Raw genomic sequence first — 55915 nt, 5'->3', positions numbered from 1 at the left:
ACAGACGCATGGGGTCAAGGGTCGCAAAGGGAACCTGAAGATCCCTTCAGGAGGTTTCAGGTTCCTCTCAGCGTCGGTCAGCGAGATTGAGGACGTCGAAAACAGAGCAGCTCGGGAGGAACCAGCATGAAGCGCAACATCGTGATCGCCGTCGTCACGGCCGCGGCCCTGGTCGGGGGCGGTACGGCGACGGCCCTCGCGGTCTCGGGGGACGACGACGGGGCGGCGTCGGTGGCGCAGACGGATAACCGGGCGGGGGCCGACGACGGGCGGGACGACGACGATCGTGACGACGACCGGGGTGACGACCGCGACGAGCGTGCCGTCTCCGGTGACGTGACCGCCGCCGACGCCATCGCCGCCGCGCTGAAGCACACGCCGGGCACGGCCGTCTCCGCCGAGCTGGACGACGGGGCCTGGGAGGTCGACGTCCTCGGCAAGGGGGACGACTGGCACAGCGTGCGCGTCGACCCGGGCAGCGGCAAGGTCCTGGGCGCCCAGGAGGACGACGAGGACGACACCGCCGAGGTGCGGGCCGCGCTGAAGGGCGCGTCGGTGACGGCCGAGGAGGCCGCGAAGGCGGCTGCCGCCAAGGGGACGGTGACGTCGGTGGAGCTGGACGACGACGATGACAAGGGGTGGGAGACCGAGAGCCGCGCCTCCGGCGGGGGCGAGCGGGACTGGCGGGTCGACCTGGGCAGCGGCAAGGTCACGGCCGACCGGGGCGACGGCGGGGGCGACTCGGACGACGACTGATCGTTTTCGCCCCCGCCGCCCCTTCCCGTCCCGTCCCTGGGGGCTGTGCCCCCAGGCCCCCCTTTGTCCTCAAACGCCGGACGGGCTAGTTGATGCCGGACGGACTGGTTGACGCCGGACGGGCTAGTTGGGACCGGTAGTGGTCAGGCCCTCCACCAGTTCGTCCGCCGCTCGGTACGGGTCCAGCTCACCCGCGATGATGCGTTCCGCCAGCGCGTCCAGGCGGCGGTCGCCGTGGAGGTCGCCGATGCGTTCGCGCAGGGCCGTCACCGCGATGGTCTCGACCTCGCGGGAGGCGCGGGCCAGGCGGCGCTCCGTCAGGACGCCCCCCTCCTCCATCCAGGCACGGTGCTTCTCCAGGGCCTCGACGACCTCGTCGACGCCCTCGCCCCGCGCGGCGACCGTCTTCACGATCGGGGGGCGCCAGTCGCCGGGGGCCCGGGACTCGCCGAGGCCGAGCATGTGGTTCAGCTCGCGGGCGGTGGCGTCGGCGCCGTCGCGGTCGGCCTTGTTGACGACGTAGACGTCGCCGATCTCCAGGATTCCGGCCTTGGCCGCCTGGATGCCGTCGCCCATGCCGGGGGCCAGGAGCACCACCGACGTGTCGGCCTGGGAGGCGATCTCCACCTCCGACTGTCCTACGCCCACCGTCTCGACCAGGATCACGTCGCAGCCGGCCGCGTCCAGGACGCGGATGGCCTGGGGGGCCGACCACGCGAGGCCGCCCAGGTGGCCTCGCGTGGCCATCGAGCGGATGTAGACGCCCGGGTCGGAGGCGTGCTCCGACATGCGGACGCGGTCGCCGAGCAGGGCACCGCCGGAGAAGGGCGAGGAGGGGTCCACCGCGAGGACGCCGACCCGCTTGCCCTGTTTGCGGTACGCGGTCACCAGGGCCGAGGTCGAGGTGGACTTGCCCACGCCCGGGGAGCCGGTCAGGCCGACCACGTACGCGTTCCCGGTCAGCGGCGCCAGGGCCGCCATGACCTCCCTGAGCTGCGGGGACGCCCCCTCCACCAGGGAGATCAGCCGGGCCACGGCCCGTGGCCTGCCTTCCCTGGCCTGGGCGACCAGCGAGGAGACGTCCTGCATCACAGCTCCGTTCACGAGAGGGAAATCAGCAACCTGCGAGGAACCCCGGCTCAGGCCTTGGGGACCCGCACGATCAGCGCGTCACCCTGGCCGCCACCACCGCACAGCGCCGCCGCGCCGACACCGCCGCCGCGCCGCTTCAGCTCCAGCGCCAGGTGCAGTACGAGCCGGGCGCCGGACATCCCGATCGGGTGACCCAGCGCGATGGCGCCGCCGTTGACGTTCACCTTTTCGATGGAAACGTCCAGGTCCTTCATTGACTGCACGGCGACCGCCGCGAAGGCCTCGTTGATCTCGATGAGGTCGAGGTCGGAAACCTCCAGGCCCTCCTTCTTCAGGGCGTGCCTGATCGCGTTGGACGGCTGCGACTGGAGGGAGTTGTCCGGACCGGCCACGTTGCCGTGGGCGCCGATCTCGGCGATCCAGTCCAGGCCCAGCTCCTGCGCCTTGGCCTTGCTCATCACGACCACGGCCGCCGCGCCGTCCGAGATCTGCGAGGAGGTGCCCGCGGTGATCGTGCCGTCCTTCGAGAAGGCCGGGCGCAGCTTGCCGAGCGACTCGACCGTGGTGTCGCCGCGGATGCCCTCGTCCTTGCTGAACAGGACCGGGTCGCCCTTGCGCTGCGGGATCTCGACCGGGGTGATCTCGGCCTCGTAGACGCCGTTCTTCTGCGCGGCGGCGGCCCGCTGGTGGGACAGGGCGGCGATCTCGTCCTGCTCGGGGCGGGCGATGCCGAGGCGGGTGTTGTGCTTCTCCGTGGACTCGCCCATGGCGATGTTCTCGAAGGAGTCGGTCAGACCGTCGTACGCCATGGCGTCGAGCATCTGCACCGCGCCGTACTTGAAGCCCTCGCGGGACTTCGGGAGCAGGTGCGGGGCGTTGGTCATGGACTCCTGGCCGCCGGCGACGATCACGTCGAACTCGCCGGCGCGGATCAGCTGGTCCGCGAGCGCGATGGCGTCGAGGCCGGAGAGGCACACCTTGTTGACGGTGAGCGCCGGGACGTTCATCGGGATGCCGGCCTTGACGGCGGCCTGGCGGGCCGGGATCTGCCCCGCCCCGGCCTGGAGCACCTGGCCCATGATCACGTACTGGACCTGGTCGCCGCCGATCCCCGCACGGTCGAGGGCGGCCTTGATCGCGAAGCCGCCGAGGTCGGCTCCGGAGAAGGACTTGAGCGAGCCGAGCAGCCGACCCATGGGGGTGCGGGCGCCCGCGACGATGACGGAGGTCGTGCCGTTCGTTGCGGATGGTGCGGAAGTTTCGGAAGACATGAGCTGCGATCCCCTTCCGGCTGCACAGCCGAGGAGTGAACGAGGGTTTACTTCGAATGTACTGACGTGCGGTGGACCACGTCATCGCCCTTTCGGTGTGATCGCGCGCACGTTGCGTAACCATCGCGGGAGCGCTGCACTGAATCCATGCTGACGCGAATCGACCACATCGGGATCGCCTGTTTCGACCTCGACAGGACTGTCGAGTTCTACCGGTCCACGTACGGCTTCGAGGTGTTCCACTCCGAGGTCAACGAGGAGCAGGGCGTGCGCGAGGCCATGCTCAGGATCAACGACACCTCCGACGGCGGGGCCTCCTACCTGCAGCTCCTGGAGCCGACCCGGGAGGACTCCACCGTCGCCAAGTGGCTGGCGAAGAACGGCGAGGGCGTCCACCACATCGCTTTCGGTACGGCGGATGTGGACGCGGAGGCCGCGGACATCAAGGACAAGGGCGTACGCGTTCTGTACGAAGAGCCCCGGCGCGGCTCCATGGGGTCACGAATCACCTTCCTGCACCCCAAGGACTGCCATGGCGTACTGACAGAACTGGTCACTTCGGCGCCCGTTGAGTCGTCCGGGCACTGACCCACGTACATAAGGGCCGGTAGGGTTGGGTCCGGTCGCCGCTCGATGCGTGGTGACCATGGTCCTTTCGTTTGGATCAGGCCGGATCAGGGAGCGGGGCCTGGTGCGTGCAACTGCAAGGCGGAGGAGGAAGTCAACGCGGAGCGTTGGCGACCGACGACGACGCCGCAGAGGTGCGTGCCAGGGTCCGCGAGCCCGGCCTGATCCAAACGAAAGGACCGATGTCCCGTCGTCTTCGGCGGCGGGATCGCCGGGGTCCGGGTTTCGGGGGGCGAGCGCGGGGCGGCAGCCCATGCTCCGCCGTTGATCTGACACCATTCCCCGGGGGCCCCGTTCGGCGGATGGACGGAGCTCGGCCAGACTTGCGACCAGGGGACGGATGGGACCGCGCAGTGCGGGGCTACGAGAGCCAGGAGCGAGAGCCGGCGGCTGACGTCGACCACCTCTCTCGGTTCGAAGCCGAGATGAAGCGGCTGAAGACCGAGCGGGAAAAGGCGATCCAGCACGCCGAGGACCTCGGCTACCAGGTCGAGGTGCTGCGCGCCAAGCTGCACGAGGCGCGGCGCACCATCATGTCCCGGCCCGCGTACGACGGCGGTGACATCGGCTACCAGGCCGAGCAGTTGCTGCGCAACGCGCAGGTGCAGGCCGACCAGCTCCGCGCGGACGCCGAGCGGGAGCTGAGCCAGGCGCGGGCGCAGACCCAGCGGATCCTCCAGGAGCACGCGGAGCAGGCGGCCCGGCTCCAGGCGGAGCTGCACCAGGAGGCGGTGACGCGGCGCCAGCAGCTCGACCAGGAGCTGGCGGAGCGCCGGCAGACCGTCGAGTCGCACGTCAACGAGAACGTGGCGTGGGCGGAGCAGTTGCGCGCCCGCACCGAGCAGCAGGCCCGCCGGCTCCTCGACGAGTCCCGCGCGGAGACCGAGCAGGCGATGGCCGCCGCCCGCGCGGAGGCGGAGCGGCTGACGGCCGAGGCGCGGCAGCGGCTGCGGAGCGAGGCGGAGTCGGCCCGCGCGGAGGCGGAGCAGATCCTGCGCCGGGCCCGCGCGGACGCGGAACGGCTGCTGAACGCGGCCTCGACGCAGGCCCAGGAGGCCACCGACCACGCCGAGCAGCTGCGGACGTCCACGGCCAGCGAGTCGGAGTCCGCGCGCCGTGCGGCGCAGGAGCTCAGCAGGGCCGCCGAGGAGCGGATGTCCCAGGCGGACTCCGCGCTGCGCGAGGCCCGCGCGGAGGCGGAGAAGGTGCTCGCCGAGGCGAAGGAGGCCGCCTCCAAGGCGCTCTCCTCCGCCGAGTCCGCCAACGAGACCCGTACGCGCACCGCCAAGGAGCAGGTGGCGCGGCTGGTCAGCGAGGCCACCAAGGAGGCGGAGGCCACCAAGGCGGACGCCGAGCAGCTGGTCGCGGACGCCCGCGCGGAGGCCGAGAAGATCGTCGCCGAGGCCTCCGAGAAGGCCCGCGCGCTCACCGCCGAGGAGACCGCCACCCAGCTCTCCAAGGCGGCCAGGACCGCCGAGGACGTGCTCAACAAGGCGTCCGAGGAGGCCAAGCGGACCACCAGGGCGGCGGCCGAGGAGGCCGAGCGGATCCGCAGCGAGGCCGAGGCCGAGGCGGACCGGCTGCGCGCCGAGGCGCACGACATCGCCGAGCAGCTCAAGGGCGCGGCGAAGGACGACACCAAGGAGTACCGCGCCAAGACGGTCGAGCTGCAGGAGGAGGCCCGCCGGCTGCGCGGCGAGGCCGAGCAGCTGCGCGCCGACGCGGTCGCCGAGGGCGAGAAGATCCGCGCGGAGGCCCGCAAGGAGGCCGTGGCGCAGATCGAGGAGGCGGCGAAGTCCGCCGAGGAGCTGCTCGCCAAGGCGAAGGCGGACGCCGACGAACTGCGCTCCACCGCACAGGGCGACAGCGAGAAGGTCCGCACCGAGGCCATCGAGCGCGCCACGACACTGCGCCGGCAGGCCGAGGAGACGCTGGAACGCACCCGTCAGGAGGCCGAGCGGCACCGCGCGGAGGTCGTCGAGCAGGCCGACGCGCTCAGGGAGGACGCCGAGCGGGCCGCGCGCGAGCTGCGCGAGGAGACCGAGCGGGCCGTGGAGGCGCGCCGCGCGGAGGCCGCCGGGGAGCTGACGCGGCTGCACACGGAGGCCGAGGAGCGGCTCGCGTCGGCCGAGCAGGCGCTGAGCGACGCGCGTGAGGAGGCCGGCCGGATCCGCCGGGAGGCGTCCGAGGAGAGCGAGCGGCTGCGCGCGGAGGCCGCCGAGCGGATCCGGACGCTGCGGCAGCAGGCGGAGGCGGAGGCCGAGCGGCTGCGTGACGAGGCCGCCGCGGACGCGTCGGCGTCCCGCGCGGAGGGCGAGTCCGTCGCCGTGCGGCTGCGGTCGGAGGCCGCGGCCGAGGCGGAGCGGCTGAAGTCGGAGGCGCAGGACAGCGCCGACCGGATGCGCGCGGAGGCGCAGGCCGCCGCCGAGCGGATCTCCGCGGAGGCCTCGGAGACGCTGGCCGCCGCGCAGGAGGAGGCCGCCCGGCGCCGCCGCGAGGCCGAGGAACTCCTCGGCGCGGCCCGGCAGGAGGCCGACCAGGAGCGCGAGCGGGCCCGCGAGCAGAGCGAGGAGCTGCTGGCGTCGGCGCGCACCCGTGTGGAGGAGGCGCAGGCCGAGGCCGTACGGCTGGTCGAGGAGGCCGACCGGCGTGCCACCGAGATGGTGTCGGCGGCCGAGCTCCACGCCCAGCAGGTGCGGGACTCCGTGGCGGGGCTGCACGAGCAGGCGCAGGAGGAGATCGCCGGGCTGCGGTCCGCCGCCGAGCACGTGGCGGAGCGGACGCGTCGCGAGGCCGAGGAGGAGGCGGACCGGGTCCGCTCCGACGCCTACGCGGAGCGGGAGCGGGCGAGCGAGGACGCGGGCCGGCTGCGGCGCGAGGCGCAGGAGGAGACGGAGGCCGCGAAGGCGCTGGCCGAGCGGACGGTGTCCGAGGCCATCACGGAGGCCGACCGGATCCGTACGGATGTGTCCGAGCACGCCCAGCGGGTGCGTACGGAGGCGTCGGACGCGATCGCCGAGGCGGAGCAGGCCGCCGCGCGCACCCGGGCGGACGCCCGTGAGGACGCCAACCGGATCCGTTCGGACGCGGCGACGCAGGCGGACACCCTCATCACCGAGGCCCGCAGTGAGGCGGAGCGGCTCACCGACGACACCCTCGCGGAGACCGACCGGCTGCGCATGGAGACGGTCGCCGAGGCCGAGCGGGTGCGGTCGGAGTCGGTGTCCAAGGCGGAGAAGCTGATCGCGGACGCCACCGGGGACGCGGAGCGGCTGCGGGCCGGGGCCGCGGAGACGGTCGGGTCGGCGCAGGCGCACGCGGAGCGGATGCGCCAGGAGGCCGAGCGGGTCAGGTCCGACGCGGAGTCGGAGGCCGAGCGGGTGGTGTCCGCCGCGCGCGAGGAGGCGGAGCGGACGCTGGACGAGGCCCGCAAGGACGCCAACAAGCGGCGCTCCGAGGCGGCCGAGCAGGTGGACACGCTCATCACGGAGACCACCGCCGAGGCGGACAAGCTGCTCACCGAGGCGCAGCAGCAGGCGCTGAAGACGACGGCGGAGGCCGAGTCGCAGGCGGACACGATGGTCGGCGCGGCCCGCAGCGAGGCCGACCGGCTGGTCGCCGAGGCGACCGTCGAGGGCAACACCCGGGTGGAGAAGGCCCGTGCGGACGCGGACGAGCTGCTGATCGGCGCGCGCCGGGACGCCACCCAGATCAGGGAGCGCGCGGAGGAGCTGCGCGACCGGCTCACCAGTGAGATCGAGGAGCTGCACGAGCGGGCCCGCCGTGAGGCGGCGGAGACGATGAAGTCGACGGGCGACCGCTGCGACGCGCTCATCAAGGCCGCCGAGGAGCAGCTCGCCAAGGCGGAGGCGAAGGCCAAGGAGATCGTCTCCGAGGCCAACTCCGAGGCCGGCAAGGTGCGGATCGCCGCCGTGAAGAAGGCCGAGGGCCTGCTGAAGGAGGCGGAGCAGAAGAAGGCCAGCCTGGTGAAGGAGGCCGAGGAGCTGAAGGCCGAGGCGGTCCGGGAGGCGCGGCGCACCGTCGAGGAGGGCAAGCGCGAGCTGGAGGTGCTGGTGCGGCGCCGCGAGGACATCAACGCGGAGATCTCCCGCGTGCAGGACGTGCTGGAGGCGCTGGAGTCCTTCGAGGCGCCGGGAGGCGCGAAGGACAACGGGGTCAAGGCGGGGGCCGCCGCGGGTGGTACCCGTACGGGCGGCAAGTCGGCGGAATAGCCGGCAAAGCGGACGAAGTCCCTTGTAGAGTGAGGGCTTTGATCATGCTTTTGGCAAGCATTCCGACGGCGAGCCACTCAAAAGGGGTGTCATTCTCCGTATCAAACGTGCATCCGCTCGATGACACAGCGCTTCGGCCCCTAGGATTCCACCTATCACCTCACCGGTCTCATTCGACAGGAACCCCATGAGCGACACTTCCCCCTACGGCTTCGAGCTTGTGCGGCGTGGATACGACCGCGCTCAGGTGGACGAACGTATCTCCAAGCTCGTCTCCGACCGTGACAGCGCTCTCGCCCGCATCACCGCTCTGGAAAAGCGCATCGAAGAGCTCCACCTCGAGACGCAGAACGCCCAGGCCCAGGTCAACGACGCCGAGCCGTCGTACGCCGGTCTCGGCGCGCGTGTGGAGAAGATCCTCCGCCTCGCCGAGGAGGAGGCGAAGGACCTGCGCGAGGAGGCCCGGCGCGCGGCGGAGCAGCACCGCGAGCTCGCCGAGTCGGCCGCCCAGCAGGTGCGCAACGACGCGGAGTCGTACGCCGCCGAGCGCAAGTCGAAGGCGGAGGACGAGGGCGCGCGGATCGTCGAGAAGGCCCAGGGCGACGCCTCCCAGCTGCGTTCCGAGGCGCAGAAGGACGCGCAGTCCAAGCGGGAGGAGGCGGACGCCCTCTTCGAGGAGACCCGCGCCAAGGCCGCGCAGGCCGCCGCCGACTTCGAGACGAACCTCGCCAAGCGGCGTGAGCAGTCCGAGCGCGACCTGGCCTCGCGCCAGCAGAAGGCCGAGAAGCGCCTCGCGGAGATCGAGCACCGCGCGGAGCAGCTCCGCCTGGAGGCCGAGAAGCTGCGCACCGACGCCGAGCGCCGTGCCCGCCAGACGGTGGAGACGGCCCAGCGTCAGGCGGAGGACATCGTGGCCGACGCCAACGCCAAGGCCGACCGGATCCGTTCGGAATCCGAGCGTGAGCTCGCGGCGCTGACCAACCGCCGCGACTCGATCAACGCCCAGCTGACGAACGTGCGCGAGATGCTGGCGACGCTCACCGGTGCCGCGGTGGCGGCGACCGGCGCGCCCTCCACCGAGGACGAGCCGATCTCCCGCGGGGTTCCGGCCCAGCAGTCCCGGTAACGGCGACCGACGCATACCGGCGAAGCCCTCTGCCACTGAGGTGGCAGAGGGCTTCGTCCCGTTCTAGCGTGGCCGCATGATCGAGCTCGAGGGGCTGACCAAGCGGTACGGCGAGAAGGTGGCGGTCAAGGATCTGACCTTCACCGTCAGACCGGGCGTCATCACGGGCTTCCTCGGCCCGAACGGCGCCGGCAAGTCGACCACCATGCGGATGATCCTGGGCCTGGACCACCCGACCGCCGGGGACGTACGGATCGACGGCACGCGCTACGACCGGCTCAAGGACCCGCTGACCCGCATCGGCGCCCTGCTGGAGGCCAAGGGCGTGCACCCCGGCCGCAGCGCCTACAACCATCTGCTGTGCCTCGCGCAGAGCAACGGCATCCCGCGGCAGCGGGTGCACGAGGTGCTGGACACGGTCGGGCTGACGGCGGTGGCGCGGAAGAAGGCCAAGGGGTTCTCGCTCGGCATGGGCCAGCGGCTCGGCATCGCGGCCGCGCTGCTCGGCGACCCGCGGATCCTGATGTTCGACGAGCCGGTCAACGGGCTCGACCCCGAGGGCATCCACTGGATCCGCACGCTGATGAAATCGCTCGCCGCCCAGGGCCGTACGGTCTTCGTCTCCTCCCACCTGATGAGCGAGATGGCGCTGACCGCCGACCACCTCGTCGTCATCGGCCAGGGCCGGCTGCTCGCCGACACCTCCATGGCCGAGTTCATCGAGCGCAACTCCCGCTCGTACGTCCGGGTCCGCAGCCCGCAGCGCGAGCGGCTGCTCGACGTGCTGCGCCAGGCCGGGGTCACCGCCGTGGAGAGCGGCGACGGGGCGCTGGAGGTGGACGGCTCCAAGGCCGAGTACATCGGGGAGCTGGCGGCCCGGCAGCAGCTGGTGCTGCACGAGCTGAGCCCGCAGCAGGCCTCCCTGGAGGAGGCGTTCATGCGGCTGACCGCGGAGTCGGTGGAGTACCACGCGCACACCGGCACCGGTACGCCCGCGCCCCCGCGGCAGCAGTGGGGCGAGAGCTGGAAGAAGGGCTGAGCGGCATGGCGGCGACGCAGGTCGTACGGTCCGAGTGGACCAAGATCCGGTCGGTGGCGTCCACGGTGTGGACGCTCTCCCTGGCGGTGGTCGTCACCATCGCGTTCGGCATGCTGATCTCGGCGCTGTCGAAGAACGAGTTCGAGACCATGAGCGCACGGGACCGGCTCTCCTTCGACCCGACCTTCATCAGCTTCGCCGGGATGAGCCTCGGCCAGCTCGCGATGATCGTGTTCGGGGTGCTGGTGGTGTCGAACGAGTACAGCACCGGCATGATCCGCGCCTCGCTGGCGGCCGTACCGCGGCGCGGCACGTTCCTGCTGAGCAAGCTGGCGGTCGCCACCGCGCTCGCCCTGGTCGTCTCCATGGCGACCAGTTTCGCCACGTTCTTCCTGGGCCAGGCGATGCTCGGCGAGCACAAGGCGTCCCTCGGGGACGACGGGGTGCTGCGGGCGGTGATCGGCGGCGGTCTCTACATGACGCTGATCGCGCTGTTCTCGATGGGCGTCGCCGCGATGCTGCGCTCCCCCATGCTGTCGCTGGGCATCCTGATGCCGTTCTTCTTCCTGATCTCCAACATCCTCGGCAACGTCGACGCCACGAAGAAGGTCGGACAGTTCCTGCCCGACCAGGCCGGCAGCAGGATCATGCAGGTGGTGACGCCCCTCGACGACGACACCCCGTACGGGCCCTGGGGCGGCCTCGGCATCATGGCGCTCTGGGTGCTCGCGGCGGTCGTCGGCGGCTATGTGCTGCTGAAGCGGCGCGACGCGCAGTGAGTGACCGCGCGGGACCGGTTTTTACCTCGACTTGAGCGGAACCGTCAGCGCCTCGATAAGCTCCTAACCCTTACGGGGGCGTGTGCCCCGCTGTCCTGAACCTTTCGATGGGTGCGGAGCATGATCGAGGCAGTCGGCCTGACCAAGCGGTACGGCGACAAGACCGCTGTGTACAACCTTTCCTTCCAGGTGCGTCCGGGTACCGTCACCGGGTTCCTGGGTCCCAACGGCTCGGGCAAGTCGACGACGATGCGGATGATCCTCGGTCTGGACAACCCCACCGCGGGACGGGTCACGATCGGCGGCTACCCGTACGCCAAGCTGCCCAACGCCCCCCGTCAGGTCGGCGCGCTGCTGGACGCGAAGGCGGTGCACGGCGGCCGGTCCGCCCGCAACCACCTGCTGAGCCTGGCCCAGCTCTCGGGCATCCCGGCCCGGCGGGTGGACGAGGTGCTGGGTGTGGTGGGCCTGCACGAGGTGGCGCGCAGGCGGTCCAAGGGCTTCTCCCTGGGCATGGGGCAGCGGCTCGGCATCGCCGCCGCGCTGCTCGGCGACCCCCAGGTGCTGCTGTTCGACGAGCCGGTCAACGGCCTCGACCCCGAGGGCATCCTCTGGGTGCGCAACCTGATGAAGGCGCTGGCCGCCGAGGGCCGTACGGTCTTCGTCTCCTCGCACCTGATGAGCGAGATGGCGCTGACCGCCGACCACCTCATCGTCATCGGGCGCGGACAGCTCCTCGCGGACATGAGCGTGACGGACTTCATCTCCGCCAACTCCGCCGACTTCGCGCGCGTGCGCACCCCCGACACCGAGCCGCAGCAGCGCGAGAAGCTGTCCGCCGCGATCACCGAGGCCGGCGGCCACGTGCTGCCCGAGCAGGACGGCGCGCTGCGGGTGACGGGACTGGCGCTGCCGCGCATCAGCGACATCGCCCACGACTCCGACGTACGGCTGTGGGAGCTGTCGCCGCACCAGGCGTCGCTGGAGGAGGCGTACATGCGGATGACGCAGGGCGCCGTCGACTACCGCTCGACCACCGACCAGAAGGCCGGGCTCCAGCAGCCGCTGCCGCCCGGCGCGCAGCCGCCGATGCCGGTTCCGGGACAGGGCCAGCCCGGCTGGTACGCCCCGCCGCCGCCCCAACAGGGCGCGCAGCCCTTCGCCGCGCCGCAGGGCGTGCCCGGGCAGGCCCCCGCGGGCCCCTACGGCGCCCCGGGTGCCTCTGGAGCGGCCCCGGGCGTCCCCGCGCCCAACCCGTACGCGCAGTCCGCCCCGCAGGCACCCCAGGCGCCGCCCGCCCAGGCTCCGGCGGCGCCGCCCGCCGCACCCTCGACCGCTCCCGCCGCGCCCGCAGCGCCTCCGACCGCTCCCGCCGCCGACCTGACCAAGCCCGAGGACGCCCGATGAGCACGCCCCCGCCCCCGATGCCGCAGACCGCCGCACCCGACTGGCAGGCGGCGCCCGGCTCCCCGTATCCCGGCTACACCTCGCCGATCCCCGTGGTCCGTACGCACCTCGGGCACGCGCTCGCCTCCGAGTGGACGAAGATCAAGTCCGTGCGCTCCACGATGTGGACGCTGGGCGTGTTCGTGCTGCTCGTGGTCGGCATCGGTCTGCTGACCGGCCTGGTGGTGTCGAGCGCCGACGCCGACATGGGCGGCGAGAGCCCGCTGGCCTTCGGCTTCTTCGGGCTGCTGCTCGGCAACATGTGCATCATCACGCTGGGCGTGCTCACCACGGCGTCGGAGTACGGCACCGGCATGGTCCGCACCACGATGGTCGCCTGTCCCTCGCGCGGACGGGTGCTCGGGGCGAAGGCCATCGTGTTCTTCCTGATCGCCTTCGTGGTGACCCTGGTGTGCGCGACGCTGGTCGGCTTCCTGCACGAGGCGCTGCTGGGGGGCCACAACGCCAAGGACCCCTCCGGTGAGGAGTGGCTGAAGGGCACGGTCGGCGTCTCGCTCTACGTGGCGCTGCTCGGCACGCTGTCGCTGGCGATCGGGTCGATCATCCGGCACTCCGCGGGCGCCATCACCATCATGATCGGTGCCGTGCTCGCCCCGCTGGTGATCGCGCTGTTCATGTTCTCGTCCTCGCTGGCGGACGTGCAGCAGGCGCTGTTCGAGTACTCCATCCCGAACCAGATGAGCATCTTCTACGCCAACTCGCTGAGCGAGTCCGGCCCGTCGGGCTGGGACCCGCTGTGGATCATGCTGGTCGCCACCGGCGTCGCACTCGGCGGCGCCTTCGCCCTGCTGCAGAAGCGGGACGTGTGAGGGCGGTTCAGAACTTCGGCGCGTTACGGGACCGCCGCACCCGCGTGGTGCGGCGGTCCTTCGCGTTCCAGCACGCCTTGTGCCAGTGGCGGCGGTCGTCGACGCCCGCGTGCTCCGACCAGGCCACCACGTGCGGCACTCCGTCCGGGATCAACTGGTCGCAGCCGGGGCAGCGGTAGGCCTTGCCCTGGGCACTGGCGCCCGCCACGTGCCGCACGCTCCACTCCTCGTCCTGCCAGCTCTCCGTGGACTGCCAGCCGCCGTAGCGGCCGGAACGGTCGTCCTCGGCGCTCCGGCCGGACGAACCGGCTCCCTTGGCTCGGTTGCGACGCGGGGACACAGAACACCTCACGGGGCTATACAGGATGCTGGGGCCGCCTCCAGCCTACGCGGCGTGCGCAGGAGTACGCGTACGGAACCAAACGTCACAAGTCCCCTCCGTGTCGATGGGGCACCCCCTCCTGAGCGCCCGATTCTGCAGACAATCCGCAAAATCCCCCGCCCGGCCGTGTCCTCGGCACGTGTCGGGCGGTTATGCCCTGCGGGGGAGCTCCGCGTCGGAGCCAAGGAAGCAGGAAAGCGATGCGCGTTGGAAGTTTCGTGTTGGCCGCCCAGTTCCCCGGGCAGGGCGAGGGAGAGGCGCTGCACCGCGCGGTCCGCTCGGCCGAGGTCGCCGAGGAGGCGGGCCTCGACACGGTCTGGCTGGCCGAGCACCACTTCGTGCCCTACGGCACCTGCCCGTCGGCCATCACCCTGGCCGCGTTACTGCTCGGCCGCACCCGCCGGCTGCGGGTCGGTACGGCGGTCAGCGTGCTGCCCACCGTCCACCCCGTGGCCCTGGGCGAACAGGCCGCGCTGCTGCACATCACGAGCGGCGGCCGGTTCTCGCTGGGCCTCGGGCGCGGCGGGCCGTGGGTCGACCTGGAGGTGTTCGGGGCCGGTCTCGAGGCCTACGAGAAGGGGTTCCCGGAATCACTCGATCTGCTGGTGCGCTGGCTGCGTGAACCGTCCGTCGGGGCCGACGGCGAGCGGTTCCGGTTCCGCGAGGTGCCCGTCGTGCCGCGCCCGTCGGAGTCCCTGGACGAGACGGAGGGCCCGGAGGTCGTGGTCGCCTGCACCTCCCCGGCGAGCGTACGGCTGGCCGCCGAGCGCGGACTGCCGATGCTGCTCGGCATGCACATCGGGGACGAGGAGAAGGCCGAGATGGTCGCGCTGTGGCGCAACCACGCCCGCGCCTGCGGGCGGCCGGCCCGGGAGATCCACCGCGCGGCCCATGTCTCGGCCGGTGTCTGCCAGATCGCGGACCGGCGCACGGACGCGGCGGAGACCCTGACGAAGGCGATGCCCGGCTGGCTGAAACAGGGACTTGAGGCCCATGTCACGGTGGACGGACGGCAGCGGCGGATGCGCGACCCGCTGGCGTACACCGAACTCCTCTGTGGACTGCACCCGGTGGGCACCCCGCGACTGTGCGCCGACCGGCTCGCCGCGACCAGCGAGCGGACCGGCATCTCCCGCTTCGCCCTGCTCGTCGAGGGCTCCGGCGACCTGGCGGCGACCGAGGAGAACGTACGGCGGCTCGGAGCCGAGGTACTGCCCCGGCTCGGCTGAGCGAGCGGGGTTCACACAGGCTTGCCGCCCCGGTACGACTGCACCTCCCGCGTACGGAGCGGCAAGCGAACGGTGGAGCGCGTCAGCAGTCGCGCAGTTCGGGCGACTGGTTCAGTATCTGAGCGCGCACCGAGGTGAAACGGGCGTGCCTCTCGTCGACCGAGGGGTCGAGCGGGAACACCGCCACCCGGTGGCAGTTCTGGAAGGCCAGCCGTACACCGAAGTGCCGTTGCAGCGCGCCGCGTATCGCGTCACTCGCAAGCGCACGCAGCAGCTGACCGCGTGCGTGCTCGTCCGGCGGGGGCGTCTGGTTGTCGGCGAAGGGTCCGCCGTCCACCTTCAGCTGTGCCACCAGGGAGCTGATCATCTCCCATGCGAAGGGCAGGGAGGTCCGGACGCAGTCGACGAATTCCGCTTCGTCGACCTCGCCTCGCTCGGCCTGTTCGAGTAGGGCCGGTGAGACGTCGAGCGACATGGGTTCTCCTCTCGCACCCCCGACGAACAGGGGTTGCCTGACAGATAAGGGAGTGCGCGGTATCGGACACGCTGCGTACACAGTTCGCGACCTCCCGTTCAATACCGTAAGCAACGGACGGTGACGGCACCAGGCGAATGCCCGGATGCGGAACTTCCTGTGGGCCGGTAATCGGCCACCGCCGAAACAAGCGTTTTCCCGGAGATTCAGGACGCGTCGCGTGGGCCCCGAGGGTCAGGTGCGACGACGAATCGCGTCGACCCCGGCCGGTCGAGTAGCGTTGCCGACCATGCGTCTCGTCATTGCCCGCTGCTCCGTGGACTACGCCGGGCGGCTCACCGCGCACCTGCCGTCGGCACCCCGTCTCATCCTGGTCAAGGCGGACGGCAGCGTCTCGATCCACGCCGACGACCGGGCCTACAAGCCCCTGAACTGGATGTCGCCGCCCTGCACCCTGAAGGAGGGCGCCGGCGAGGAAGAAGGCGTCTGGACCGTCGTCAACAAGGCGGGCGAGAAGCTCATCATCACGATGGAGGAGATCCTCCACGACTCCTCGCACGAACTGGGCGTCGACCCCGGCCTGATCAAGGACGGCGTGGAAGCGCACCTCCAGGAACTGCTCGCCGACCGCATCGAGATCCTCGGCGAGGGCTACACCCTCATCCGCCGCGAGTACATGACGGCGATCGGCCCCGTCGACATCCTGTGCCGGGACGCCGAGGGGCGGACCGTCGCGGTGGAGATCAAGCGGCGCGGCGAGATCGACGGCGTGGAGCAGCTCACGCGCTATCTGGAGCTGCTGAACCGCGATCCCCATCTCGCCCCCGTGCGGGGCGTCTTCGCCGCGCAGGAGATCAAGCCGCAGGCCCGGGTCCTCGCGACCGACCGGGGCATCGGCTGCCAGGTCCTCGACTACGACGCGATGCGCGGCATCGAGGACGACAAGCTGCGGCTGTTCTGAGCGGTACACCGCGACAGGGCCGGGGGCCGGGTTCCGTCGGGAACCCGGCCCCCGGTCGTGCCTACGGGTCAGATCACCCGTTCCGGGCCGCCGGGCGTGCCCACGTCGCTGCTCTGCGGGGCGCTCGCGCTCGTCTCCACGGGTGAGGAGACGGAGCCACTCGCGGAGTCGGTGGTGGACGGCTCCTCCGGGGGCGTGGTCTCCGTCTCGGTCGGCTCCGGTGTGGTCTCGGTCTCGGTCGGCTCCGGCTCGGTCGTGCCGGAGGACGTGGGCGGCTTGGGCGTCGTGGGCTTCACGCTGGGCGACTTCGAAGACGACGCGGAGGGGGACTCGGTCGGATCGCCCGGCTTCGTCGTCCCGCTCGGCCCGTCCGACGGCTCCCCCGACGAACTGGCCGTGGGCGTCGGGTCGTCGGACGTGCCCGGCGTGCCGTCCGGGCCCGGATCCGTCGGCCGGCTGGTGGCCTCACCGGTGTCGCCCCCGTCCCCGGTCGCCGGATCGGCGCCGAGGCTGCCGTCGTCGACGCCCTGGCTGGCGGAGGGGTTGACGCCGACGTTCTCGGACGGGGTGCCGGCGTCGTTCTCCGACGTGGCGCCCAGGGTGACCACCGTGCCCAGCACGGCGACGAGCAGCGCGCCCGCGCCGGCCGCCACCAGGTTGCGCCTGGCCAGCCCCTTGAGGCCGCCGCCCGGCTTGGCCTGCGGCGTGGAGCGCGGCGTGGACGGCGACGGCACCGCGCGGTGGACGACCAGACCGGTGTCGGAGGGCAGTTGGAGGTCCGGGAAGGCCGTCGGCACCCCGCGGGGCGGCGAGGCCGACTCCTCGTAGCGGGCCTCGGGCACCTCCTCCCCCGCGGTCGGCATGAGCGACAGCGGGGTTCCGGAGCGGTCCGCGACGAGGGCCAGCGCCCTGCGTCCGGCGACGGTGCCGCGCTTGTCGGCGAGGGCGCCGCGCAGCCCGATGGACGCCTCCAGTTCGGCGCGTGCCCGGTCGAGCTGTCCGGCGCACAGCGCGTGGATGCCGAGTTCGTGGTGGAAGTAGGCCTGTTCCGCCACGTCCCCGGCGAGCCGGGCGGCCTCCGCGCCGGCCCGCAGCGCCTTCTCCCAGGCGCTCCAGTGCAGGCCCGAGGCGAACGCGGGCGCGGCGGTACGGGCGAGCTGTACGGCCGTGCTCCGCTCGCCCTCGGTGACGGCCGTGGTGAGCGGCGACAGCACGGCGAGCGCGGCGAGCACCGCGTCGGCCTCGGCGCAGACCCGTTCCGGGGTGACCGAGGGGTGCCCGGTCCACCAGGCGTAGTGCCGGGCGGCGGCGCGGGCCCGGTCCTCGGCCTCGTCGGCGTATCCGGCGGCCTCCAGCTGGGCCGGCACCCCGGCGGCGAGCCGGTAGCGGGCGCCGGCCGGGGAGACCAGTCCGCAGGCGGCCAGCTCGCCGAGCGCGGCGTCGGCGTGGGTGTCGCCCACCAGGGCGGGCAGATGCGCCTGGTGGGGCACCTCGCCGCCGAGCGCGGCGGCGAACCGCAGGGTGGCGCGGGCCGAGGCGCTGAGCCGGGAGGCGAGCAGCGGAGCGGGTGCGGCGGCCTCGCCGAGCGAGGGCAGCGGTACCTCGTCGCCGTCCGCGGGATCGTAGGACGTCCCGTCGGGCCGTACGTCCTCGAAGACGCCGAACTCGTCGACGGCGTCGGCGCCGGCCCGCAGCCGGTCGCGCTGCCGCAGCAGGGCACCGGCCTGGACGAAGCGCAGCGGCAGGCCCTCGGACTCGAACCAGAGGTCGCCGGCCCAGTTCGACTCGTCCTCGGTGAGGTCCCGGCCGACGGCGTGCTTGAGCAGGTCGAGACCGGCCGCGCGGTCGAGACCGGGGAGGGCGACCTCCTCGATGCCGGCGCCGGCGGACGGCTCGGGCACGTCCGGGGTGGCGCCGAGCAGGAAGGCGCACTCGGGGGTGGCGTCCAGCAGCTCGTCGAGGGCGGCGCCGCCGAACTCCAGGTCGTCGAGGACGACGACGGCGCCGATCTCGCGGACGTGGCCGGTGAGTTCGTCCCGGTCCGGGCGGTGCAGCGGGGCGTCGTGGACGGCGTAGAAGAGGTCGTGCAGCAGGTCGTCGGCGGAGCGGCGGTGGCCGTTCAGCCGGACGACGCCGTCGGGGGCGAGGTCCGCGCAGTCCTCGGCGACGGTGTCGAGGAGCCGGGTGCGGCCGGAGCCGGCCGGGCCGGTGAGGCGTACCGAGCGGCCGCGGGCCAGCAGCCGGACCAGCTGCTCGCGCTCGTCCTGGCGGGCCAGCAGCGGCAGCGGGAGCTGCGCGGGTCCCGGCGGGACGGGCGGCCTGGCGGCCCGCTCGACCTCGGCGCGCTCGGCCTCGGTCAGCTTCGCGGGGCGGGCCGGCCGTTCGGCGGGCGGGCAGGGCTCGATCTCGCTGCCGTCGACGGGGTTGACGGTCAGCAGGAAGTCGCCGGAGACGAGCTGCACCGTGCGGGCGAGCGCGGGCGCGTGCTGTCCGAAGTCGGACGTGAGGGATTCCCGGGGCGGACGCTGGCGCGGCGCGAGGCCTCCCCCGGTCTCGAACTCTCCCCCGCTCTCGGCTTCTCCCGAACGGGGGGACCCCCATGAGCGGGAGGTGTCCCCCTCCTCGTGGCCGTACTCCTCGGGTCCCGGGTTGTTCGGGTCCATAGGTCCTAGCCCCCCAAAAGCGTCGTGTGGTGGAAGCCCTTCCCGGCCTCGTCGCACACCGCGCTGTCGCTTCTGGTCCGGGCCCGCTCAGGGTTTGCAGGGCAGCAGGCAGCCGAACCCTAAACCTTCGCCCAGTATCTACGACAGTCCGGGGTACCGCGCGGTCCCGGACGTCACGGTCTCGTGAGGATTGTGCGCGCGTCGAAGGGTTCGTCGAGGTCGGTCCGGGTTCTCGGGGGGTCGTCCGTCCCGCACCCGTACGCCCTCATACACGGGGCAGCGTGTCCACCCCGATGCCTCCCTCGATCGCCAGGATCCGGTGCAGCCGGGTGGCCACCAACAGGCGCTGCATCTGCGGCGGCACGTCCCGCAGCACCAGGCGCCGGCCGCAGCGGCCGGCCCGTCGGTGGGCCCCCATGATCACACCGAGTCCGGTGGCGTCCCAGGAGTCCAGGTCGGACAGGTCCAGCACCAGGTCGCCGACTCCGTCGTCGACGGCCGAGTGCAGGACCGTACGGGCGTCCGCCGCGCTGCGGACGTCGAGGCGGCCCCCGACGACCAGCCCGGCGTGGTCGCCCTTGATGTACATATGCGCTCCCCGATATGCGTCTCGTGCTCCGCGTTTTCCGAATGGCCGGTGATGCAACCTCTGACTGCGTGGCGGCGTCCGGGGTTGCTACCTGTAAGCGAACCGATACCGAATTCACCCCGGCGTGTGATGCGTGCCGGGGCGAGTGCGCGGCGTCAGTGCTCGTAGAAGCCCTGCCCGCTCTTGCGGCCGATGTCACCGGCGTCAACCATCCGGCGCATCAGCTCGGGAGCCGCGAACTTCTCGTCCTGGGACTCGGTGTAGATGTTGTCGGTGGCGTGCAGCAGGATGTCCACGCCGGTGAGGTCGGCGGTGGCCAGCGGTCCCATCGCGTGGCCGAAGCCCAGCTTGCAGGCCACGTCGATGTCCTCGGCGCTCGCCACGCCCGACTCGTACAGCTTGGCGGCCTCGACGACGAGGGCGGTGATGAGGCGGGTGGTGACGAAGCCGGCGACGTCGCGGTTGACGACGATGCAGGTCTTGCCGACCGACTCGGCGAACTCCCGTGCCCTGGCGAGGGTTTCGTCGCTGGTCTTGTAGCCGCGGACCAGTTCGCACAGCTGCATCATCGGGACCGGCGAGAAGAAGTGGGTGCCGACGACCCGCTCCGGGCGCTCCGTCACGGCCGCGATCTTGGTGATCGGGATGGCGGAGGTGTTGGAGGCGAGGACGGCGTCCTCACGGACGATCTTGTCGAGGGTCCGGAAGATCTCGTGCTTGACCTCGAGCTTCTCGAACACCGCCTCGACCACGACGTCCGCGTCCGCACAGGCGTCCAGGTCGGTGGTGGCGGTGATCCGGGCGAGGGCGGCGTCGGCGTCGTGCGCCTCCAGTTTGCCCTTGCTCACGAACTTGTCGTACGACGCCTTGATCCCGTCGGTGCCGCGCGTGAGCGCCTCGTCGGTGACGTCCCGCAGGACGACGTCCCAGCCCGCCCGGGCGGACACCTGGGCGATGCCGGACCCCATGAGACCGGCCCCGATGACGGCGAGCTTGCGTGCCACTGTGCGACTCCCCTGATACGCGCTGTCTTGTTCTCCAGGAGCGGACATTAGCGTTCGCGGGGCCCTGTGTGACCGGTAAGTAACGCGCGTCACGTCTCACATGACGGACATCACACCGACGGCAGGCGCCGGTGGATCCGACGGACCGTCAGGAGCCGCCCCGTGATGCGAGGGTAGGAGGGCCGGTGTCCGATCGACGGAGGAGAACCTCGGCATGGCCGTGATCCACCGCACCACCCTCGAGCCGACCAAGCTCGAACTGCTGGCCGCCTGGCTGCCCTCGCGCCCCTGGTACCACGGGGGCACGGGAGGTCCGCGGCTGACCAGGGCCGGCGGTTTCCGGCTCGACGACCCGAAGGGGGAGGTCGGTGTCGAGTTCATGGTCGTCACCGACGCCTCCGGCGCCGAGCCGGCCGCCTACCTGGTGCCGCTCACCTACCGGGGCGCTCCGCTCGACGGGGCGGAGCACGCCCTCGTCGGCACCACGGAACACGGTGTCCTCGGGCGGCGCTGGGTCTACGACGGCTGCCACGACCCGGTGGCCGTCGCCGAGTTGGCGGCGCTGGTCGAGGGCCGCGTGCGGGCCCAGGCCCAGAGCGTCAGCGACACCCCGGACGAGGAGGTCACCCGCGCCTGCGCGGGCGAGACCCCGGTCCCGGCGGAGTTCACCACCGTCGAGGACACCCCGGAGCACACCGAGCTGTCCGCGCCGGACGGCACCGCCCTGCGGGTCCTGCGCACCCTGCTGCCCGCTCCGGACGGCTCGCCGCTTTCCGGGCCGGGGGCGGCGGGTCATGTCGCCGGCGCGTGGGAGCTGCCCGACGGCACCCGCGCGCGGGGCCTGCTGTGCGTCCTGCGCACGGCCCCTCCGGCGTAACCCGGTTCAGCCGCGCACCGCGTAACCGAGCACCCTGTCGCTCAGCAGTTCCTCGATGTCGTCGACCAGTCCGAGCACCTCGCGCGACACCTCGACCGGTGCGCGGCCCTTCATCATCTCCCGGCCGATCGTGGTGAACACCGTGCTGTGGATCCAGCAGATCTGGCCGGCCACCAGGCCCGGCAGCGGGTCGCCGGGGGCGGCGCCCGTCTCCTCGCGGAGCGCCGCCTCCAGGCTGTCCTGGACCTCCTGCTGCAGGCTCCACAGCCGGGAGCGCAGCGGCGGGGAGTCGTGGATGACGCGTATGAAGCGGTCGTACCCCTCCATCAGACCCACCCGGGGTGACACGCCCTCGATGTCGGCGCGCAGTTCGCGCAGTACCGCGTGGGCGGCCGACTCCCCCGTGTCCCGGCCCCGGACCCAGCGGGCGAGCTGGTCGACGACGCCCGTGGAGCGGTCGAAGAAGAGGTCCTCCTTGGCGGGGAAGTAGTTGTAGACCGTGTTCACGGAGACGTCGGCGGCCTCCGCCACCTCCGCCATCGTCACGGTCACGAAGCCGTGCTCCAGGAACAGCCCGGTGGCGATGTCCGAGATCCGCTGCCTGGTCTCGCGCTTCTTCCGCTCCCTGAGCCCTTCTGCCATGTCCTCATCGTAGGTCGGCCCGAGGATTTTTGAGCTTCCTAAAATTTTGGAGTCATTGCAAAATTTCAGTCCTTCTGTTTTTCTGGGGTCATGGCAATCATCAGTACGGCCGGACTGGCCCGTACCTTCCAGACCAAGCGCGGCCCGGTGGAGGCCGTGCGCGGTGTCGACCTCACCGTCCACGAGGGGGAGATCCTCGGCTTCCTGGGGCCCAACGGGGCCGGGAAGACCACCACCCTGCGGATGCTCACGACCCTGCTCGCCCCCACCGGCGGCGCGGCCACCGTGGCCGGCCACGACCTGGCGACCGACCCCGCCGGGGTGCGGCGGGCCTGCGGCTACGTGGCGCAGTCCGGCGGGGTCGATCCGCAGATCACGGTGCGGGAGGAGCTGGTCACCCAGGGCCGCCTGTACCGGCTCGGCACGGCGCGGGCCGCCGAGCGCGCCGAGGAGCTGGCCCGCGATCTGGACCTCACCGAGCTGCTGGACCGCACGTGCGCCGCGCTCTCCGGCGGCCAGCGGCGCCGCCTGGACATCGCGATGGCGCTCACCCACCGCCCGAAGGTGCTGTTCCTGGACGAGCCGACGACCGGTCTCGACCCCGGCAGCCGCGCCGGCCTCTGGGACCTGGTGCGGCGGCTGCGCGACGAGCACGGCACCACCGTGTTCCTGACCACCCACTACCTCGACGAGGCGGACGCGCTCGCGGACCGGCTGGTCGTCGTCGACCGGGGCACGGTCGTCGCCGAGGGCACACCGGGCGCCCTGAAGCTGGAGTACGGCGGCTCGGTCGACGCCTCGCTCCAGGACACCTTCCTCGCCATCACGGGCCGCAGTGCCTCCCCGGCCGACGCCGCCCCCGTAGCCGTATAGGACCTCCACGATGCTGCTCCACGACACCGCGCTCATCTACGGGCGCTATATGCGCCAGTCCCTGCGCTCCCGCTTCGCGCTGCTCTTCGGCGTGCTGATGCCACTGCTGTACCTGCTGTTCTTCGGCCCGCTGCTGACCGGTCTGCCGCTCGGTGGGCAGGGCAGCTCCTGGCAACTGCTGGTGCCGGGGCTGCTGCTGCAACTCGGCCTGTTCGGGGCCTCGTTCGCCGGTTTCACGATCATCATCGAGAAGGGGCAGGGGGTGCTCGACCGGATGCGGGTCACGCCCGTGAGCCGCCTCGCCCTGCTGCTGGGCCGGGTCCTGCGGGACGCCACGCTGTTCGTCTTCCAGGCGGTGCTGCTGGTGCTGGCCGCGCTCGTGATGGGGCTGCGGGCACCGCTGGCCGGCGTGCTGATCGGCTTCGCCTTCGTCGCCCTGCTGACCGTGTCCCTGGCCGCGCTGTCCTACGCGCTCGCCATGAGGATGGACACCCCGCAGACGTTCGGGCCGGCGATCAACGCCCTGACCATGCCGTCGATGCTGCTGTCGGGCCTCATGCTCCCGATGACCCTGGGCCCCGCCTGGCTGGACGTCCTGTCCCACCTGATGCCGTTCCGCTACCTGGTGGACGCGGTGCGGGACGCCTATGTCGGCGCCTACGCGACGGCCCACATGCTGTACGGCGTCGTCGTCGCCGTCGGCTTCGCGGTCCTCGCCGTGACAGTGGGCACACGCGTCTTCCGGACGGCCGGGGCGTAACTAGGCTGGCCCCATGGTCAACCTGACGCGTATCTACACCCGGACCGGCGACAAGGGCACCACCGCGCTCGGTGACATGAGCCGGGTCGCCAAGACCGATCTGCGGATCTCCGCCTACGCCGACGCCAACGAGGCGAACGCGGTGATCGGTACGGCGATCGCGCTGGGCGGTCTGGAGGAGGAGGTCGTCGAGGTCCTCACCCGCGTCCAGAACGACCTGTTCGACGTGGGCGCCGACCTGTCGACGCCGGTGGCGGAGAACCCGGAGTACCCGCCGCTGCGGGTCGAGCAGTTCTACGTCGACCGGCTGGAGGCGGACTGCGACCGCTTCAACGAGCGGCTGGAGAAGCTCCGCTCCTTCATCCTGCCCGGCGGCACGCCCGGCGCGGCCCTGCTCCACCAGGCCTGCACGGTCGTACGCCGCGCCGAGCGCTCCACCTGGGCGGCGCTGGAGGCCCACGGCGACACCATGAACCCGCTCCCCGCGACCTATCTCAACCGCCTCTCCGACCTGCTGTTCATCCTGGCCCGCATCGCGAACAAGGAGACCGGGGACGTGCTGTGGGTGCCGGGCGGGGAGCGCTGAACCCTACCGGGGCTCCGCCGGGCCGCGCGCGGCCCGGTGGAGGCCCAGCAGGGTCTCGGCGCCACCGGCGCACATCATCACCACGCCCACCTTGGCGGGCGTGACCACCGGCAGGTCCACTCCCCCGGCGAACAGCCACAGCGCCAGGCCCGCCACCAGCGTGGCGGGCCCCGCGAGAAGGTTCCTGGACGCCCGTGTCACCGGCCGACACGCTCCTTGCCGACGCCGGTGACGTCCCGCTCGCCCGCCGGGGCCTTCTTCGGCCAGATCCAGTAGGCCAGGGCCACCAGGCCGTGGATTCCGGCGATCCGCCACGCGGTGAAGCGCCAGTCCTCCAGGGAGGTGACGCGGCTCGGGTCGTCGACGTACCAGATGGCGAGCTGGAGCAGCGCGGTCGCCACGGCGGCGCCGATCAGCGTGCCCAGCCACACCTTGGCCTCGTGCCGGGCGCGGGCCATGCCGTAGCGCGGCGGGCCCAGCGGCTTCGGGGCGCCGCCCAGCCGGTGGGCGGCGTGGCCGTCGAGCCACTTCACGGTGCGGTGGCCATGGCCCACGGTGTAGCCGATGTAGAGCGCGGCCAGGCCGTGGGTCCAGTTCGGCTCGGCGCCGTTCCTCAGGTCCAGCGCGGTGGCGACCAGCAGGACGACCTCCAGCAACGGCTCGCACAGCAGCAGGGCCAGACCGGTGCGGGGCATCTTCAGCAGGTAGCGGCAGGCCAGTCCGGCGGCCAGCAGCACCCAGAAGCCGATCTCACAGGCGGCGATCAAGGCGACGATCACGGTTCGCTCCCTTCGGTCACCCTTTCAGGCTCCCGTGCGGAGCGGCCTGTTTCGTCGTCGCCGCCGATGAACTCGCGGTACATCGAAAGATGCAGTCCGGGACCGTCCGCGGGAATCAGGCGCCGGGTGCGCGCACCGTGTTGGATGGTGCCATGGCCGTACGACTGCCCCGCCCCCGCCGCTTCGACGTGTGGGTCGCGCTGGCCGGACTGTTCGGCGGACTGCTGATGTGGGGCATAGGGCTGGGCACCCGGCCGGCCGGCGAGCCGATCGTGCTGTTCGAGGGCCGCTGGCCGATCCTGCTGCCGCTGTTCGCGGCGGCCGGCTGCGAGCTGCTGCGCAGGGCCGCCCCGCGCACCGCCGTGCTGGGCGGCACGGCCGCCCTGATCACGGACACCCTCACCCAGGGCAGCATCGCCACCCTCCTGATGTACACCGACCTGATGTACGCCGCCGTCCTGTACGGCACGCCCGCCGCCGCCCGCCGCCTCCCGTGGATCACCGGACTGACCAGCATCGCCGCGTCGCTGGTGCCGTACGCCGTGTGGCGGGTGCCCGAGGCGCTGCTGATCGGGGTGGCGGTCGGCGTCGTGTCGTTCGCGCCCGCGTCGACCGGCCTCATCGTGCGCAACCACCGCGACGCCGCAGAGGCGGCTCAGCTGCGGGCCGAACAGACCGCGCTGCTCGCCGAGATGGACCGCACCCAGGCGGTGACGGCCGAACGCGCCCGGATGGCGAGGGAGTTGCACGACATGGTCGCCAACCACCTCTCCGCGATCGCCATCCACTCCACGGCCGCGCTCTCCCTGGACGACGAGAGGACCTCCCGCGACGCGCTCACCGTGATCCGGGAGAACAGCGTCCAGGGACTGTCCGAGATGCGACGGCTCATCGGCATCCTGCGCGACGGGTCCGACGACCGGGAACCGGCCGCGACCCCCACCCTCGACAGCCTCGGCACCCTGGTCGAGGGCGCCCGCGCCAACGGCCTGGACGTCACCCTCGACGCCACCTACGACTCGGTTCCCGCACCGGTCGAGCTCGCCGCGTACAGGATCGTGCAGGAGTCACTGACGAACGCGCTGAAGCACGCCGCGCCGGGGAGGGTCACCGTGCTGCTGCGCCGCCTCGACGGCGGCCTCGACATCCGGGTGGCCAGCCCGTACGGCGGCCGGGACACCCCGCGGGCGCCGGGGTCAGGGGCCGGGCTCGTCGGCATGCGGGAGCGGGCGGCCCTGCTGGACGGCACGTTCGAGGCGGCGCCGGAGAGCGGCCCGGACGGCAGGCTGTGGGTCGTACGCGCCTCCCTCCCCGTCACCGACATCACCCAAGGAGAGACGCAATGATCCGGGTCCTGGTCGCCGAGGACCAGTCCGCCGTCCGTGCCGGACTGGTCCTCATCCTGCGCAGCGCGCCCGACATCGAGGTGGTCGGCGAGGCGGGCGACGGCGAGCAGGCGGTGGCCCTCGCCCGTGAACTCCGCCCCGACCTGGTGCTGATGGACGTACAGATGCCGCGCCTGGACGGGGTGTCGGCGACCCGGCAGGTGGTCGGGGAAGGGCTCGCCGATGTACTGGTGCTGACCACCTTCGACCTCGACGAGTACGTGTTCGGGGCGCTGCGGGCCGGGGCGGCCGGGTTCCTGCTGAAGAACACGGACGCGAAGGACCTCATCGCGTCGGTGCGCACGGTGGCGCGCGGCGAGGGCATCGTCGCCCCGGCGGTCACCCGGCGGCTGATCGCGGAGTTCGCCGCGAAGCCGGCCCGCCGGGCGACCGCCGATCCGGCGGTGCTGGACGCCCTCACCCGGCGCGAGCGCGAGGTGCTGTCCTGTGTCGGCGAGGGGCTGTCCAACGCCGACATCGCGGTCCGTCTCGACATGGCGGAGGCGACGGTGAAGACGCACGTCAGCCGTCTGCTGGGCAAGCTGGAGCTGCGCAGCCGGGTGCAAGCGGCGGTGCTGGCTCAGGAGTTGGGGATCTGACGGAAGCCGGCACGAGTTCCGGGGACAGTGGTCCAGACCTATTGACCCGTGGTCCAGACCTTTCTATTCTCGCGGACACTGCGGGCGTGATGGCTCAGTCACGCCCCCGACGGCTTCTCCCCCATAAGGAGGCGCAGCATGCGCTTCAGACACAGAGCCGCCGCAGGGTTCGCGACCCTGCTGCTCCCCCTCTCCGGCCTCGTCGCCCTCGCGAGCCCCGCCCAGGCCGCGACCTCGGCGACCGCCACCTACGCCAAGACCCAGGACTGGGGCTCCGGCTTCGAGGGCAAGTGGACGGTGAAGAACACCGGCACCACGAGCCTCAGCTCCTGGACCGTCGAGTGGGACTTCCCCTCCGGCACCAAGGTCACCTCCGCCTGGGACGCCACGGTCACCAACTCCGGTGACCACTGGACCGCCAAGAACCTCGGCTGGAACGGCACCCTCGCCCCCGGGGCGTCGGTCTCCTTCGGCTTCAACGGCAGCGGCTCCGGCGCCCCCTCCGGCTGCAGGCTCAACGGCGGGAGCTGCGACGGCACCTCCGTCCCCGGCGACGCGGCCCCGTCCGCGCCCGGCACCCCGACCGCCTCGGACATCACCGACACCTCGGTGAAGCTGTCCTGGTCGGCGGCGACCGACGACAAGGGCGTCAAGAACTACGACGTGCTGCGCGACGGCGCCAAGGTCGCCACCGTGACGGGCACCTCGTACACGAACACCGGCCTCAGCAAGGGCACGGACTACTCGTACACCGTGCAGGCCCGTGACACCGCCGACCAGACCGGTCCGGTGAGCGGCGCGGTGAAGGTCCGCACCACCGGCACCACCGAGGAGCCGCCGCCCACCGGAGACAAGGTCAAGCTCGGCTACTTCACCGAGTGGGGCGTCTACGGCCGCAACTACCACGTCAAGAACCTGGTGACGTCCGGCTCGGCCGCCAAGATCACCCACATCAACTACGCGTTCGGCAACGTCAAGAACGGCCAGTGCACCGTCGACGACACCTACGCCGCCTACGACAAGGCCTACACCGCCGACCAGTCCGTCAGCGGCACCGCCGACACCTGGGACCAGCCGCTGCGCGGCAACTTCAACCAGCTGCGCCAGCTGAAGGCGAAGTACCCGCACATCAAGGTGCTGTACTCCTTCGGCGGCTGGACCTACTCCGGCGGCTTCGGCCAGGCCGCGCAGAACCCTGCCGCGTTCGCCAAGTCCTGCAAGCAGGTCGTGGAGGACCCGCGCTGGGCCGACGTCTTCGACGGCATCGACATCGACTGGGAGTACCCGAACGCCTGCGGTCTCACCTGTGACAGCAGCGGACCCGCGGCCTTCAAGAACCTCTCGCAGGCCCTGCGCGCCGAGTTCGGCAAGGACTACCTGGTCACCGCCGCCATCACCGCCGACGGTTCGAACGGCGGCAAGATCGACGCGGCCGACTACGGCGGCGCCGCCCAGTACCTCGACTGGTACAACGTGATGACGTACGACTACTTCGGCGCCTTCAACGCGCAGGGTCCGACCGCCCCGCACTCGCCGCTCACCTCGTACAACGGCATCCCGCAGGCCGGCTTCAACTCGGCCGACGCGATCGCCAAGCTGAAGTCGAAGGGCGTCCCGTCCGCCAAGCTGCTGCTCGGCATCGGCTTCTACGGCCGCGGCTGGACCGGCGTCACCCAGTCCGCCCCCGGCGGCTCGGCGACCGGCGCGGCCCCCGGCACCTACGAGCCGGGCATCGAGGACTACAAGGTCCTGAAGAACTCCTGCCCGGCCACCGGCACCATCGCCGGCACGGCGTACGCCCACTGCGGTCAGAACTGGTGGTCGTACGACACCCCGGCCACCATCAACAGCAAGATGGCCTGGGCCAAGAGCCAGGGCCTGGGCGGTGCCTTCTTCTGGGAGTTCAGCGGCGACACCACGAACGGTGAGCTGGTGACCGCCATCGACGGCGGCCTGAAGTAACCCTCAAGCACCACTACGCCACGTCCACCCTCCTCCGGGCTTCGTCTGGGGGAGGGTGGACGTGGCTACGCCACGTTCACCCGCTGTCCGGGCGGGGCTGCCTCGAGCCACGCGAGGAAACCGGTCAGCGCGTCCTCGCTCATGGCGAGCTCGAGACGCGTGCCCCGGTGCAGACAGGCGAGGACCACCGAGTCCGACAGCAGCGCCAGCTCCTCCTCGCCCTCGGGCAGCCGGCGGCCGGCCACCTCGATCGCGGAACGCTCCAGGACGCGGCGCGGGCGGGGCGCGTAGGAGAAGACCCGGAACCACTCGACCCGGTCACCGTTGTAACGTGCCACCCCGTACGCCCAGCCCTTGCCTCCGGAGTCGCCCGACTCGGGCGCGTCCCAGCGCAGGCTGCAGTCGAACGTTCCGCCGGAACGCTGGATGAGGCGGCGGCGCAGGCCGAAGACGAAGAGCCCCACCACCACGAGGGCCACCACGATTCCGCACACAGTCAGAGCGAGGACCATCGGCACCGACCTCCTCGTCTCCTAGGTAACGGAACGGAAAAATCATCCAGATCTGCCTCAGCCGCGACCGGCTCCGGATCGCTCCGGTGCCGGCCGCGGCTGAGTGACGTCATCCCACCGCGCCGGTATCAGCGCCCTGCCGACGCCGCCCGCAGACGGACGTCCGCGCGGCGCTCGGCCTCCGCGTCGTCCTCCGCCTTCGCGCGGGCGAGTTCCCGCTCCGCGCTCTGGACGTCGATCTCGTCCGACAGCTCGGCGACCTCGGCCAGCAGCGACAGCTTGTCGTCCGCGAACGAGATGAAACCGCCGTGCACCGCGGCGACGACCGTCCCGCCCTCACGCGTACGAATGGTCACCGGGCCCGACTCCAGCACACCGAGCAGCGGCTGGTGACCGGGCATGACGCCGATGTCGCCGGACGTGGTGCGCGCGACGACCAGGGTGGCCTCGCCGGACCAGACCTCTCGGTCGGCCGCGACCAGCGCGACGTGCAGCTCAGCAGCCAAGGTGGCTCCTCGGGTCACCACCCGGCGGTTGTGCCGGGTGTTGGTTACAAGTCTAAGGGGCGTGGATGAGGGGGCGGGACGCACCCGCCCCCTCGGGTGTGAACCTCAGGGGTTCACGGTGAGCCTGATGCTCAGGAGACGCCCAGCTCCTTGGCGTTGTTCTTCAGGTCCTCGATGCCACCGCACATGAAGAACGCCTGCTCCGGGAAGTGGTCGTACTCGCCGTCGCAGATCGCGTTGAAGGCCGCGATCGACTCGTCCAGCGGGACGTCCGACCCGTCGACGCCGGTGAACTGCTTGGCGACGTGGGTGTTCTGGGACAGGAAGCGCTCCACGCGACGGGCACGGTGGACGACGAGCTTGTCCTCCTCGCCGAGCTCGTCGATACCGAGGATCGCGATGATGTCCTGCAGGTCCTTGTACTTCTGCAGGATGTTCTTCACGCGCATCGCGGCGTTGTAGTGGTCCGCCGCGATGTACCGCGGGTCGAGGATGCGGGACGTCGAGTCCAGCGGGTCCACGGCCGGGTAGATGCCCTTCTCCGAGATCGGACGGGAGAGCACCGTCGTCGCGTCGAGGTGGGCGAAGGTGGTGGCCGGGGCCGGGTCGGTCAGGTCGTCCGCGGGGACGTAGATCGCCTGCATCGAGGTGATCGAGTGACCACGGGTCGAGGTGATGCGCTCCTGGAGGAGACCCATCTCGTCGGCCAGGTTCGGCTGGTAGCCCACCGCGGAGGGCATGCGGCCGAGCAGGGTCGACACCTCGGAACCGGCCTGGGTGAAGCGGAAGATGTTGTCGATGAAGAACAGCACGTCCTGCTTCTGCACATCGCGGAAGTACTCCGCCATGGTCAGACCGGCGAGGGCCACGCGCAGACGGGTGCCCGGGGGCTCGTCCATCTGGCCGAAGACCAGGGCGGTCTTGTCGATGACGCCCGACTCGCTCATCTCGTCGATGAGGTCGTTGCCCTCACGGGTGCGCTCACCGACACCGGCGAACACCGACACACCGTCGTGGTTGTTGGCGACGCGGTAGATCATCTCCTGGATGAGCACCGTCTTGCCGACGCCGGCACCGCCGAACAGACCGATCTTTCCACCCTTGACGTACGGGGTGAGAAGGTCGATGACCTTGACGCCGGTCTCGAACATCTCGGTCTTCGACTCGAGCTCGTCGAAGTTCGGCGCCTTGCGGTGGATCGGCCAGCGCTCGCCCGTGTACTTCTCGTCGCTGTTCAGCACCTCACCGAGGGTGTTGAACACCTTGCCGGTGGTGAAGTCGCCGACCGGCACGGAGATGGCGGAGCCCGTGTCGGTCACCGGGGCCTGGCGGACCAGACCGTCGGTGGGCTGCATGGAGATGGTGCGGACCAGGCCGTCACCCAGGTGCTGGGCGACCTCCAGGGTCAGCGTCTTGAGCTCGCCCTCGTTCGCCGGGTCGGCGACCTCGACGTGCAGCGCGTTGTAGATCTCCGGCATCGCGTCGACGGGGAACTCCACGTCGACGACCGGGCCGATGACCCGGGCGACGCGGCCCGTGGCCGTCGCGGTCTCAACAGTGGTGGTCATTAGTTGTCACTCCCCGCGTTCGCGTCGGCCAGGGCACTGGCGCCACCGACGATCTCGCTGATTTCCTGGGTGATTTCGGCCTGGCGGGCCGCGTTGGCAAGACGGGAGAGCGTGTTGATCAGCTCGCCCGCGTTGTCGGTGGCCGACTTCATCGCGCGGCGCGTGGCGGCGTGCTTGGAAGCGGCCGACTGGAGCAGCGCGTTGTAGATCCGGCTCTCGACGTACCGCGGCAGCAGGGCGTCGAGGACGTCCTCCGCCGAGGGCTCGAAGTCGTACAGCGGCAGGATCTCGCCCTTGGTGGTGCTCTCCTCCGCGACCTCTTCGAGGCGCAGCGGAAGCATCCGGGAGTCGACCGCCGTCTGCGTCATCATCGACACGAACTCGGTGTAGACGATGTGGAGCTCGTCCACGCCGCCGTCCGCCGTCTCCGTCTGGAGCGCCTCGATCAGCGGGGCCGCGACCTTCTTGGCGTCCGCGTACGAGGGCTCGTCGGTGAAGCCCGTGAACGTCTCCGCGACCTTGCGCTCGCGGAAGTTGTAGTGGGCGACACCGCGCCGGCCGACGATGTACGTCTCGACCTGCTTGCCCTCGCGCTCCAGGCGCTCGGTCAGCTGCTCCGCGGCCTTGATGGCGTTGGAGTTGAAGGCGCCGGCCAGACCGCGGTCACTCGTGAGGAGCAGGACCGCGGCACGGACCGGGTTCTCCGCCTCCGTGGTGAGCGGGTGCTTGGTGTTCGACCCGGTTCCGACCGCCGTGACCGCGCGGGTGAGCTCCCGCGCGTACGGCGTGGAGGCCGCCACCTTGCGCTGCGCCTTGACGACGCGCGAGGCGGCGATCATCTCCATCGCCTTGGTGATCTTCTTGGTCGCGGTGACGGATCGGATGCGACGCTTGTAGACCCGGAGCTGGGCTCCCATGAGTCAGGTCCCTTCCTTACGTCACTTGGCGGCGGACGGGGCGTCCTCGCCGAGCAGCTTGCCGTCGCTCGTCTCGAACTGCTTCTTGAACTCCGCCACGGCGTCGGCGATGGCCTGGATCGTGTCGTCGGACATCTTGGCGCCCTCCTTGATGGAGGTCATCAGGCCCTGCTCCTTGCGGTGCAGGTGCTCCAGGAGCTCCTTCTCGAAGCGGCGGATGTCGGCGACCGGCACGTCGTCCATACGGCCCGTGGTACCGGCCCAGACCGAGACGACCTGGTCCTCGGTGGCCATCGGCTCGTACTGGTTCTGCTTCAGCAGCTCGACCATGCGCTGACCGCGCTCGAGCTGCGCCTTCGACGCGGCGTCCAGGTCGGAACCGAAGGCGGCGAACGCCTCCAGCTCACGGAACTGGGCGAGGTCCACGCGCAGACGGCCGGAGACCTGGCGCATCGCCTTGTGCTGCGCGGAACCACCGACTCGGGAGACGGAGATACCGACGTTCAGCGCGGGGCGCTGACCGGCGTTGAACAGGTCCGACTCCAGGAAGCACTGGCCGTCGGTGATGGAGATGACGTTGGTCGGGATGAACGCCGACACGTCGTTGGCCTTGGTCTCGACGATCGGCAGACCGGTCATCGAGCCGGCGCCCTCGGCGTCGGAGAGCTTGGCGCAGCGCTCCAGCAGGCGGGAGTGCAGGTAGAAGACGTCACCCGGGTAGGCCTCACGGCCCGGCGGGCGGCGCAGCAGCAGGGAGACGGCGCGGTAGGCGTCGGCCTGCTTCGACAGGTCGTCGAAGATGATCAGGACGTGCTTGCCCTCGTACATCCACTGCTGGCCGATGGCCGAACCGGTGTACGGCGCCAGGTACTTGAAGCCGGCCGGGTCGGACGCCGGGGCGGCGACGATGGTCGTGTACTCCAGCGCGCCGTTCTCCTCCAGCGCGCGGCGGACCGACGCGATGGTGGAGCCCTTCTGGCCGATGGCGACGTAGATGCAGCGGACCTGCTTCTTCGGGTCGCCGGTGCGCCAGTTGTCGCGCTGGTTGATGATCGTGTCGACGGCCAGGGCGGTCTTGCCGGTCTGGCGGTCGCCGATGATCAGCTGACGCTGACCACGGCCGATCGGGGTCATGGCGTCGACGGCCTTGTAGCCCGTCTCCATCGGCTCGTGCACCGACTTGCGCTGCATGACCGTGGGGGCCTGCAGTTCGAGGGCGCGGCGGCCCTCGGTCTCGATCTCGCCGAGGCCGTCGATCGGGTTGCCGAGCGGGTCGACCACGCGGCCGAGGTAGCCCTCGCCGACGGCGACGGACAGCACCTCGCCGGTGCGGGTGACCGGCTGGCCCTCCTCGATGCCGCTGAACTCACCGAGGACGATGGCACCGATCTCGCGCTCCTCGAGGTTGAGGGCGAGGCCGAGGGTGCCGTCCTCGAACTTCAGCAGCTCGTTGGCCATGGCCGAGGGAAGGCCCTCGACCTTGGCGATGCCGTCGCCGGCAAGGGTGACCGTACCGACCTCCTCGCGCGAGGCCGCGTCCGGCTTGTACGACTGGACGAAGTTCTCCAGCGCGTCCCGGATCTCCTCCGGCCGGATCGTGAGCTCCGCCATCTGAGTTCCCTGCTCTCCTTGTTGGGCCCGAAGTTTCACTTGGGGGGTATGGGGACTCCCCCCGATACGAGGTGAATCCTCTGCACGGCCCAACCAGGGCCGTAATTGCTTACGTACTGCTATGAAGAAGTGTGCTGCTCAGCCGGCCAGCCGGCGGCTGGCGTCCTCGAGCCGGTCCGCGAGGGAGCCGTTGATGACCTCGTCACCGACCTGCACCCGGATCCCGCCGACGACCTCGGGGTCGACGTCGAGGTTGAGGTGCATCCGGCGGCCGTAGAGCTTCGCCAGGGAGTTGCCCAGGCGCTGCTTCTGCTGGTCGCTCAGCGGCACCGCGGAGGTGACGACGGCCACCATGCGGTCGCGGCGCTCGGCGGCGAGCTTGGACAGGGACTCCAGTCCCGACTCCAGGCTACGTCCCCGCGGCGCGGTCACAAGACGCGTGACCAGACGCTCGGTGGCCGCGTTCGCCCTGCCCCCGAGCAGGCTGCGCAGCAGCTCGCCCTTGGCGGAGGCGGTGGCGCTCCGGCTGGTCAGCGCGGCGCGCAGCTCGGTGTTGGAGGAGACGATCCGGCCGAACCGGAACAGCTCGTCCTCGACGTCGTCGAGCGCGCCGGCCTTCTGGGCGGCGGTGAGGTCGGCCACGTCGGCCAGCTCCTCGAGCGCGTCCACCAGGTCGCGCGACTGCGACCAGCGGGAACGCACCATGCCGGACACCAGGTCGGCGGTCGCGCCGCCCACCTGCGAGCCGAGCAGGCGCCGGGCCAGGTCGGCCTTGGCCTCACCGGCCTGCGCCGGGTCGGTGAGGACCCGACGCAGCGACACCTCGCGGTGGAGCAGCGCGGTGACGGCGGCCAGCTCTGCGGCGAGCGAGCCGGCGTCCACGGACGTGGAGTCCGTCAGCGCGTCGAGACGCTCGCGTGCGGCTGCCAGGGCCTCGCGGCTCGCTCCGTTCATCGCGCGGCCTCGGCCTTCTGGTCGAGCTCGTCGAGGAAGCGGTCGATCACGCGGCTCTGCCGGGCGTGGTCCTCGAGGGACTCGCCGACGAGCTTGCCGGCCAGGTCGGTGGCGAGCTTGCCGACGTCCTGGCGCAGCGCGGACGCGGCGGCCTTGCGGTCGGCCTCGATCTGCGCGTGACCGGCGGCGATGATCTCCTCGCGCTGACGCTGGCCCTCGGCCCGCATCTCGGCGATGAGCGTCGCGCCCTGCTCCTGCGCCTCCTGGCGCAGACGCGCGGCCTCGTGCCGGGCTTCGGCGAGCTGGGCCTTGTACTGCTCAAGGACGCTCTGGGCCTCGGTCTGAGCGGCCTCGGCCTTCTCGATACCGCCCTCGATGGCCTCGCGGCGCTCTTCCAGAACCTTGTTGATGTTCGGGAGGAGCTTCTTGGCGAGGAAGCCGAAGACGATGACGAAGGCGAGGAGGCCGATGACAAGCTCAGGGATCGGCGGGATGAGGGGGTTCTCCCCCTCGCTCGCCGCGATGAGCAGCTGGCTCATGTGAGTGCCTTTCGTCTAGTCGGCTGGACTGGTCTGGTGGCTCAGTAGCCGTAGACGAACGGCATGACCAGACCGATCAGCGCGAGCGCCTCACAGAAGGCGAAGCCGAGGATCTGGTTGGCACGGATCAGGCCGGCGGCCTCGGGCTGACGGGCCAGGGCCTGGGTGCCGTTACCGAAGATGATGCCGACGCCGACGCCGGGGCCGATCGCGGCGAGGCCGTAACCGATGGAGCCGAGGGAGCCTTCGACAGCAGCAAGGGTCTGGGACATGCCAGTTCTTCCTTTTCTTTACGGACCGGTGGGGGTTGGCCACCGGACGATCTGTGGAGGTGGGAGGGCGGTGGCTCAGTGGTGCTCGGCGAGAGCGCCCTGGATGTACGTGCAGGTCAGCAGCACGAACACGTACGCCTGAAGGGCCTGGATGAACAGCTCGAAGGCCGTCATGACGATGACCATCACGAACGAGACGCCCGCGTAGGCGATGCCGATGCCGTTCAGCATGTACCAGCTGGCGATCGTGAACAGCAGCAGCAGGGTGTGGCCGGCGAACATGTTCGCGAACAGTCGCACCGCGTGCGTGAACGGCCGGATCAGCAGGTTCGAGAAGAGCTCGATCAGCATGGCCAGCGGCAGCACCGCGCCGAGCGACTTGTCGTAGCCGGTGACGTTCTTCCAGAAGCCGACGAAGCCCTGCCGCTTGAAGGTCAGCACCACCCACGTGATGTAGACGAGGAGGGCCAGGACCAGCGGGTACGAGATGATCGAGGTGACCGGGAACTGGGCGATCGGGATGATCGACCAGAGGTTCATCATCCAGACGAAGAAGAAGAGCGAGACGACGAACGGTACGTACTTCTCGCCCTCCTTCCGGCCGATGGTCTCGTAGACGACGCCGCGGCGGATGAAGTCGTAGCCCGCTTCGGCGACCATCTGGAGCTTGCCGGGGACGACCTGCGGCCGGCGGAAGGCAGCCCAGAAGAAGCCGATGATGATGATCGAGCCGAGCAGCGCCAGCAGCATCGTCTTGTTGAAGTACAGGTTGCTGTCGCCGTCACCCCACAGGGGCTGGAACATGAACGAGTGCAGGCCCGGGGACACGTCGGCGAAGCCACACCCGTCGAAGAGGTGGCAGTTGGTGTCGAAGGCGAGCACCTGCGTCGGGTCAGCACTCACCGCGGGCTCCTTCAGCGTGGCGCATAGGTACGGCAACCTCGTTGTGTCGGCGCGGCGCTGAGCCGCGGTTCGGCACGGGACTGGTCTTACGGATGTGGGGGCGGCTGGGGGGCATCTCGCCTCGCGATGGTGCAGGCGTCAGTCGAGGTGCCCGCGTCCGCGATGCCGCAGTTGGCACCGGACGATAGCAGGGTCTCGCATGCCTCTTTATCCCGGCCCTACCCGTCACGACGCGTGCCCCGATTTTTCGGACTTCCTGTCCGTCGTCGACTCGGGTTCGACGTAAAGAATCTTGGACTTCATATGGGCGCGCGTCTGCGCGGCGATCCACGCGAGGGTGCCGGCGACGAGCGTGAACGCGAAGGCCTTGGGGTGGAACAGCGTGGTGTTCTTGAACACCGCGAGGAAGACGAACAGCAGGAGGATCTGCGTCGCGTAGAGCAGCAGCCCCATCGCCTGGAACAGGTGAGGAAGCGACTTGGCGGTGCGCTGCAGTACGTAGAGGCCGATCCCCATGAAGAGGATCACGAGCACGGTCGCGACGATCGCTCCGACAGCGCCCTTGCCGCCCGCCGTCAAGCCACTGACGAGCGCGGCTACGGCACCGACGGCAGCCGTGGGCACGGCGGCCTGGGCCAGGATCCGGACGTCTTGGGACGGCATGGCGGCAACTCCGCAATTCGCAGGGGGCAGGGTGTCGTCATGGACGAGCGTAGACCCCCGGGCCGAGTGAGAATTCCTCGCGCCGGTGAGCCGTCGCACTACGGCTCCTTGGCTCTCTCCGGGGTTCTCGTGAACGGTATCACAAACTATTTGATGCAGTCTTTACCTGCCTGGTGTGCCCGCCGTCACACATGAGAATGAATCTGCGCGCCTGAGCGCGAACCCGGCCCCTTTGTCTGGTATTGGGGCGGTTCGCACACCCAATGGGGTCCCATCGGGACCCCACGACTTGGCAATGCTCTAGTCGGATTCTTACCTTGGCCGTGACCGGTCGACCAGGCGTGCGCGGGGGCCGACGGCGGTCGCGCCGTTGACGCCGGAGACACCCGCGGCGACCGGGGTGCGGTGGTCGTCGTCGGCGGACTCGGGGTCCGCCGGGACCGACGCGTCCGGGGCGGCGGCCAGGGCGGCCTGCCGGCGGCGCCGGTAGCGCGGCGGGACGAAGGCCTCCGCCCAGCGCGGGGCGCGCGGCGTGAAGCGGGGCAGCAGAAGCAGGACGAGTCCGAGCGCGGAGAGGATGACGACGCCCAGCACGATCCACATCGACGCCGAGTTCACGGAGTAGGTCAGCGCGCCGAAGCCGATCAGCGCCGACCAGAAGTACATGATCAGCACCGCCCGGCTGTGCGAGTGGCCGATCTCCAGCAGCCGGTGGTGCAGATGCCCCCGGTCCGCCGCGAACGGCGACTGGCCGCGCCAGGTGCGCCGCACGATCGCCAGGATCAGGTCGGCGGCCGGGATCGCGATGATCGTCAACGGCATCACCAGCGGGATGTAGACCGGCACCATCTGGTGCACCGTGCTGCGCTCGGACCCGCCGAACAGGCTGTCCGGGTCCACCTGTCCCGTGATGGAGATCGCGCCCGCCGCCAGGACCAGACCGATCAGCATCGAGCCCGAGTCGCCCATGAAGATCCGCGCGGGGTGCATGTTGTGCGGCAGGAAGCCCAGGCACATGCCCATCAGGATGGCCGCGAACAGCGTCGCGGGGGCGGCGGCCTCGATGCCGTACGAGTACCAGATGCGGTAGGCGTACATGAAGAACGCGGCCGCCGCGATGCACACCATGCCGGCGGCGAGGCCGTCGAGGCCGTCGACGAAGTTGACCGCGTTGATGGTGATGACGACCAGCGCCACCGTGAGCAGGGTGCCCTGCCACTGGGTCAGCGCGACCGTGCCGACGCCCGGGATGGGCAGCCACAGGATCGTCAGACCCTGCATGACCATCACGCCCGCGGCGATCATCTGGCCGCCCAGCTTGATCAGCGCGTCGATCTCGAACTTGTCGTCCAGCACACCGATCAGCCAGATCAGCGCGGCCCCGGAGAGCAGCGCCCGCGGCTCGTTGGACTTCTCGAAGAGCTGGCCCAGGTTGGTGAGGTGGTCCGCGGTCAGCAGGCCCGCGCACAGGCCGAAGAACATGGCGATACCGCCGAGCCGCGGAGTGGGTTCCCGGTGCACGTCACGTGCCCGGATCTCCGGCATCGCCCCCGCCACGATCGCGAACTTCCGTACCGGCCCTGTCAGCAGGTACGTCACCGCGGCCGTGATGCAGAGCGTCAGCAGGTATTCACGCACGGGCTTCCCCACAGGTCTCGCTGGCCATCACAGCCCCACACCCTAGCGAGGCACGCATACGAGTGGGGACTTCCGGGTAGCGAAGATGGTTGCACGCGTGACTGTGCGTCCGTGCCACCTCCCCCGGAACCGGTCCGCTCAGCGGGGGTACGGCGGGAACGCCGCGGCCAGTTCCCGTACGTCCTCCCGGGCCCGCGCGGGCTCGGTGCCGCCCCGCAGGACGCTCGCCAGCAGCCCCGCGACGAACGTCATCTCCCTCGCCCCCATGCCCTGCGTGGTCACCGCCGCCGTGCCCAGGCGCAGCCCGCGGTCGTCGCCGTGCGGAAGCGCACAGCAGTCCAGGACGAGCCCGGCCGCCGCGAGCCGGCCGCGCGCGGTGCGTCCGTCGACGCCGAGCGGCGCCGGGTCGGCGGTGATCAGGTGGGTGTCGGTGCCGCCGGTGGTGACGGCCAGCCCCTCGGCGGCCAGGGCGGCGGCCAGGGCCCGCGCGTTGGCGACCACCTGGTGCGCGTACGCGGCGAACGCCGGTGTCGCCGCCTCCCCGAACGCGACGGCCTTGGCCGCGACGGCGTTCATCTGGGCGCCGCCCTGGGTGAAGGGGAAGACGGCACGGTCGACGCGCTCGGCCAGCTCGTCGCCGCACAGGATCATCCCGCCGCGCGGTCCCCGCAGCACCTTGTGCGTCGTCGCGCACACGATGTCCGCGTACGGCACCGGACTGGGCGCCGCTCCCCCGGCGACCAGGCCCATGGGGTGTGCGGCGTCGGCGATCAGATACGCGCCCACCTCGTCGGCGACCTCGCGGAAGAACGCGTGGTCGATGTGGCGGGGGTAGGTGGTGGAGCCGCACACGATCGCCTTGGGGCGGCGCGTGTGCGCGAGGGCGCGGACCTGGTCGTGGTCGACGAGCCCGCTCTCCGCGTCCACGCCGTAGCCGACGAAGTCGAACCAGCGGCCGGAGAAGTTGGCGGGCGAGCCGTGGGTGAGATGGCCGCCGTGGAGCAGGCCGAGGGCGAGGACGGTGTCGCCGGGGCGCAGCAGGGCGGCGTACGCGGCGAGCACGGCGGACGAGCCGGAGTGCGCCTGCACGTTGGCGTGCTCGGCGCCGAACAGCGCCTTCGCCCGCTCCACGGCGAGGCGCTCGGCGACGTCGACGACCTCGCAGCCGCCGTGGTACCGGTTGCCGGGGTACCCCTCGGCGTACTTGTTGGCCAGCGGCGACCCGAGCGCGGCCAGCACGGCCGGCGACATGAAGTTCTCGGCGGCGATCAGCTGGAGCGAACCGGACTGCCGCTCCCGCTCCGCGAGCAGCACATCGGCCAACTCGGGATCCTGCCGCCGCACCGCATCGACCTCAAGGGCATGCCCGACCGTCATACCGCCCAATGTAGGCCGCACACCCCGAAAACGCCCCCGCTACACCCGCCCACCCCACAGAACACCACTACGGCCAGCCGCCCGCCCCGCCGTGGGCAATCGTTCGCCGCCCCGCCGCGGACAACCACCCCGCCCGCGTCGCTGTGGGCAATCACCCCGCCCGCCCCGCCGCGGGCAACCACCCCGCCCGCCCCGCCGCGGGCAACCACCCCGCCCGCCCCGCCGCGGGCAATCACCCCGCCCGCGTCGCCGTGGGCAATCACCCCGCCCGCGTCGCCGTGGGCAATCGTTCCGCAGGGCGGAACGGGTGGGCACAGCGGAACAACGCCGGAGGCCCTGTGAACCCGCCCCGGCACGCACCCGCCTACGCCCGGGCAGGCACCCCGGTCAACGCCGTCACCACAGGGTCCAGCGCCTCGAATATCTCGTCCCCGATCGACCGGAAGAACGTCAGCGGCGCCCCGTACGGGTCGTACACCTCGTCCGCCTCGGCCGTCGGCGCCAGCAGCCACCCGCGGAGAGCCGCGGCAGCCCGCACCAGCGCCCGGGCGCGCATGACCAACCCCTCGTCCAGCGGCGGCAGCGTCGCCGGATCGATCGCGTTGACCAGCCGCGTGAACTCCTTCAACGTGAACGTCCGCAGCCCCGCGGAATGCCCCATGGAAATGACCTGCGCCCGATGATCCCGCGTAGCGGTCAGCACGAGATCCGCCCGGATCACATGCTCGTCCAGCAGCTCCCGCCCCACGAACCCCGAAGCGTCCGCCCCGAACTCCGCCAGCACGGTCTCCGCGTGGGCCTCCATGGGCGCACCCTCGTGCCCCCAGGTCCCCGCGCTCTCCACGATCAGCCCGCCGCCCAGGATCCCCAGCCGCTGGCTCACGAAATGCCGGGTCAGCCGCTCGGTGAGGGGCGAGCGGCACACGTTTCCGGTACTGACGTGGAGGATGCGGAAGGTGTCGCGCGGAAACCCGAAGGTCGTCGTGATCTCCGCGCTGGATTCCCCGTTGCCTATGCCACGCCCCGACTCAGGGGCCGTCAATTCGCCACCTCGAGGTCGGGTACCACCTTGCGCAGCTCCTCCGGCGAGATCGCGCCCTCGCGCAGCAGCACGGGCACGGGCCGGGTGACGTCGACGATGGAGGAGGGCACGTTCCCCGGGGTGGGTCCGCCGTCCAGGTACACGGAGACGGAGTCGCCGAGCATCTCCTGCGCGGCGTCACAGTTCTCCGGCGCCGGGTGCCCGGTCAGGTTCGCCGAGGACACGGCCATGGGCCCGACCTCGGTGAGCAGCTCGATGGCGACCGGGTGCAGCGGCATCCGCACGGCGACCGTGCCCCGGGTGTCCCCGAGGTCCCACTGCAGCGACGGCTGGTGCTTGGCGACCAGCGTCAGCGCGCCCGGCCAGAACGCGTCGACCAGTTCCCAGGCCAGCTCGGAGAAGTCGGTGACCAGACCGTGCAGGGTGTTCGGGGAGCCGATGAGGACGGGCGTGGGCATGTTGCGGCCCCGGCCCTTGGCGTCCAGCAGATCGGCGACGGCCTCCGAGGTGAACGCGTCGGCGCCGATCCCGTACACGGTGTCCGTCGGCAGCACCACGAGCTCGCCCCGGCGGACGGCGGACGCGGCCTCGCGCAGACCGGTCGCGCGGTCGGTCGCGTCGTTGGTGTCGTATCGCCGAGCCATCTAGCGGGCCTCCTCGTACGGGTGCTGCTGGGGGAATGAAGTATGCGGGGTGCTCACGGCAGCGCCTTGCGGGCGGTGGCGAACCGGGGGCGGTTGTTCAGGTCGGGGTGGTCGGCCGCGTCGGCCCAGCCCCGTTCCTCGGCGAAGATCCACGGGACCTGTCCGCCCTGGGTGTCGGCGTGCTCGACGACGACCACCCCGCCGGGCCGCAGCAGCCGGTGCGCGGTGCGCTCCAGGCCGCGGATCAGGTCGAGTCCGTCCTCACCGGAGAACAGCGCGAGGTCGGGGTCGTAGTCGCGGGCCTCCGGGGCGACGTACTCCCACTCGGTGAGCGGGATGTACGGCGGGTTGGAGACGACCAGGTCGACCTGGCCGTCGAGGTCCGGGAAGGCCGTCAGGGCGTCTCCCTGGCGCAGCTCGACCCGTGACCCCTCCATGTTCTTGCGGGTCCACCTCAGGGCGTCCTCGGACAGCTCCACGGCGTACACGCGCGAACGCGGCACCTCCTGCGCGAGCGCCAGCGCGATGGCGCCCGAGCCGGTGCACAGGTCGACGATGCAGGGCTCGACGACGTCCATCGCGCGGACGGCGTCTATCGCCCAGCCGACCACCGACTCGGTCTCGGGCCGCGGGACGAACACCCCCGGCCCGACCTGGAGCTCCAGGTAGCGGAAGTACGCCCGTCCGGTGATGTGCTGGAGCGGCTCGCGCGCCTCGCGGCGGGCGATGACCTCCCAGTACCGGGCGTCGAAGTCGGAGTCCTTCACGGTGTGCAGCTCGCCGCGCTTGACGCCGTGCACGAACGCGGCGAGCTCCTCCGCGTCGGTGCGCGGCGAGGGCACGCCGGCGTCGGCGAGCCGCTGGGTGGCCTGGGCCACCTCGGCGAGCAGCAGGTTCACGACGGTCCTCCGGGCTGTCTACGGGATTTACGCGGCGGCGAGCTTGGCGGCGGAGTCCGCGTCGACACAGGCCTGGATCACCGCGGCGAGCTCGCCGTCCAGGACCTGGTCGAGGTTGTACGCCTTGAAGCCGACGCGGTGGTCCGAGATGCGGTTCTCCGGGAAGTTGTACGTACGGATCTTCTCGGAGCGGTCGACGGTACGGACCTGGCTGCGACGGGCGTCGGCGGCCTCCCGCTCCGCCTCCTCCTGCGCCGCCGCGAGGAGCCTGGAGCGCAGGATACGCAGGGCCTGCTCCTTGTTCTGCAGCTGGCTCTTCTCGTTCTGGCAGGAGGCGACGACTCCGGTCGGGATGTGCGTGATGCGCACGGCGGAGTCGGTGGTGTTGACGGACTGCCCACCGGGGCCGGAGGACCGGTAGACGTCGATGCGCAGGTCGTTCGGGTTGATCTCGACGTCGACCTCCTCCGCCTCGGGGGTCACCAGGACACCGGCGGCGGAGGTGTGGATGCGGCCCTGCGACTCGGTGGCCGGCACGCGCTGCACGCGGTGCACGCCGCCCTCGTACTTCAGCCGGGCCCACACGCCCTGACCGGGCTCGCTCTGCCCGCGGGCCTTCACGGCCACCTGGACGTCCTTGTAGCCGCCCAGCTCGGACTCGGTGGCGTCGATGATCTCGGTCTTCCAGCCGACGCGCTCGGCGTAGCGCAGGTACATGCGCAGCAGGTCGCCGGCGAACAGGGCGGACTCGTCGCCGCCCGCGCCCGCCTTGATCTCGAGGATGACGTCCTTGTCGTCGTTGGGGTCGCGCGGGACGAGCAGCAGGCGGAGCTTCTCGGTGAGCTCCTCGCGCTGCCGCTCCAGGTCCTTGACCTCGGCGGCGAAGTCGGGGTCGTCGGCGGCCAGTTCGCGCGCGGTCCCGATGTCGTCGCCCGTCTGCTTCCAGGAGCGGTACGTGGCGACGATCGGGGTGAGCTCGGCGTAGCGCTTGTTCAGCTTGCGCGCGTTGGCCTGGTCGGCGTGGACCGACGGGTCGGCGAGCTTCTTCTCCAGGTCGGCGTGCTCGGCGACGAGTTCCTCGACTGCCTCGAACATCATGGGCTCCTGCTGGTACGGGGTGAAGGGCGGACGACCAAAAACGCCGGTCCCGGCCCGCCCCCGGGCGGGGACGCGGCCGTGGACCGGCGGTATGGGGCTCGCTACTTCTTGGAGCCGGCGGCCTTGCCGAAGCGGGCCTCGAAGCGGGCCACACGGCCACCGGTGTCGAGGATCTTCTGCTTGCCCGTGTAGAACGGGTGGCACTCGGAGCAGACCTCGGCGCGGATGGCGCCGCCGGAGATCGTGCTGCGGGTGGTGAACGACGCGCCACAGGTGCAGCTGACCTGCGTCTCGACGTACTCGGGGTGGATGTCGCGCTTCAAGGTGTCTCCTAGGTTCGGGAGGGCACCGGGTCGCTGCCGCGGGGTGCGGGGGCGTGAACCGGGGCCGACTCACCAGTCTGCCAGGACTGGCGTCCTCTCCCAAAACCGGGGGTTGCCGTTGTTTGTTCCCTGCGGGCCGTCTGTGGTTTCTCGCGCCCACGCGGCGGAGCCGCACATCGATACGGACCCGCGCCCCTTAAAAGCCTCTCACCAAGCCCTTTGCTTCACCGGTGGCCGTTTCCCCTGTGACCGTCGCCGGGATCGGCTGGTCGTTCTTCAGGGCGTCCCAGACCTGCTGCGCCTTGGTTTTCTCGATCAGGACCCGGTTGCCGTTCGCCGGGTCGTAGGTCACCGGCATGGTGATCATCCGCAGGCCGGCGGGGGTGATGTCCTTCAGGCCTGCCGCGAAGGACATCAGGGCGTTGACCGAGCCGAGGCCGGAGTCGGTGGTGACGGTCCTGGTGGCGGTGTCGGCGAGGTCGTACAGCTTCTTGGGGCCGGTGAGGACGCCGATCTCCCCGACCTGCCGTGCCAGGGCCTTGACGAAGGCCTGCTGGAGCCGGATGCGGCCGAGGTCGGAGCCGTCGCCGACGCCGTGCCGGGTGCGTACCAGGCCGAGGGCCTGTTCGCCGTCGAGCCGGTGGGTGCCGGCCTTCAGGTCGAGGTGGCTGTCCGGGTCCTCGATGTGCTCGCGGGTGGTGACCTCGACGCCGCCGAGTTCGTCGACGATCTTCCGGAAGCCGGTGAAGTCGACCTCCAGGTAGTGGTCCATGCGCAGGTCGGTGATCGACTCGACGGTCTTCACCGCGCAGGCCGCCCCGCCCGTGGCGTAGGCGGAGTTGAACATCACACCGCGCGCCGCGGGGTGGGTGCCGCCGTCGGTGTCGGTGCACTCGGGGCGGTCGACGACGGTGTCGCGCGGGACGGAGACCACGCTCGCCCTCGTGCGGCCCCCGTGGACGTGCACGATCATCGCGGTGTCGGAGCGGGCGCTTCCGTCGTCGGTGCCGCCGCCGAGTTCCCTGTTGCCGCCGGAGCGGGTGTCGGAGCCGAGGACGAGGACGTTCTCGGAGCCGTCGCCGGCCTTCTCGGGCCGGTCGGTGCCGAGGACCCGGTCGATGTCGAGGCTCTCGATGTTGCCGTTGAGCTTGACGTACACGTATCCGGCGCCGGTGCCGCCGAGGGCGACGACGCCGGCGGCGGTCCAGGCCGCGACCTTCAGGCCCCGGCGCCCCTTGCCCCGGTGGCCCTTGCCCGGGTGGTCCTTGCCCCGGCGCCCCTTGCCCGGGTGGTCCTTGCCCGGGTGGCCCTTGCCCCGGCGCCCCTTGCCCGGGTGGTCCTTGCCCCGGTGGCCCGGTGTGCTCTCACCAGACATGCGCTCCTCGGCTCGTCCCCGGTCGGTTCCCCCCTGCACCCGGTGTCGGACCCGGACCTCACCGCCGTACGACATCCATCGTCCCGCCGTCGGGACGGAGGGGAAAACGCGGGGCCGGGCGGAGCTCCCGCCGTACGCGGAAGGGCCGCCCCCTCGCGGGAGCGGCCCTTCCGGTGGAAAGCGCGACGTCAGTCGCCGTTGCCCGGCGTCGTCTTCTGGATCTGCATCAGGAACTCGGCGTTCGACTTGGTCTGCTTCATCTTGTCGAGGAGCAGCTCGATCGCCTGCTGCTGGTCGAGCGCGTGCAGCACCCGGCGCAGCTTCCAGACGACGGCCAGTTCCTCGTTGCCGAGCAGGATCTCCTCCTTGCGGGTACCGGACGCGTCGACGTCCACCGCGGGGAAGATGCGCTTGTCGGCGAGCTTCCGGTCGAGCTTGAGCTCCATGTTGCCGGTGCCCTTGAACTCCTCGAAGATCACCTCGTCCATGCGGGACCCGGTGTCCACCAGGGCGGTGGCGAGGATGGTCAGCGAGCCGCCGTCCTCGATGTTGCGGGCCGCACCGAAGAACCGCTTCGGCGGGTACAGGGCGGTCGAGTCGACACCACCGGACAGGATGCGGCCGGAGGCCGGGGCGGCGAGGTTGTACGCACGGCCCAGACGCGTGATCGAGTCGAGCAGCACGACGACGTCGTGACCCAGCTCCACCAGGCGCTTGGCGCGCTCGATGGCGAGCTCGGCGACCGTGGTGTGGTCCTCGGCCGGGCGGTCGAAGGTCGAGGAGATGACCTCGCCCTTCACCGACCGCTGCATGTCGGTGACCTCTTCCGGACGCTCGTCGACGAGGACGACCATCAGGTGGCACTCGGGGTTGTTGTGGGTGATCGCGTTGGCGATCGCCTGCATGATCATGGTCTTGCCGGTCTTCGGCGGGGCCACGATCAGACCGCGCTGGCCCTTGCCGATCGGCGACACGAGGTCGATGATCCGGGTGGTGAGGACGCCGGGGTCCGTCTCCAGGCGGAGGCGGTCCTGCGGGTACAGCGGGGTGAGCTTGTTGAACTCCGGGCGGCCGCGGCCGTGTTCGGGCGCCATGCCGTTGACGGAGTCCAGGCGGACCAGCGCGTTGAACTTCTCGCGGCGCTCGCCCTCCTTGGGCTGGCGCACGGCGCCGGTGACGTGGTCGCCCTTGCGCAGGCCGTTCTTGCGGACCTGGGCGAGGGAGACGTACACGTCGTTCGGACCGGGCAGGTAGCCGGAGGTCCGGATGAACGCGTAGTTGTCGAGGATGTCCAGGATGCCCGCGACCGGGATCAGGACGTCGTCCTCGGTGAGCTGCGGCTCGGAGGCCACGTCGTCGCGGCCACGACGGCCACGGCGGTCGCGGTAGCGCCCGCGACGGCCACGCCGGCCGCCCTCGAAGTCGTCGTCGTCGTGCTGCTGGCGGTCCTGCCGGCCGCCGCTGCCCTGCTGGTTCTGCTGACGGCCCTGGCCGCCCTGGCCCTGCTGCTGGTCGTCGCCCTTGCCGCGACGGTCCCCGCGGTCGCCGCGGTCGCCACGCTCACCGCGGTCGCCACGCTCACCGCGGTCACGGTCGCGGCCGCGCTCACGGCGGTCGCGGCGGCGGCCCTCGCCGTCGTGGTCGGACTTGGCGTCGCCCTGCTGCTGCGACTGCTGCTGGGCCGGGGTCTCGGCCTTGGGCTCGGCCTTCGCCTCGGCGGTGACCGTCTCGGCCGCGGCGGCGGCCGGGGCGCCCGCCTCGGCGGTGGCGCGACGGCGGCGGCGCTCGGCGGGAGCGGCCTCCTCGGCCTGCTCGGACTGGCCGGAGGCCTTCGGGGAGGGCTGGCCGGGGATCTCGATCTGCTGCTGGGCCGCGGCCTTCTCGGCGGGGGCCTGCTCGGCCTTGGCGTCGGCCTTCTTCTCGGCGGCCTCACCCGTACGGGTCCGGGAGGTGGCACGGCGCTTGGGCTTGGTCTCGGCGGCGGACTCGGCCTTGGCCGGGGCGGCGCCTCCGGCGGCCTGCGCCTCCTTGATGACCTCGATCAGCTGGCTCTTGCGCATGCGCGCGGTGCCCCTGATTCCGAGGCCGGATGCGACCTGCTGCAGCTCGGCCAGCACCATGCCCTCGAGGCCGGTACCGCGGCGCCGCCGGGAGCCGGCACCGGTGGCAGGCGCGGAAGCGTCCGTGGCGGGCGCGGCAGCGGTCTCCTCGACACGTGCGCCCATCAGATCGGTGGTGTCGCTCACGAAGGGTCCTTCCCTGGAGCGGACGTCGGCCTGTCTGGCTCGGCGACCGGTTGTGCTGTCCGGCATCGGTCCTTGCTGTGTGAACCGTGCCGGGGCGGTTGTCCGCCTGAGCGGCGGAAGAGATATCTGGTGATGGCGCTTCCCCGAGCCGTGGCATCCAGTGTCACGTGGCGTGGTCGCACCGGTTCCGAAGCCCGCCCCGCGGGCCGTTCAGCGTCCGCGTACGACGTACTGCCCGCGTACGTAGCAGAGAACACAGTGCGGCTTGGGGGGCTCCCGGAAGAATGTCTGTCCCGGACGGGGACACGAGGCACCTCGCCATGGTGGGGTCGGGTGCAGACTTGAGGTTAACACTACCGGATCCAACAAACATTCCCCCTCTCCAAATCCGGCAACCGAGTGTCAGGTGGCGAGCGGAAGCACGCTCGCGCCCTGGGCGTCGAGGCCGAGCCGGTTGGCGGCCCAGTCGTTGCCGGCCAGCGCTTCGACCTTGTCGGCCGTTTCCGCGTCCGCCAGCGCCATGACCGTGGGTCCGGCGCCGGAGATCACCGCGGGGATCCCGTCCCCCCGCAGCCGCTCCACCAGGGCGGCGCTCTCGGGCATGGCCGGGGCGCGGTACTCCTGGTGCAGTCGGTCCTCGGTGGCGGGCAGCAGCAGCTCGGGGCGCCTGGTCAGGGCCTCGACGAGCAGGGCGGCACGGCCCGCGTTGGCGGCGGCGTCGACATGCGGCACGGTGCGCGGGAGCAGACCGCGCGCGGTCTCGGTGAGAACCGGCTTCCCGGGCACGAAAACCACCGGAACGATGGAATCGGCGGGCTCCATCCTGATCGCCCGGGCCGCGCCGCGCTCCATCCAGGACAGGGTGAAACCGCCCAGCAGACAGGCCGCGACGTTGTCGGGGTGGCCCTCGATCTCGGTGGCGAGTTCGAGCAGCGCGGTGTCGTCGAGCCTGGCCTCGGCGCCTATGGTCACGGCGCGGGCGGCGACGATGCCGGCGCAGATGGCGGCGGAGGAGGAACCGAGGCCCCGGCCGTGCGGGATGCGGTTGGCGCAGACGATCTCCAGGCCGCGCGGCTGCCCGCCGAGCAGGTCGAAGGCGGTGCGCAGGGAGCGTACGAGGAGATGGCGCTCGTCGCGCGGGAGGGTCTCGCCGCCCTCACCGGCGATGTCGATGTGCAGTCCGGACTCGGCCACCCGGACGACCACGTCGTCGTAGAGACCCAGCGCGAGGCCGAGGGCGTCGAAGCCCGGGCCGAGGTTGGCGCTGGTGGCGGGGACGCGCACCCGGACGGCGGCGGCGCGGAACGCGGGACCGGCCATCGCTCGAAGACTCTCCTTGAGCTGCGTGACTGTCGAATGACATTCGATGAACGTTCGAGGGCATTCGATGGACATTCGAGGGTGTACGAAACCCCCTGGGGTCAACCCCTCGGGGCCGACTCCCGGGATCGCCGCCGACCGGGATGGCCGGCCGCTCTCCGGGCCGCTCCGGGCCGCTTTCCGGACCACGGAGACGCCGCGGTACCGCGGCATATGCGGCGGGCGGGTTCGGTACAGCCTATCGAAGGAAGGTTCAGTGGCGACATAGGGCGCACAGGAGGCGCACGATGCGTGTCGCAAGCCCCCCGTGCACCCCCTGTGGAGAACTTCCCCAGGTGGACGCGCCCTTACGCCCGTTTTGCGGACGACGTCGCGGGTCGCGGCGCCGGTACCGGACCGGGTACTGGCCCGGTACGGGGCCAGGCACCGGATCAGGTACTAGACCAGACCGAGCCGCTCGGCGGCGGTCGCGGCGTCCACGGGGACGGTGACCGGCTGCGGGGCGCCGGCGACGGCCCAGTCCGGGTCCTTCAGACCGTTGCCGGTGACGGTGCACACGATCTTCTGCCCCGGGTCGACCTTGCCCTGCTCGGCGGCCTTCAGCAGACCGGCGACCGACGCGGCGGACGCGGGCTCGACGAAGACGCCCTCCTGCGAGGCCAACAGCCGGTAGGCGCGCAGGATCTCACGGTCCGTCACCTCGTCGATGGCGCCGCCCGACTCGTCCCGCGCGGCGAGCGCGAAGTCCCAGGAGGCGGGGTTGCCGATGCGGATGGCGGTGGCGATGGTCGACGGGTCCTTGACGACCTCGCCGCGCACGATCGGCGCGCTGCCGGAGGCCTGGAAGCCCCACATGCGCGGCGTCCTCGTGCTGATCCCGTCGGCGGCGTACTCCTTGTACCCCTTCCAGTACGCGGTGATGTTGCCCGCGTTGCCCACCGGAAGGACGTGGATGTCGGGCGCGTCGCCCAGCATGTCCACGATCTCGAAGGCGGCCGTCTTCTGCCCTTCTATCCGCACCGGATTGACCGAATTGACCAGCGCCACCGGGTAGTTGTCGCTCAGCGCGCGGGCCAGCGTGAGGCAGTCGTCGAAGTTGCCGTCGACCTGGAGGATCTTCGCCCCGTGGACCAGCGCCTGCCCCATCTTGCCGAGCGCGATCTTGCCCTGCGGCACGAGGACGGCGGACACCATGCCGGCCCGCACGCCATACGCTGCGGCGGAGGCGGACGTGTTGCCGGTGGAGGCGCAGATGACGGCCTGCGCCCCCTCCTCCTTGGCCTTGGAGATGGCCATGGTCATCCCGCGGTCCTTGAAGGACCCGGTCGGGTTCGCGCCCTCGACCTTGAGGTGCACCTCGCAGCCCGTGCGCTCGGAGAGCACCTGCGCGGGCACGAGCGGTGTGCCGCCCTCGCGGAGCGTCACGACCGGCGTGGTGTCGGATACCGGCAGCCGGTCCCGGTACTCCTCGATGATTCCGCGCCACTGGTGGGTCATTGCTGGTTACTCTCCTTCAACCCGCATGATGCTGGCGACACCGCGCACGGTGTCGAGCTTGCGCAACGCCTCGACGGTCCCGCCGAGGGCCGCGTCGGACGCACGGTGGGTGACGACGACGAGGGAGGCCTCGCCGTCCTTGCCCGACTGGCGAACCGTATCGATCGAGACACCGTGCTCGGCGAACACGGTCGCGACCTGGGCGAGGACGCCCGGTTTGTCGGCCACGTCGAGGCTGATGTGGTACCGCGTGACGACCTCGCCCATCGACGACACGGGCAGCGCGGCGTACGCGGACTCACCGGGTCCGGTCGTCCCGCTGATCCGGTTCCGCCCCACGGCGACGAGGTCACCGAGCACGGCGGAGGCGGTCGGCGCACCGCCCGCGCCGGGCCCGTAGAACATCAGCTGCCCGGAGGCGTCCGACTCGACGAACACCGCGTTGTAGGCGCCACGCACGGAGGCCAGCGGATGGCTGAGCGGAATCATCGCCGGATGCACCCGCGCGGTGACCGACGCCCCGTCCCCGGCCCGCTCGCAGATGGCGAGCAGCTTGATGGTGCAGCCCATCTCCCTGGCGGAGGCGAAGTCGCCGGCGGTGACCTCGGTCATGCCCTCGCGGTGGACGTCGTCGAGCCGCACCCGCGTGTGGAAGGCGATCCCGGCGAGGATGGCGGCCTTGGCGGCGGCGTCGAACCCCTCGACGTCGGCGGTGGGGTCGGCCTCGGCGTACCCGAGCGCGGTGGCCTCGTCGAGCGCCTCCTGGTACCCGGCGCCGGTGGAGTCCATCTTGTCGAGGATGAAGTTGGTGGTCCCGTTGACGATGCCGAGCACCCGGTTGACCTTGTCGCCCGCGAGGGACTCCCTCAACGGCCGGATCAGCGGGATGGCACCGGCGACGGCGGCCTCGTAGTAGAGGTCCTTGCCGTGCTCCTCGGCGGCGGCGTGCAGCGCGGCGCCGTCCTGGGCCAGCAGCGCCTTGTTCGCGGAGACGACGGACGCGCCGTGCTCGAAGGCGGTGGTGATGAGCGTACGGGCGGGCTCGATCCCGCCGATGACCTCCACGACGATGTCGAGGTCGCCGCGTTTGACGAGCGCGGTGGCGTCGGTGGTGACCAGCGCGGGGTCGATCCCCTCCCGCACCTTGTCGGGCCGCCGTACCGCCACGCCCGCGAGCTCCACCGGGGCCCCGATCCGGGCGGCGAGGTCGTCGGCGTGCGTCGTCATGATGCGCGCCACCTCTGAGCCGACCACTCCACAGCCCAGCAGCGCCACCTTCAGCGGACGCGTACGCATCATCCGACCTCGTTTCCTGATTACCGTCTCGGTTGCACCAGTCTCACTCACCGGACGGGACTTTCTGCGTTATGTCCGGATCGTGAGACATCTATTTCATTTTCGTGACCGGGAAGACAGAAGATCTTCCGCCACCCGGTCACGGTCTTCCTGCGTCGTCGCTCATCCGACGTCGTCACTCATCCGACGTCGAGACGGAGGAGATCCTCCTCCGTCTCCCGCCGCACGATCACGCGCGCCTCGCCGCCCCTGACGGCGACGACGGGCGGACGCAGCACATGGTTGTAGTTGCTGGCCATCGACCGGCAGTACGCCCCGGTCGCGGGGACGGCGATGAGGTCACCGGGTGCCAGGTCCCCCGGCAGGAAGGCGTCCTTCACCACGATGTCCCCGCTCTCGCAGTGCTTGCCGACGACCCGGCACAGCATCGGCTCGGCGTCGGAGACACGGGAGGCGAGGGCGACGCTGTACTCGGCGTCGTACAGCGCGGTGCGGATGTTGTCCGACATCCCGCCGTCCACGGAGACGTAGGTCCGCAGCCCGTCGAGCGGCTTGACGGTGCCGACCTCGTAGAGCGTGAAGGCGGTGGGCCCGACGATGGCCCGCCCCGGCTCGACGGAGATCCGGGGGGTCGTCAGCCGCGCGGCCTCGCACTCCCGGGTGACGATCTCGGTCAGCGCCTTGGCGATCTCGTGCGGCTCGCGCGGGTCGTCGTCACTGGTGTACGCGATCCCGAGCCCGCCCCCGAGGTCGATCTCGGGCAGCTCGACGCCGTGCTCGTCCCGGATGTCCTTGAGCAGCCCCACCACCCGGTGCGCGGCCACCTCGAACCCGGACATGTCGAAGATCTGCGAACCGATGTGGGAGTGGATCCCGATGAGCTCGAGACCGTCGAGCCGCAACGCCCGCCGCACGGCCTCCGCGGCCTGCCCGCCGGCCAGCGGGATCCCGAACTTCTGGTCCTCGTGGGCGGTGGCGATGAACTCGTGCGTGTGCGCCTCGACGCCCACGGTGATACGGATCTGCACCCGCTGCCGCCTGCCGAGCTCCCGCGCGATGTGCGCGACCCGGACGATCTCCTGGAACGAGTCGAGCACGATCCGCCCGACCCCGGCCTCGACGGCCCGCCGGATCTCCGCCACGGACTTGTTGTTGCCGTGGAAGGCGATGCGCTCGGCGGGCATTCCCGCGGAGAGCGCGGTGGCCAGCTCCCCACCGGAACACACGTCGAGGTTCAGCCCCTCCTCGTCCAGCCACCGCACGACGGCCCGGGAGAGGAACGCCTTGCCGGCGTAGAACACGTCGGCGTCGCTGCCGAAGGCGGTACGCCAGGCCCGCGCCCGGGCCCGGAAGTCGTCCTCGTCGAGGACGTAGGCGGGGGTGCCGTACTCCTCGGCCAGCCGCTTGACGTCGATCCCGCCGACGGTGAGCACACCGTCCGTGTCACGCGTGACGGTCTCGGCCCACACCTTGGGGTCGAGGGCGTTGAGGTCGGTGGGCGGTGCGGAGTAGTGCCCCTCGGGGAGGACGTCGGCGTGACGGGGCCCGGCGGGGTGTGCGGAACGGCTCATGTCAGTGTCTCTCTGGGCTCTCTCAGAGGTGATCGGGTGCGTCGATGCCGAGCAGGGACAGGCCACCGGCCAGCACCGTCCCGGCGGCGTCGGCGAGCGCGAGCCGGGCACGGTGGGCGGCCGAGGGTTTCTCCTCGCCGAGCGGCAGCACGGCGGGCAGCAGGGGCAGCACGGCGTCGGCGACGGCGACGAGCTGCCGGGCGAACCGGTCGGGCGCACGGTGGGTGGCGGCGGCGACGAGGACACGGGGGTGGTCGGCGAGGACCTGGAGCAGGGGCTGGGCGCCGTCCATGGGACCGGCCTCGGGACCGAACCCGAGGTCGGCGGCATTGCGCAGGAGCGCCCGGCTCCGGGCATGGGCGTACCGGACCCGGAACAACGGATTGCTCTCCCGCTGCACCAGGTGCTCGTCGCCGATCCGGGGCCGGTCGTGCGGGGCGGGGTACAGCAGGGCCCAGCGCGCGGCGTCGGGACCGAGGCGGAAGGGGTCGGCGGGCGCGGGGACGGGCCGGACGACGATGCCGTCGTGGTCGTCGACGTGAACCACGGCACCCTGCGACCGCAGAATACGAACGAGAGCCTCGACCTGGACGACGGCGCGCACCTCACGGGCCGGCCGCAGCCGGACGGTGCGACCGTCCAGGGCGTCACCGTGCCCGTACCGGGACCCGCACCGCAGAACCTCACGGACGAGCCCGACGGACCCTTCCGCGTCGGCGAGGCTGATGTTGATGAACCCGGGCCCGGTGACGACGACGTCACCGATGCCGGGGGCGCGCAGAAGACGGGGCCGGAGGATCTCGGCGACCCGCTGGGGCGGCTGCCCGGCCGGCCGCGCGAGCTGGAGGGCGACGTTGGTCGCGTAGTCCCCGCACCCTCCGGGTCCGGGAGGCGCGACGAGGACCTTCTCCGGCGGCACCACCCTCAGCTCCCCCTCGTCGACGGCACGGCGCACCGCGTGCAGCACGGTGCGGGAGAGCTCGACGGGGGTCACGGGACAAGCGTAGGGGAGGAGGGGGGTGGGTAGACGAATGAGTTGGGCGGCGATTCCGAGATGTGGACGGCCGCCGGTCTCACCCTCCGGCGTGCCCGGCGGCCGGCTCGGCGTCCCCGGGCCCACGGACCCGCCCGAGGGGACCGAGCATCAACCGCTGGACGAGCCGGACGAGCTCCCCGGGCTCGAAGGGCTTGGCGAGGAAGGCGTCCACTCCCACATCGAGCCCGCTCTCGATCTCGTACTGGGTGCAGGCACTGACGATGACGAGCGGAAGGTGACTGGTCCGGGGATCCGTACGCAACCGGGCCGCGGTCCGGAGCCCGTCGAGCCGCGGCATGACGACATCGAGGGTGACGAGGTCGGGCCGCACCTGATGGACGACTTCCAGACACTCGGCACCATCGGCCGCGGTCACGACCTCGATGCCCTCCAGCTCGAGGTTGACCCTGATCAACTGCCGGATGACCTTGTTGTCGTCCACAACAAGAACCCGGCCCGATGCGCCTGGCACAACTCGAGAGTAGGTCGCCCCCGGCCACCCCGTCCGGCGTTTCCCCACTTCCACCCCGCACGGGCGACACCCCGCGCTCCGGACCTCCCCCGGCCGGCTGCCGCCCGCCGCGAAAACGGGTTCATGACCACCCCCTGGGAGCTGGTAATGTTCTACCCGTCGCCGCGATCACCGCGACGGACACGCCCCCGTAGCTCAGGGGATAGAGCAACGGCCTCCGGAGCCGTGTGCGCAGGTTCGAATCCTGCCGGGGGCACCTTGGATCAGGTGCCTAAAGACCCCGCCACCAGCGAGAACGCTGAGGACGGGGTCTTCGCGTATGTGCAGGCGTGTGCCGCTCGGAGCGGCTGTACGTCGTGGTCCGTGGACGAGCTGTGGACGGGATCTTGCCGCATCGCTGCAGGTGGTGGCCGGAGACCCCGGACAGCCAGCCGGGGCCTCGTTCCAGACGCTCAGCGTTTGGCGAGCTCGGCAACCTTGGAGGTCAGGGCAGCTATCGCGTCCTTCATGTCGCCGCTGTTCTTTCCGGCCGCTGCGGTGAGGGCACTGAGGGCCTCGACGAGTTCCACGTTGCTTTGAGCGAGGGCCAGGTTGGCGTCGATCTGGAGCAGCGCGATGTCATCGGGGTGTAGCGACTGCTTCTTGCGCACTTGGTCTTCTCGCTGCTTGACG

At 71.1% G+C, this 55915-nt stretch carries 54 protein-coding genes and 1 tRNA gene (2 of these 55 cut by a window edge); 18 read left to right on the top strand and 37 right to left on the bottom strand.

The features are described 5' to 3' along the window. Window positions 1–10, bottom strand: partial view of a response regulator transcription factor gene (locus ACIA6T_RS16590; protein WP_399447191.1) — the beginning only. 656 nt of this gene lie to the left of the window's left edge; only the first 10 of its 666 coding nucleotides appear in the window; its start codon is at window positions 8–10; its stop codon lies off the left edge, out of view. Window positions 11–126: 116 nt separating this feature from the next. On the opposite strand from ACIA6T_RS16590, the gene ACIA6T_RS16585 reads away from it, so the two are divergent. Next, the gene (locus ACIA6T_RS16585; RefSeq protein WP_399447190.1) at window positions 127–756 is read left to right on the top strand and encodes a PepSY domain-containing protein; all 630 of its coding nucleotides are present in this window, start codon (window positions 127–129) and stop codon (window positions 754–756) included. A gap of 123 nt (window positions 757–879) precedes the next feature. Here the strand turns inward: ACIA6T_RS16585 and meaB are convergent, their stop codons facing one another. After that, window positions 880–1845 (bottom strand): methylmalonyl Co-A mutase-associated GTPase MeaB, encoded by a 966-nt coding sequence (gene meaB / locus ACIA6T_RS16580; protein ID WP_399447189.1) that lies wholly within the window; start codon window positions 1843–1845, stop codon window positions 880–882. A gap of 50 nt (window positions 1846–1895) precedes the next feature. Then, on the bottom strand, window positions 1896–3119 hold the full coding sequence (locus ACIA6T_RS16575) for an acetyl-CoA C-acetyltransferase (RefSeq protein WP_399447188.1): 1224 nt from the start codon (window positions 3117–3119) through the stop codon (window positions 1896–1898). Between the two features lie 147 nt (window positions 3120–3266). Here ACIA6T_RS16575 and mce point away from each other — a divergent pair, with 147 nt between their 5' ends. The 7 genes from mce to ACIA6T_RS16540 all read left to right on the top strand — a co-directional run bounded on the left by mce (window position 3267) and on the right by ACIA6T_RS16540 (window position 13198). Next, window positions 3267–3707 (top strand): methylmalonyl-CoA epimerase, encoded by a 441-nt coding sequence (gene mce, locus ACIA6T_RS16570; RefSeq protein ID WP_399447187.1) that lies wholly within the window; start codon window positions 3267–3269, stop codon window positions 3705–3707. Window positions 3708–4099: 392 nt separating this feature from the next. After that, complete coding sequence (gene scy / locus ACIA6T_RS16565) at window positions 4100–7978, top strand: polarized growth protein Scy (protein ID WP_399447186.1); 3879 nt, start codon at window positions 4100–4102, stop codon at window positions 7976–7978. Between the two features lie 187 nt (window positions 7979–8165). Next, a complete protein-coding gene (locus ACIA6T_RS16560) occupies window positions 8166–9104 on the top strand; it encodes a cellulose-binding protein (RefSeq protein ID WP_399447185.1) in 939 nt (312 codons plus the stop codon). 76 nt (window positions 9105–9180) lie between these two features. Next, complete coding sequence (locus ACIA6T_RS16555) at window positions 9181–10143, top strand: ABC transporter ATP-binding protein (RefSeq protein WP_399447184.1); 963 nt, start codon at window positions 9181–9183, stop codon at window positions 10141–10143. A 5-nt stretch (window positions 10144–10148) separates the two neighbouring features. Next, on the top strand, window positions 10149–10922 hold the full coding sequence (locus ACIA6T_RS16550; RefSeq protein ID WP_399447183.1) for an ABC transporter permease: 774 nt from the start codon (window positions 10149–10151) through the stop codon (window positions 10920–10922). A 120-nt stretch (window positions 10923–11042) separates the two neighbouring features. Further along, window positions 11043–12329 (top strand): ABC transporter ATP-binding protein, encoded by a 1287-nt coding sequence (locus tag ACIA6T_RS16545; RefSeq protein WP_399447182.1) that lies wholly within the window; start codon window positions 11043–11045, stop codon window positions 12327–12329. Then, window positions 12326–13198, top strand: coding sequence for an ABC transporter permease subunit (locus ACIA6T_RS16540; protein WP_399447181.1), 873 nt, complete (start codon window positions 12326–12328; stop codon window positions 13196–13198). Before ACIA6T_RS16545 ends, ACIA6T_RS16540 begins: the two co-directional genes overlap by 4 nt. 7 nt (window positions 13199–13205) lie before the next feature. Here the strand turns inward: ACIA6T_RS16540 and ACIA6T_RS16535 are convergent, their stop codons facing one another. Beyond that, window positions 13206–13538, bottom strand: a complete 333-nt coding sequence (locus ACIA6T_RS16535; protein WP_399447180.1) for an ATP/GTP-binding protein — start codon at window positions 13536–13538, stop codon at window positions 13206–13208. A 242-nt stretch (window positions 13539–13780) separates the two neighbouring features. Here ACIA6T_RS16535 and ACIA6T_RS16530 point away from each other — a divergent pair, with 242 nt between their 5' ends. Then, window positions 13781–14809: an LLM class flavin-dependent oxidoreductase gene (locus tag ACIA6T_RS16530; RefSeq protein WP_399447179.1), complete on the top strand. Its 1029-nt coding sequence runs from the start codon at window positions 13781–13783 to the stop codon at window positions 14807–14809. A gap of 82 nt (window positions 14810–14891) precedes the next feature. Here ACIA6T_RS16530 and ACIA6T_RS16525 read toward each other — a convergent pair whose 3' ends face one another. Beyond that, on the bottom strand, window positions 14892–15284 hold the full coding sequence (locus ACIA6T_RS16525) for an SCO5389 family protein (protein ID WP_030860456.1): 393 nt from the start codon (window positions 15282–15284) through the stop codon (window positions 14892–14894). A 289-nt stretch (window positions 15285–15573) separates the two neighbouring features. Between ACIA6T_RS16525 and nucS the strand changes: the two genes are divergently transcribed. Then, window positions 15574–16245, top strand: a complete 672-nt coding sequence (nucS, locus tag ACIA6T_RS16520; RefSeq protein ID WP_399447178.1) for an endonuclease NucS — start codon at window positions 15574–15576, stop codon at window positions 16243–16245. A gap of 68 nt (window positions 16246–16313) precedes the next feature. On the opposite strand, the gene ACIA6T_RS16515 is transcribed toward nucS, so the two are convergent. The 3 genes from ACIA6T_RS16515 to ACIA6T_RS16505 form a co-directional block, all read right to left on the bottom strand. After that, complete coding sequence (locus ACIA6T_RS16515; protein WP_399447177.1) at window positions 16314–18908, bottom strand: ATP-binding protein; 2595 nt, start codon at window positions 18906–18908, stop codon at window positions 16314–16316. Between the two features lie 265 nt (window positions 18909–19173). Then, window positions 19174–19497: an STAS domain-containing protein gene (locus ACIA6T_RS16510; RefSeq protein WP_030860450.1), complete on the bottom strand. Its 324-nt coding sequence runs from the start codon at window positions 19495–19497 to the stop codon at window positions 19174–19176. 155 nt (window positions 19498–19652) lie between these two features. Next, window positions 19653–20501 (bottom strand): 3-hydroxyacyl-CoA dehydrogenase family protein, encoded by an 849-nt coding sequence (locus ACIA6T_RS16505; protein WP_385047791.1) that lies wholly within the window; start codon window positions 20499–20501, stop codon window positions 19653–19655. A 214-nt stretch (window positions 20502–20715) separates the two neighbouring features. Between ACIA6T_RS16505 and ACIA6T_RS16500 the strand changes: the two genes are divergently transcribed. Then, complete coding sequence (locus ACIA6T_RS16500) at window positions 20716–21378, top strand: 1,4-alpha-glucan branching protein (RefSeq protein ID WP_399447176.1); 663 nt, start codon at window positions 20716–20718, stop codon at window positions 21376–21378. A gap of 6 nt (window positions 21379–21384) precedes the next feature. Here the strand turns inward: ACIA6T_RS16500 and ACIA6T_RS16495 are convergent, their stop codons facing one another. Next, window positions 21385–22020: a TetR/AcrR family transcriptional regulator gene (locus ACIA6T_RS16495; RefSeq protein WP_399447175.1), complete on the bottom strand. Its 636-nt coding sequence runs from the start codon at window positions 22018–22020 to the stop codon at window positions 21385–21387. A 90-nt stretch (window positions 22021–22110) separates the two neighbouring features. On the opposite strand from ACIA6T_RS16495, the gene ACIA6T_RS16490 reads away from it, so the two are divergent. The 3 genes from ACIA6T_RS16490 to ACIA6T_RS16480 are packed head-to-tail and all read left to right on the top strand — an operon-like array spanning window position 22111 to window position 24239. Further along, window positions 22111–22893: an ABC transporter ATP-binding protein gene (locus tag ACIA6T_RS16490; RefSeq protein ID WP_399447174.1), complete on the top strand. Its 783-nt coding sequence runs from the start codon at window positions 22111–22113 to the stop codon at window positions 22891–22893. A gap of 10 nt (window positions 22894–22903) precedes the next feature. Beyond that, window positions 22904–23653 (top strand): ABC transporter permease, encoded by a 750-nt coding sequence (locus ACIA6T_RS16485; RefSeq protein ID WP_399447173.1) that lies wholly within the window; start codon window positions 22904–22906, stop codon window positions 23651–23653. Between the two features lie 13 nt (window positions 23654–23666). After that, the gene (locus ACIA6T_RS16480; protein ID WP_399447172.1) at window positions 23667–24239 is read left to right on the top strand and encodes a cob(I)yrinic acid a,c-diamide adenosyltransferase; all 573 of its coding nucleotides are present in this window, start codon (window positions 23667–23669) and stop codon (window positions 24237–24239) included. 3 nt (window positions 24240–24242) lie between these two features. Here ACIA6T_RS16480 and ACIA6T_RS16475 read toward each other — a convergent pair whose 3' ends face one another. Further along, window positions 24243–24440 (bottom strand): DUF5708 family protein, encoded by a 198-nt coding sequence (locus ACIA6T_RS16475; protein ID WP_399447171.1) that lies wholly within the window; start codon window positions 24438–24440, stop codon window positions 24243–24245. Next, window positions 24437–25018 carry a hypothetical protein gene (locus tag ACIA6T_RS16470; RefSeq protein ID WP_399447170.1) on the bottom strand — a complete coding sequence of 194 codons (582 nt, stop codon included), beginning with the start codon at window positions 25016–25018 and terminating at the stop codon, window positions 24437–24439. The genes ACIA6T_RS16475 and ACIA6T_RS16470 overlap by 4 nt, the downstream gene beginning before the upstream one ends. A 152-nt stretch (window positions 25019–25170) precedes the next feature. Here ACIA6T_RS16470 and ACIA6T_RS16465 point away from each other — a divergent pair, with 152 nt between their 5' ends. From ACIA6T_RS16465 to ACIA6T_RS16455, 3 genes are all read left to right on the top strand, one after another. Continuing rightward, window positions 25171–26364 (top strand): sensor histidine kinase, encoded by a 1194-nt coding sequence (locus ACIA6T_RS16465; protein ID WP_399447169.1) that lies wholly within the window; start codon window positions 25171–25173, stop codon window positions 26362–26364. Next, window positions 26361–27002, top strand: a complete 642-nt coding sequence (locus tag ACIA6T_RS16460; protein WP_399447168.1) for a response regulator — start codon at window positions 26361–26363, stop codon at window positions 27000–27002. The genes ACIA6T_RS16465 and ACIA6T_RS16460 overlap by 4 nt, the downstream gene beginning before the upstream one ends. Before the next feature lie 138 nt (window positions 27003–27140). Next, on the top strand, window positions 27141–28964 hold the full coding sequence (locus ACIA6T_RS16455) for a glycosyl hydrolase family 18 protein (protein WP_399447167.1): 1824 nt from the start codon (window positions 27141–27143) through the stop codon (window positions 28962–28964). A 65-nt stretch (window positions 28965–29029) separates the two neighbouring features. On the opposite strand, the gene ACIA6T_RS16450 is transcribed toward ACIA6T_RS16455, so the two are convergent. The 25 genes from ACIA6T_RS16450 to ACIA6T_RS16330 form a co-directional block, all read right to left on the bottom strand. Continuing rightward, window positions 29030–29476 carry a DUF2550 domain-containing protein gene (locus ACIA6T_RS16450; RefSeq protein WP_030828884.1) on the bottom strand — a complete coding sequence of 149 codons (447 nt, stop codon included), beginning with the start codon at window positions 29474–29476 and terminating at the stop codon, window positions 29030–29032. Window positions 29477–29604: 128 nt separating this feature from the next. After that, window positions 29605–29982, bottom strand: a complete 378-nt coding sequence (locus ACIA6T_RS16445; protein ID WP_399447166.1) for a F0F1 ATP synthase subunit epsilon — start codon at window positions 29980–29982, stop codon at window positions 29605–29607. Window positions 29983–30113: 131 nt separating this feature from the next. Beyond that, window positions 30114–31550, bottom strand: coding sequence for a F0F1 ATP synthase subunit beta (gene atpD / locus ACIA6T_RS16440; RefSeq protein ID WP_399447165.1), 1437 nt, complete (start codon window positions 31548–31550; stop codon window positions 30114–30116). Then, complete coding sequence (locus tag ACIA6T_RS16435; protein WP_399447164.1) at window positions 31550–32467, bottom strand: F0F1 ATP synthase subunit gamma; 918 nt, start codon at window positions 32465–32467, stop codon at window positions 31550–31552. Before ACIA6T_RS16435 ends, atpD begins: the two co-directional genes overlap by 1 nt. Before the next feature lie 21 nt (window positions 32468–32488). Next, on the bottom strand, window positions 32489–34078 hold the full coding sequence (gene atpA, locus ACIA6T_RS16430; protein WP_399447163.1) for a F0F1 ATP synthase subunit alpha: 1590 nt from the start codon (window positions 34076–34078) through the stop codon (window positions 32489–32491). Between the two features lie 138 nt (window positions 34079–34216). Further along, window positions 34217–35032, bottom strand: a complete 816-nt coding sequence (locus tag ACIA6T_RS16425) for a F0F1 ATP synthase subunit delta (protein WP_399447162.1) — start codon at window positions 35030–35032, stop codon at window positions 34217–34219. After that, window positions 35029–35571, bottom strand: coding sequence for a F0F1 ATP synthase subunit B (locus ACIA6T_RS16420; protein WP_399447161.1), 543 nt, complete (start codon window positions 35569–35571; stop codon window positions 35029–35031). Before ACIA6T_RS16420 ends, ACIA6T_RS16425 begins: the two co-directional genes overlap by 4 nt. A 41-nt stretch (window positions 35572–35612) precedes the next feature. Next, a complete protein-coding gene (gene atpE / locus ACIA6T_RS16415; RefSeq protein ID WP_009321656.1) occupies window positions 35613–35843 on the bottom strand; it encodes an ATP synthase F0 subunit C in 231 nt (76 codons plus the stop codon). 75 nt (window positions 35844–35918) lie between these two features. Then, window positions 35919–36746 carry a F0F1 ATP synthase subunit A gene (atpB, locus tag ACIA6T_RS16410; RefSeq protein WP_030828866.1) on the bottom strand — a complete coding sequence of 276 codons (828 nt, stop codon included), beginning with the start codon at window positions 36744–36746 and terminating at the stop codon, window positions 35919–35921. A 225-nt stretch (window positions 36747–36971) separates the two neighbouring features. Next, window positions 36972–37409, bottom strand: a complete 438-nt coding sequence (locus ACIA6T_RS16405) for a hypothetical protein (RefSeq protein ID WP_399447160.1) — start codon at window positions 37407–37409, stop codon at window positions 36972–36974. A gap of 312 nt (window positions 37410–37721) precedes the next feature. After that, window positions 37722–39047: an MraY family glycosyltransferase gene (locus ACIA6T_RS16400; protein WP_399447159.1), complete on the bottom strand. Its 1326-nt coding sequence runs from the start codon at window positions 39045–39047 to the stop codon at window positions 37722–37724. A 138-nt stretch (window positions 39048–39185) separates the two neighbouring features. Further along, window positions 39186–40424 carry a serine hydroxymethyltransferase gene (gene glyA / locus ACIA6T_RS16395; RefSeq protein ID WP_399447158.1) on the bottom strand — a complete coding sequence of 413 codons (1239 nt, stop codon included), beginning with the start codon at window positions 40422–40424 and terminating at the stop codon, window positions 39186–39188. A 364-nt stretch (window positions 40425–40788) separates the two neighbouring features. Continuing rightward, on the bottom strand, window positions 40789–41466 hold the full coding sequence (locus tag ACIA6T_RS16390; protein WP_391789805.1) for a protein-tyrosine-phosphatase: 678 nt from the start codon (window positions 41464–41466) through the stop codon (window positions 40789–40791). After that, window positions 41463–42110 carry an L-threonylcarbamoyladenylate synthase gene (locus ACIA6T_RS16385; RefSeq protein WP_399447157.1) on the bottom strand — a complete coding sequence of 216 codons (648 nt, stop codon included), beginning with the start codon at window positions 42108–42110 and terminating at the stop codon, window positions 41463–41465. The genes ACIA6T_RS16390 and ACIA6T_RS16385 overlap by 4 nt, the downstream gene beginning before the upstream one ends. Before the next feature lie 53 nt (window positions 42111–42163). After that, complete coding sequence (prmC, locus tag ACIA6T_RS16380; RefSeq protein WP_399447156.1) at window positions 42164–43009, bottom strand: peptide chain release factor N(5)-glutamine methyltransferase; 846 nt, start codon at window positions 43007–43009, stop codon at window positions 42164–42166. 27 nt (window positions 43010–43036) lie between these two features. After that, window positions 43037–44104 carry a peptide chain release factor 1 gene (prfA, locus tag ACIA6T_RS16375; RefSeq protein ID WP_399447238.1) on the bottom strand — a complete coding sequence of 356 codons (1068 nt, stop codon included), beginning with the start codon at window positions 44102–44104 and terminating at the stop codon, window positions 43037–43039. Between the two features lie 104 nt (window positions 44105–44208). Continuing rightward, window positions 44209–44430, bottom strand: a complete 222-nt coding sequence (gene rpmE / locus ACIA6T_RS16370; RefSeq protein WP_085572322.1) for a 50S ribosomal protein L31 — start codon at window positions 44428–44430, stop codon at window positions 44209–44211. A 196-nt stretch (window positions 44431–44626) separates the two neighbouring features. After that, window positions 44627–45805 (bottom strand): LCP family protein, encoded by a 1179-nt coding sequence (locus tag ACIA6T_RS16365; RefSeq protein ID WP_399447155.1) that lies wholly within the window; start codon window positions 45803–45805, stop codon window positions 44627–44629. A gap of 188 nt (window positions 45806–45993) precedes the next feature. Further along, window positions 45994–48051, bottom strand: coding sequence for a transcription termination factor Rho (gene rho, locus ACIA6T_RS16360; protein ID WP_399447154.1), 2058 nt, complete (start codon window positions 48049–48051; stop codon window positions 45994–45996). 402 nt (window positions 48052–48453) lie between these two features. Then, window positions 48454–49371: a homoserine kinase gene (gene thrB / locus ACIA6T_RS16355; RefSeq protein ID WP_399447153.1), complete on the bottom strand. Its 918-nt coding sequence runs from the start codon at window positions 49369–49371 to the stop codon at window positions 48454–48456. 438 nt (window positions 49372–49809) lie between these two features. Beyond that, window positions 49810–50868: a threonine synthase gene (gene thrC, locus ACIA6T_RS16350; protein ID WP_385047723.1), complete on the bottom strand. Its 1059-nt coding sequence runs from the start codon at window positions 50866–50868 to the stop codon at window positions 49810–49812. Window positions 50869–50874: 6 nt separating this feature from the next. Then, window positions 50875–52167 carry a homoserine dehydrogenase gene (locus tag ACIA6T_RS16345; RefSeq protein ID WP_399447152.1) on the bottom strand — a complete coding sequence of 431 codons (1293 nt, stop codon included), beginning with the start codon at window positions 52165–52167 and terminating at the stop codon, window positions 50875–50877. 176 nt (window positions 52168–52343) lie between these two features. Further along, window positions 52344–53735: a diaminopimelate decarboxylase gene (lysA, locus tag ACIA6T_RS16340; protein WP_399447151.1), complete on the bottom strand. Its 1392-nt coding sequence runs from the start codon at window positions 53733–53735 to the stop codon at window positions 52344–52346. A gap of 22 nt (window positions 53736–53757) precedes the next feature. Beyond that, window positions 53758–54729 (bottom strand): ArgS-related anticodon-binding protein NrtL, encoded by a 972-nt coding sequence (gene nrtL / locus ACIA6T_RS16335; protein ID WP_399447150.1) that lies wholly within the window; start codon window positions 54727–54729, stop codon window positions 53758–53760. A 79-nt stretch (window positions 54730–54808) separates the two neighbouring features. Further along, a complete protein-coding gene (locus tag ACIA6T_RS16330) occupies window positions 54809–55297 on the bottom strand; it encodes a response regulator (protein ID WP_399447149.1) in 489 nt (162 codons plus the stop codon). A gap of 130 nt (window positions 55298–55427) precedes the next feature. Between ACIA6T_RS16330 and ACIA6T_RS16325 the strand changes: the two genes are divergently transcribed. Continuing rightward, a tRNA-Arg gene (locus tag ACIA6T_RS16325) sits at window positions 55428–55499 on the top strand. Window positions 55500–55695: 196 nt separating this feature from the next. Here ACIA6T_RS16325 and ACIA6T_RS16320 read toward each other — a convergent pair. Then, window positions 55696–55915 carry the 3' portion of a hypothetical protein gene (locus tag ACIA6T_RS16320; protein ID WP_399447148.1) on the bottom strand. It continues 35 nt past the right edge of the window, so 220 of the gene's 255 nt are visible here — the last part of the coding sequence; the start codon falls outside the window, past its right edge; its stop codon occupies window positions 55696–55698.

It is taken from the genome of Streptomyces sp. NPDC051740, from assembly GCF_044453165.1.
In the GTDB taxonomy this organism is placed as follows: Bacteria; Actinomycetota; Actinomycetes; order Streptomycetales; family Streptomycetaceae; genus Streptomyces; species Streptomyces atrovirens.
This window is presented reverse-complemented; position numbering and strand designations above follow the sequence as displayed.

Coding starts and splice junctions, on each gene's coding strand:
- ACIA6T_RS16420 (WP_399447161.1), bottom strand. CDS start 35,571: ATGAGCCAGCTGCTCATCGCGGCGAGCGAGGGGGAGAACCCCCTCATC.
- ACIA6T_RS16555 (WP_399447184.1), top strand. CDS start 9,181: ATGATCGAGCTCGAGGGGCTGACCAAGCGGTACGGCGAGAAGGTGGCG.
- ACIA6T_RS16525 (WP_030860456.1), bottom strand. CDS start 15,284: ATGTCGCTCGACGTCTCACCGGCCCTACTCGAACAGGCCGAGCGAGGC.
- ACIA6T_RS16530 (WP_399447179.1), top strand. CDS start 13,781: ATGCGCGTTGGAAGTTTCGTGTTGGCCGCCCAGTTCCCCGGGCAGGGC.
- ACIA6T_RS16425 (WP_399447162.1), bottom strand. CDS start 35,032: ATGAACGGAGCGAGCCGCGAGGCCCTGGCAGCCGCACGCGAGCGTCTC.
- ACIA6T_RS16490 (WP_399447174.1), top strand. CDS start 22,111: ATGGCAATCATCAGTACGGCCGGACTGGCCCGTACCTTCCAGACCAAG.
- glyA (WP_399447158.1), bottom strand. CDS start 40,424: ATGACGGTCGGGCATGCCCTTGAGGTCGATGCGGTGCGGCGGCAGGAT.
- ACIA6T_RS16455 (WP_399447167.1), top strand. CDS start 27,141: ATGCGCTTCAGACACAGAGCCGCCGCAGGGTTCGCGACCCTGCTGCTC.
- meaB (WP_399447189.1), bottom strand. CDS start 1,845: ATGCAGGACGTCTCCTCGCTGGTCGCCCAGGCCAGGGAAGGCAGGCCA.
- ACIA6T_RS16405 (WP_399447160.1), bottom strand. CDS start 37,409: ATGCCGTCCCAAGACGTCCGGATCCTGGCCCAGGCCGCCGTGCCCACG.
- ACIA6T_RS16435 (WP_399447164.1), bottom strand. CDS start 32,467: ATGGGAGCCCAGCTCCGGGTCTACAAGCGTCGCATCCGATCCGTCACC.
- ACIA6T_RS16495 (WP_399447175.1), bottom strand. CDS start 22,020: ATGGCAGAAGGGCTCAGGGAGCGGAAGAAGCGCGAGACCAGGCAGCGG.
- ACIA6T_RS16465 (WP_399447169.1), top strand. CDS start 25,171: ATGGCCGTACGACTGCCCCGCCCCCGCCGCTTCGACGTGTGGGTCGCG.
- ACIA6T_RS16545 (WP_399447182.1), top strand. CDS start 11,043: ATGATCGAGGCAGTCGGCCTGACCAAGCGGTACGGCGACAAGACCGCT.
- thrC (WP_385047723.1), bottom strand. CDS start 50,868: ATGACCCACCAGTGGCGCGGAATCATCGAGGAGTACCGGGACCGGCTG.
- ACIA6T_RS16480 (WP_399447172.1), top strand. CDS start 23,667: ATGGTCAACCTGACGCGTATCTACACCCGGACCGGCGACAAGGGCACC.
- ACIA6T_RS16550 (WP_399447183.1), top strand. CDS start 10,149: ATGGCGGCGACGCAGGTCGTACGGTCCGAGTGGACCAAGATCCGGTCG.
- atpA (WP_399447163.1), bottom strand. CDS start 34,078: ATGGCGGAGCTCACGATCCGGCCGGAGGAGATCCGGGACGCGCTGGAG.
- thrB (WP_399447153.1), bottom strand. CDS start 49,371: ATGGCCGGTCCCGCGTTCCGCGCCGCCGCCGTCCGGGTGCGCGTCCCC.
- atpD (WP_399447165.1), bottom strand. CDS start 31,550: ATGACCACCACTGTTGAGACCGCGACGGCCACGGGCCGCGTCGCCCGG.
- ACIA6T_RS16365 (WP_399447155.1), bottom strand. CDS start 45,805: ATGTCTGGTGAGAGCACACCGGGCCACCGGGGCAAGGACCACCCGGGC.
- ACIA6T_RS16560 (WP_399447185.1), top strand. CDS start 8,166: ATGAGCGACACTTCCCCCTACGGCTTCGAGCTTGTGCGGCGTGGATAC.
- ACIA6T_RS16540 (WP_399447181.1), top strand. CDS start 12,326: ATGAGCACGCCCCCGCCCCCGATGCCGCAGACCGCCGCACCCGACTGG.
- atpE (WP_009321656.1), bottom strand. CDS start 35,843: ATGTCCCAGACCCTTGCTGCTGTCGAAGGCTCCCTCGGCTCCATCGGT.
- nucS (WP_399447178.1), top strand. CDS start 15,574: ATGCGTCTCGTCATTGCCCGCTGCTCCGTGGACTACGCCGGGCGGCTC.
- ACIA6T_RS16345 (WP_399447152.1), bottom strand. CDS start 52,167: ATGATGCGTACGCGTCCGCTGAAGGTGGCGCTGCTGGGCTGTGGAGTG.
- ACIA6T_RS16585 (WP_399447190.1), top strand. CDS start 127: ATGAAGCGCAACATCGTGATCGCCGTCGTCACGGCCGCGGCCCTGGTC.
- prfA (WP_399447238.1), bottom strand. CDS start 44,104: ATGTTCGAGGCAGTCGAGGAACTCGTCGCCGAGCACGCCGACCTGGAG.
- ACIA6T_RS16575 (WP_399447188.1), bottom strand. CDS start 3,119: ATGTCTTCCGAAACTTCCGCACCATCCGCAACGAACGGCACGACCTCC.
- ACIA6T_RS16510 (WP_030860450.1), bottom strand. CDS start 19,497: ATGTACATCAAGGGCGACCACGCCGGGCTGGTCGTCGGGGGCCGCCTC.
- ACIA6T_RS16460 (WP_399447168.1), top strand. CDS start 26,361: ATGATCCGGGTCCTGGTCGCCGAGGACCAGTCCGCCGTCCGTGCCGGA.
- ACIA6T_RS16485 (WP_399447173.1), top strand. CDS start 22,904: ATGCTGCTCCACGACACCGCGCTCATCTACGGGCGCTATATGCGCCAG.
- ACIA6T_RS16515 (WP_399447177.1), bottom strand. CDS start 18,908: ATGGACCCGAACAACCCGGGACCCGAGGAGTACGGCCACGAGGAGGGG.
- ACIA6T_RS16385 (WP_399447157.1), bottom strand. CDS start 42,110: ATGGCTCGGCGATACGACACCAACGACGCGACCGACCGCGCGACCGGT.
- lysA (WP_399447151.1), bottom strand. CDS start 53,735: ATGAGCCGTTCCGCACACCCCGCCGGGCCCCGTCACGCCGACGTCCTC.
- mce (WP_399447187.1), top strand. CDS start 3,267: ATGCTGACGCGAATCGACCACATCGGGATCGCCTGTTTCGACCTCGAC.
- ACIA6T_RS16450 (WP_030828884.1), bottom strand. CDS start 29,476: ATGGTCCTCGCTCTGACTGTGTGCGGAATCGTGGTGGCCCTCGTGGTG.
- ACIA6T_RS16500 (WP_399447176.1), top strand. CDS start 20,716: ATGGCCGTGATCCACCGCACCACCCTCGAGCCGACCAAGCTCGAACTG.